We start from the raw sequence: 57671 nt of genomic DNA, 5'->3' as shown, positions 1-57671 counted from the left end.
GAAGTAGCCGACCTTCAAGCCGTGGCCGGGGACCAGGCTGCCCGCCGTGGGCTGCTCGACACCGGCGAGCAGGCGAAGCAGTGTGGTCTTGCCCGCACCGTTGAGGCCCAGGATCACCACCCGGCTGCCGCGGTCGATGGCCAGATCGACGCCGGTGAAGATCTCCAGCGAGCCGTAGAGCTTGCTCAGGTTCTCCGCCATCAGCGGCGTCTTGCCACAGGTGGCGGGCTCCGGGAACTTGATCCTGGCCACCTTGTCGGCGACGCGCACATCGTCGAGTTCGGCGAGCAGGCGGTCGGCGCGCTTGGCCATGTTCTGTGCCGCAGTGGCTTTCGTCGCCTTGGCGCCGAGCTTGGCGGCCTGCGCCTTCAGCGCGCTCGCCTTCTTCTCGGCGTTGGCGCGTTCGCGGCGGCGGCGCTGTTCATCGGTGGCGCGGGCGTCCAGGTACTTCTTCCAGCCCATGTTGTAGACGTCGGCCTCGCCGCGCACCGCGTCCAGGAACCACACCTTGTTCACCACGTCGGCGAGCAGTTCGACGTCGTGGCTGATGACGATCAGGCCGCCGTCGTGGTTCTGCAGGAACCCGCGCAGCCAGGTGATCGAGTCGGCGTCGAGGTGGTTGGTCGGCTCGTCGAGCAGCAGGATGGTGTCGGAGCGGCCGCCGCTGCCGTCGGAGGCGGCGAACAGGATGCGCGCCAACTCGATTCGGCGGCGCTGACCACCGGACAGCGTGCGCAGCGCCTGGCCGAGCACCCGGTCGGGCAGGCCCAGGCTGTTGCAGATGCGGGCCGCCTCGCTCTCGGCGACATAACCGCCGAGTGCCGAGAAACGCTCCTCCAGGCGGCCGTACTTGCGGACCGCCTTGTCGCGCTCGCTCTCGTCGGCGACCTCGGCCATCAGCGCCTGCTGCTTCTCCATATCGCGTAGCAGCGTGTCCAGGCCGCGCGCGGACAGCACCCGATCGCGAGCGAGCACGTCCAGGTTGCCCTCCCGCGGATCCTGCGGCAGGTAACCGATATCGGTGGAGCGCAAGATCTTCCCGGCGTACGGCTCACCCTCGCCGGCGAGGATGCGCAGCGTGGTGGTCTTGCCTGCGCCGTTGCGCCCGACCAGGCCGATCCGGTCGCCCGCCTGGACCCGCAGGGCCGGCCCGGGGGCCGACAGCAGGGTGCGGACTCCGGCCCGGACTTCCAGGTCGGTCGCGGTGATCACAGATGTCTCCTCGGGCTACGGCGGTGCTGGTCGGTTGCTATCGATTGTGCGACCTGAGTACACACAAGAACTACCGATTTTACCCGGGGTGCCCGCCCCCTTCGCCTGTCGGTCGCACCACACCCCCGGCCACCGGCATCTGCCTGCGCGGAGGGTGCCCCGCGGCACACCGCAGCCTCGGGTGACGAGGGTCTCCGGCCCGCCTACGCCATGCGCACCCTCCCCATCGGCACCTCCCTACGCGGTATCGGTCGGTGATCCACTGAACGGACCGGGTGGGTACGGGGGCCCGCGGTGTGGCGAAAGCTTCTCGGAGGAGTGCGGCGGAGTTCGGCAGGAGGTGCCTGCCCTGCCGCCACGCTATGAGGGGGTTCGACATGACGATGGCCAATCGGTTCCGGGTCGGCGCGGCGGTGGTGGCCGCGGTGGCGGGCAGTGCGACGGCGTTCGGTGTCGCGGGGGCGACGCCGCCACCGGAATTCCTGAACGGATTCCGGTCACCGACCGGCAATATCACCTGCACCATCGCGGACAAGGGCGCCGTGTGCGAGATCGCGCAGCACACCTATCCCACGCCGGGTAAACCGGCGGACTGCTATCAGACCTACGGTGACCGAGTCGTGCTGTACCTGGGCAGTCAGGCCAGGTTCACCTGCCACGGGGACACCATCCGCGATACCAGTCTGCCGGTGCTGTACTACGACCATTCGGTCCGCTCCGGTGACGTCGAATGCTTCAGCGAACGCTCCGGCATCAGGTGCACGAACGCGCGGTACGGCCATTGGTTCCGTATCGCCGCGGAAGCCTACGAGCTGCACTGATCAACTGCGGCCGACCTTGCTGTGGTTGAGGCGGAACTTGAAGGCGGCGACGAGGCCACCCGCCAGGCCGACACAGATCAGGATGAGGCATGGCTGCACGATGGCGCCGAAGCCGGAGCCGTGCAGGATGACGTCCTGATAGCCCTTCAGCGCCCAGTACTGGGGTGTGTACGGCGAGAGGGCGCGGGCCCAGGCGGGCAGCGTGTCGCGCGGGGCGATGGTGCCCGCGAGGCCGCCGAGGGCGAGCGAGCCCGGCTGGGCCATGATGGCGAGCTGATCGATGGTGCGGCACAGCGAAACCAGGGCGATACCGAACCCCCAGGTCGCGACCGCCAGCGACGCCGTCAACGGGATCAGCAGCCAGACCGATCCCTTGCACCGCAGATCCCATACGCCGAAGGCCACCACCCACAGCAGCATCAGCTGCGCCACCGAAAACAGCACGGACGGCAGCGATTTGCCGATGATGATCTCCACGGCCCGCACCGGCGCGGCGCGCAGGCGATCCCAGGTTCCCCATTCGTGCTCACGGAAGAACGACGCACCGAGCAGCACCGTGATGAAGAACGAGAACAGCACGATGGTGCCGGGCCCCGCCTGTTCGATACCGCTGGCGTCCGGAAACCCGGACATCCGCAGCTGCGCCTTGTCCGACGGCGTCAGGAACGCCATCATGCCGATGGGCAGCACCGTGATCACGACGAGCTGCGCCGGATCCGAGCGAATCCGGCGAAAGTCCGCCCAGGACAGCGCCCTTGCCCGATCAATGGCCGAATCATGCAACAGCATCGCGGATCTCTTCCTCGGGGTGGTCGCCGTCGCGCGCCGCGCGCATGATGGCCAGGTAGGCGTTCTCCAGATTGGGGTGGCGGATCTCGGCCGACAGCAGCCGGTCCGTATCGCCGTCCAGGGTGGCGAACAGCTGGGCGAGCAGCTGACCGGGCACGGCCGCCGGAATGATCAGGCCGGTGTCGATCACCTCCGCGCCGGGCGCGGCCAGATAGCCGCTCAGACTGGACGGGATGGCGCCCGAGAACTCCAGGCGCACAGCGGCTTGCGCGTACCGCTCGACCAGCTCGCCGACGCTGCCCTGCGCGAGGATCCGGCCGTGGTGCAGTACGACCACGCGTGCGCGCAGCACCTCCAGTTCGGGCAGATAGTGCGTCGCGTACACCACCGCGGCGCCGCGGTCGGCGAGCTCGCGCACCTCGTCGAGCAGGTCCTGGCGGGCCGAGACGTCGGCGCCGACCGTCGGCTCGTCGAGCCACAGCACCTCGGGCCGGTGCAGCAGCGCGAGGGCGGTGTGCAGCCTGCGCTGCTGGCCACCGGAGAGCTCGTGTGCCCTGGTGGCGAGAAACGGTGTGACACCGAGTGATTCGGCGACCTCGGCGATCCGTGCGTCGAGTTCCCCGCGCCCGACACCCATGAGCCTGCCGAAGAACAGCATGTTCTCCCGCGCGGTCAAGGTGGGATATACGCCGAGTTCCTGGGGTGCCAGCCCCAGCTTGCGCCGCGCCTGGCGCGGTCTGGCCCGTATGTCGATGCCCGCGACGGACACCGTGCCGGAATCGGCGGGCGTCAGGCCCGAGACGATCGAGGCCATCGTGGTTTTCCCGGCCCCGTTGGGGCCGAGCAGGCCGAGCACCTCACCGGGTGACACGGTGAGATCGACGCCGGTGAGCACCTGTTTCTTACCGTAGGACTTGTTCAAGCCGCGGATTTCCAGCATCGCGCACCTCCTCGCTCAGTGTTGGCCATGGCCGCGGGCAGCCGCCCGCGCCGAGTATCGACACGCCGCCTGCGCCCGGCGGTTCCGGTGTGAACGCACCGACGATGTCGGCGGCGACCGGCGCGATGGGATGGCTCGCGGCCCGCCCGCCGGGTGTGTTGGTCAGATCGGTCCAGAGCCGGGGTGGTCGCGCCACCACGATCCGCCAGGGATGGTGGTGCGCAAGGTATTCCGCGATGCCCTCGACGGCCGCCTTGGCCGCGACATAGTGCGGCCAGAACTGCGGCGGCGTGTGTACCGCCTCCGAGGACACCAGGACGACGGTCGCCCCGTCGCGCAGCCGCGGCGCGCAGACCGCGAGCGGCCCGAAGATCAGCCGGGTGCTCGCCGCCATGAACTGCGCGGCGGGTTCCACGGCGTCCGGCGCGAGCGGCAGCGTGGGAATGGCGGGCGCGGCGAGCAGCACCAGGCCGTCCAGCGGGCCGTCCGGCAGCGCGGCGCCGAGCGCCCACCCGTCGCTGACGTCGGCGAGTACCGGCCACAGGTGGTCGCGGTAGGTGTGCGAGGACGCGGCGAGTACCTCCGGTGCCCTGGTGCAGCTCACCAATACCCGCGCGCCCTGACTCGCCAGGCCCAGCGACACCGCGGCGCCGAGCCCGCGGCTGCCGCCGACGACGAGCACCGTGCGATCGGCCAGCCGCTGCGAGGGCGGCAGCACGGCGGCGAGCTCCGCGGGATCCGGTCCAGGCACCGGTTCCCGGATCAGGCTCTGGACCGTGATGTCGGCCTCGCTGCCGCACCGCACCTTCGCCCGCAGTGTGACGAGTCCGGACCGCCGGTCGACATCGGGCGCCTCGGTGTCGAATTCCACCGCGCCGCAGCCGGATCCGTGCAGCGCGACCGTGCACGCCACCAGCAGCGCGTCCCGGCCCGGCGTGCACATCCCGGTCCAGTAGCTGGCCCACCCGAGCACCGTCGCCGCATGCTCGGGCACCCGGCCGCCGATCACCCGCGCCACCAGATCCGCGATGAGCCGGTAGTCCACCGCGTACGCGCCGCGCTCGGGACCGGGCGCGCGGCCGGAATCGTCGGTCAGGTCCGCCAATTCGAGTGCGCGCGGCGTCTCGCGCGACGGCTCGCCGACGGCCGCGGGACCACACCACGGCAGCACGGGCCCGAGCCTGCACCGGATGCCGACGACCTCGATGCCGCCGAAGCTCACCCGGCCGCGGGCCGTGCCCTCCGCTACCGTCCAGTCGACCTCGTAGCGCCGCCCCGGGATGGTCGGCTGGCGGAAGGTCGCGCGAATCTCGCGGACCACCATGGGATCACACGTCTCGGCCAGCGCGGCCAGTGCCAGCGTCACCACCAGCGCGCCGTGCGCCACCGGCCTGCCGTAGGGCGAGCGATGCCCGAAATCGGTGTCGACGTGCAGCGGGTTGCGATCCCCCACCGCGGTGGCGTAGCTGAGCACATCGCTGTCGGTGAGCCGGAACACCCTGGTGCTCATGACACACCGGCCTGCCGCGCGGCGACCACGGCGGCCGCGATATCGGCCAGCGCCACCTCCGAGGTCAGCAGCCGCTCCGGAAGTTCCACGCCGAAGCCGCGTTCCACCGCGTAGACCAGGCGCACCTGAGCCAGCGAATCCCACGTGTCCATATCCGCGCGCGCCGTCGCCACTCCGTGCGCGGCGGGCTCGCCGACCACCTCGGCGAACAGCTCGAGCAGCCGCGCGGTCACCTCATCGATAGCCATACTGCACCTGCGCCTCTCGTACATGACGGCTGCGCTCCAGCGCGCCGCTCACCAAGTCGTATCCGTAGACCGATTCCTGTGCCGACTCCGCGTCGAGCCGGAAACCGTGCCGGGCGTACAGATCCCGGACCAGCGCGTTGCGCGCGGTCGGCCGATACCGGCCGAGGACCCGGTCACACCCGCGCGCCAGTGCCCACTGGGCGGTGCGCGCCAGCAGGTTGTCCTCCACCGTCCGGCCGATGACCCGGCAGCTCAGCAGCAGCGTGTCGATCTCGACGACGCCGTCGCGGTCCTCGGCGAGCAGGACGCCGACGATGCCGTGGTCGGCGAACCGGTCGCGCAGCCGCAGGGTGACCGCGAGCCAGCGCGGATCCTGCGCGATCTTCAGCACCTGCGCCTGGGTATGCCTGCGGGTGGTGAGGTTGAACTGGTTCGTCTTGCCGATCAATTGGGCCGCGCGCTCGACACTGGTCCGGTTGATCGGCTCGATCGTGGCCACCATCGCCAGGCCGTCCAGGAACTCGTCGAGAGTGCCCTGTGCCGCAAGCGATTCCGCGGCCGCCAGCGCCTGATACGAACGCTGCCTGGTGAAGTCCTCGCTGGACAGCGCGCCGGGATGCAGCCACGGCAGCGCCGCGAGCAGTGCGGGCGCCTTCGCGACCGACGGCGGCAGGCAGATCGCGCGCACCTCGGGCAGCGCGGCGCGCACCTGCGCGCATTCGGCCGGGTTGTCGTCGATGAAGACCATACTCGCCGGGCCCAACCGGATCTTCTCCGCAATCTCTTGGAGCTGTTCGGATTTCGGCCGCCAGTCGGCGACGACGCAGGTGAAGTCGGCCGGGCCCAGCACCATGCCCGGCGCCTCGGCGAGCGCGCGCAGCGCCAGGTCCCGGTCGTTCTTGCTCGCCACCGCGAGAAGGACACCGCGTTCGGTGAGCGCGCGCAGGTAGCGCTGGAACTCCGCGAACGCCTCGCCCTCGGGGCCCGCGCCGATCCGGATGCCCTCGATGCCGTCCTCACCGAGGATGCCGCCCCAGAGCGTGCCGTCCAGGTCGAGCACGACGCAGCGGGCGCCGCGGCCGCGGTCGGCGGCCACCGTATCGGCGATCGCGGCGGCCAGCCACGGCAGGCTGTCCGGTGCCAGCGGCTGGCGGACCCGGTACCAGCTACGCGGATCCTCCCAGTGCCGCAGTCCGACCTGCGCCGCGAGCTGCTCGACGTCCACGAAGAGCACCCGGCCACCGGCCTGCTCGGCCAGCCGGGTGTTGATCTCGCGCACCAGGCTCGACCGTGACCGCGGTGCCCGCCAGGCCACGGGGCCGTAGGCGTCGACCGGCGGCGGCGCGAAGCCGAGCTGGATCACCCGGACGCCGAGCCGGGCCGCGGCGTCCCAGAGCCCGACCCAGCGGCGCACGATATCGTCCGCGCTGTCGGCCAGATCGTGATGGGTACCGGACAGCACCACGTAGTCGCCTTCGCGCAGCGGTGTTTTCGGGTCGAGCAGCACCTGTTCGACCTGACCGAACGGGAATTCGAGCAGGTGCGGGGTGATTCCGGCGCGGGCGCAGGCGAGCGGCAACAGCTCGGCCAGGAATTCGGTGGTGTAGGTGGCCAGCACCGCGAGCCGCACCTCGGCCGGGTGCGTGGTCGGCGCCTGCGCGAGCTCGTTCGCACGGCGGGTCCACGTCACGTAGCCGTCGGCGGGTGAAAGCTCCACTGCCAGAGAGGTATCCACGGCTATGCTCCCTTCGCTTCGTATCCGGCGAGTTCGCGCAGCGTTTCGGCGATCAGCGCGGTCCGTACCGTGCCACCGGACCGCGCCCGCGTGCCCGCGTGCATCAGCAGCGGCGGCAGGGTGCGCCACCGTGCCACCGCGTGTTCCCAGTGCGCGCGCTCGGCGGCGCCGAGCAGGCCGGGGTCGAGATCGGCCGCCCAGAGCAGCAGCTCACGCTGGCGCAGCGCCTGCCAGATATCGTCGATCTGCGCGAAATCGGCCGCGGTGGTGGCGAATTGGTAACGGCTCGCCAGCGCCGTCAGCGCATCCGCCCCGGCCAGCCGGTCCGACCGCGGCGCGAGCGGTGCGATCGGGCCCGCTTCGAGCCACCGGTAGGTCCGGCCCGCGTGGATCTCGGCGGTCCCTGCCATCGCCTGCTCACGCAGCAGCGCCACCGTCTCCCCGGCGGGCAGGCTCGCCGACCATGCCCGCAGCTCCGCCTTGCCGGGCACCGGAATTCGCCGTCCGGTCTGCAGGCCCAGTTCGGTCGTCATCGTCAGCGGATCCTCGACCGTCCAGCCGTCGACGGTCGCGACGAGAGCCAGCCAGTGCGGGGCGTGCCAGCGCTGGTAGCCGCGCTGCCACGGCAGGTGGAAGATATCCGCGAGCACCACCGCCGAACCGTGCCCGGCCACCTGCTCCTCGATGGCGGCGTACGCGACGTCCCACTCGTCGTTGCCGTTGATCCGCAGCCCGAGCGCGGGCAGCAACGGCGCCGCGTGGTGCTCGAACAGCAGCAGGTCGTCGTCGACGGGCCGCACGGCGAGTAACGGACCGTCCGCCAATAGTGGCCGCCACCATCGGGATTCGCCCCGTGCCGCGAGTGTGCCCGCCAAGGCCGCGGTGAAGCAGCTCAGCTTGTCGCCGTGGGTCGCCAGTGCCGTGGTCATCGCGGCCGCAGAACTCGCAGCGCGCCGCCGAGGTAGGCGGTGCGCGACGCCGCGCGCTGGATCTTGCCGCTCGAGGTGCGGGGTATGCCGCCGGGGCCGAGGAGCAGCACCTCGTGCACGCCGACCTCGTGGGTGTCGAAGATGGCCTGGCGCACCGCGTTCCGCAGTGCCGCCGCCGCGGCCGCGCCCTCGGGTGAGCCGACGCTCATCCTGGCCTCGACCAATACCACGATCTTCTCCCCCGTTTCGCCGTCGATGGAGAAGATCGAGCAGCGGCCGGGCAGGACGAGCGGATGCGCCGCCTCGGCGGTGGCCTCGAGATCGGGGGGATAGAAGTTGCGGCCGTCGACGATGATCAGGTCCTTGAGCCTGCTCGTCGGATAGAGCTCGCCGTCGTGCAGGAAGCCGATATCGCCGGTGCGCAGATAGCGCGTGCCGTCCGAGGGGCACAGCAGGCCGCCGAAGGTCTGCTCGGTCTCCTCGGGCCGATTGAAATAGCCGGTGGCGATGGCCGGACCGCTCACCCACACCTCGCCGAGTTCATCGTCGGGCAGCGGCAGCCCGGTCTCCGGGTCGACGATCACGATCCTGGTGCCCGGCACCGCCGCCCCGGCGCTGACGACCTGCGCGCCCTCGCCCTCGGTGACGATCACCTTGCCCTGCGCGAGCGCGTCGCGATCGACCGTGAGCGTCTCGATGCCCGCCTCCGTGCGCCAGTTCGCGGAGACGATCAGCGTCGCCTCCGCGAGCCCGTACCCGGCGACCAGCGTCGACGCGGACAGCCCGTAGCCAGCGAACGCGGCGTGGAACTTGCGCATGGTGCTCACGCGCACCGGCTCCGCGCCGGCGAGGCTGAACCGCCAGCGGCTCAGGTCGAGACCGTCGATCTGTCCCGGGTCGACACGGTCCGCGCACAGCTCGTAGCCCACGTTCGGCGCCGCCGACACGGTCGGTGTCGGGATATCGCTGATCGTCTGCAACCAGCGCTCCGGCCTGCGCAGGAACGCCGTCGGCGACATCTGCACCACCCCGTTGCCCTTGATGATCGGCAGGATGACCCCGACCATCAGCCCCATGTCGTGGAACAGCGGCAGCCAGCTGACGAAGGTCAGATCGGATCCGGAAAGCCCTACGTGGCTGAGCAATTCGTACACCTGTGCGGCGTTCGCGAGCAGCCCGCGATGCGGCACCATCACCCCGGCGGGCGCGCGCGTCGAGCCGGAGGTGTACTGCAGCAGTGCGATCTGCTCGCCGCCCTGTGGCGCAGGCTCGAAATAGACCGACTCGTCGACCTCGGAGGTGCTGAGCACCAGCCGCGTCGTATCGATGGGCGAGGTGTCGAGCCAGGCGGTGACCTTGGACATTTCGGCGTCGGTGGTCACCAGGCACGCGGGATCGGCGTCGACGCACACCGCGTCGAGGCGGCCGTTGGCGTTGTGCGTGCTCGGCGGATACAGCGGCACGGCGATGATTCCGGCGTACAGGCAGCCGAAGAACGCCTTCACATAGTCCAGCCCCGGCGGCAGCAGCAGCACCGCACGATCACCCGGCTGAGCGACCTGCAGCAGCGTGACGGCGAACGCCCGTGCCGCGCGGTCGATCTCGCCGTAGGTCAGCGATGTCGTCGTGCCGCGGGCGGCGCGCGGGTCCGGATAGCCGAGATGGCTGTAGGCGATCTGATCCGGCCGCTGCCTGCTCTGCACGGTCAGCGCGTGCACGAGGGTGTCGTACTCCAATTGTCCTGCGGTGAGCAGTGATGCGCTCATACTCCGACCTCCAGTGGTGACGGCGCGGCGAGGAAGCCGACCTTGCGGAAGTAGTCCAGATAACGGACGAACAGGTCGCGGGTGACCGGCGGGCACGACACGCCCGCCAGCCCGGTGACCGCCGCGTCGACCTCGAACCGCAGCAGCGGGGTGAGGCCGTCGTTCGCGTTCAGCAGGCTCAGCACCCGCAGCGACGCCGAGTCGGCGCCCGCGGTCGCGGCGTGCGCGGCCACCGCGTCACGCCATTCGGCGAGGTCGACCAGGCTTATCGCCCAGCCCATTTCGCGCACCCAGCCGATGGCGTCGAGGAAGGCGCACGGCGCCGGATTGCGCAGATGGTAGATGTGCGCGCCGGGCTCGGGGCGCCGGGCCAGCTCCACCATGGCGGCGGCGGCGAAATCGGCGGGCGCGAGGTCGACGGTGAAGTCCACCTTCGGCGCGAGCCCGACCTCCTGGCTCGCCTTGACCAGCAACCAGAAGAAGTCGCTCGTCTGGCAGGCGCCGGTCCCGCTGTCACCGCCGATGCGGCCGAGCCGCAGCACCGACACCGGCAGGCCGCGTTCGCCCGCCTCGCACACCAGGCGCTCGGCGACCCATTTGGTCTGCAGGTAGCCCAGCGACAATCGCGAAGGATCGCGGGCGACGGCCGGTGCGGTGACCAGGCCCGCGTCCGCGTCGCCGGGGCCGAGCACATACAGCGACGACACGAAATGCAGTGGGGCGCCGGCAATCCTGGCCATCGTGATGAGCTCCTCGGTGCCCGCCACATTCGCCGCCGCCAGCACGCTGTACGGCATGGCGAAGTTCACCTGCGCGCCGTTGTGATAGATCGCGTCGATGCTGCGGGCGAGCAGCAGGAACTCCTTCTCGCTCAAACCGAGCCGTGGCCTGGCCAGATCGCCGAGTACCGGGGACACCCTGTCGAAGGCGTCGCGCGGCAGCTCGTAGCCGTCGAGCGCGGCGGCGAGCCGTTCCAGCGCCTCCTCGCGGCTTTCGGCCCGCACCAGGCAGTGCACCTGCGCGTCGGTACGCGCGAGCAGCTGGTGCAGCAGGAAGGCGCCGACGAATCCGGTTGCGCCGGTGAGCAATACGCCGCCGGTGTCCGGCGCGGCGACCGGCCACGGTCCCGGCGGCCATGCGGCGATCGTCGCGGCCACCTCACCCGCCAGGTCGATGGTCTGCTCGACGGCGTCCCCACCCGACAGCACCGCGACGACACCGGCCACGGTGGGGCGGGCGAACAGCGAACCGAGCGGAACCGCCTCACCGAAGGTCTCTTTCAGGCGCAGGATGAGCTGGGCGGCGAGCAGCGAATGGCCGCCGAGGTCGAAGAAGTTGTCCGTGCGTCCCACCCGCGGCACGCCGAGGACCTGGGCGAACACGCCCGCGACGCGCTGCTCCAGCGGTGTGCGCGGCGGCTCGAATTCCACCGTGGCGCGGCGCAGCACCGGTGCGGGCAGCGCGCGGCGATCCAGTTTTCCGTTGGCGGTCAACGGGAACCGGTCCAGCGCGACCACGGCGGTGGGCACCATGTGCTGCGGCAGCCGCCGCGCCAGGTGCGCGCGCACGTCGACGATGAGGTCCGCACGCGCCTTGACCCGCAACGGATCCGAGGTCACCGGGGCATCCGGCCACCCGCTCTCGCGCACCGGCGCGGCGGGCGCCGGGAGGCCCCACGAGGTGGCGACGACATCGAAGTGCCCGCCAGGGCGGCGCAGCGCCTCGACGCGGTAGGGCAGCCGGTCGGCGACGGCAAGGAAGTCCTCCGGATCGACACCACCGGAATCGCCCAGCGCGGCACGGATTCTGGCGGCGTTGGCGCGACCACCGGCGATCTCCGCGACGGCGGCGAGCGGACCCGCGACGCGCGCGTCGAGCACATCGGGCACCAGCACGGCGGCGGGCTGTTCGCGCCGCAGCAGCGCGGCGAGCGCGTCGGGATCCGGTGCACCGTCGAGGATGCGCGGCGTCACCGCCAGCTCGCGGACACCGGCCTGCAGCACCGCGTCGTAGCGGAAGCACGACATCTCGTTGCGGTGCCTGCCCCGCTTCAGCCGGATCCGGCAGCCGATCAGCTCGGCGCGCGAGGCGACGAAATCGGTGAAATACCGTGGTGAGATCACCAATTCGGCGTCGTCGCGCAGCGCGGCGGCCACCGCGGGCCCGAGTTCGGCGGCGCCGCCGCCCGGTGCGCCCGCCGCCTCGACCGTCGCGTGGAACGATTCGCTGAGCGTCAGATCACGCACGTCGCCGACGAAGAGCACACCGTTCTCGGCCAGCAGTTCGGTGGCCCGGTCCAGCACACCGGTCAGGTAGTCGGCGCTCGGAAAGTACTGCACGACCGAATTGATCAGGACGAGGTCGTAGCCGCCGGTGAGGTCGTCGGGCAGCGCATCGGCCGGACCGTGCCACAGCCGGACGTGCGCCAGCGCGGGATCGGCGGCCACGATCTTCGTGCGGACGTTCTCGATCGCCGAGGCGGACATGTCGACGGCGTCGTACACCGCGCAGTCCGCGGCCAGCCTGGACAGCAACAGTCCGGTGCCGCAACCGATTTCGAGGATGCGCCGGGGTGCGGCGGCATCGCGCGGCGCGAAGTCGCGCACGGCGGCGACCGTCGCCTCGACCCACTCGCGCATGTGCTCCTCGGCGATGGCGGCGTTGGTGTAGGAGCTGTTCCAGCCCGAGATGTCGAAATCGGCGTCGCCGGCGGCCCGGCCAGGTCCGTAGGTGCTGTCGAACACGACCTCCCAGTCGGCGACCTGTCCGCGCTCGGCGTCGCTCGGGCCGCTCGCGGCGGCATCGTGCGGCGTGGAATAGTCGCGCGGCGTGAAATAGGCGACGAGGCCGGTGGTATCGCCCGCCTCCTTGCGGGCGAGCACCACGGACTGCTCGACGCCCGGATGTGCGTCGAGCACCGCCTCGATCTCCCCCGGCTCGATGCGGAAGCCGCGCACCTTGACCTGCTGATCGATCCGGCCCAGGTATTCCAGATCGCCGTCGGCCCTGCGCCGGGCCAGATCACCGGTCCGGTACACCCGGCGGCCGCCGAGAAGTTCACTCGCGGTGAAGCGTTCGGCCGTCAGCTCGTCGCGGTTCAGATAGCCCCGGCCGACACCGGCGCCGCAGACGAGCATCTCGCCCGCCACCCCGTCCGGCACGGGGCGTCCGGCCGGATCCACGATGAGCACGCCGAGATCGGGCAGCGGGACACCGATCAGGCTGCCCGCGGCGCGGGTCACGTCGGTGCTGGTCAGCTCCCGGTAGGTGACGTGCACGGTCGTCTCGGTGATGCCGTACATGTTCACCAGGCGCGCGCTGTCGCCGTGGCGGTCGAACCACGGTGCCAGGCTTGCCAGGTCGAGCGCCTCGCCGCCGAAGATCACCCAGCGCACCGCGCTGTCGGCCGCGGGGCGATCCGCCGTCACGCGCAGCAGCTGCGCGAAGGCCGACGGCGTCTGGTTGAGCACGGTGACCCGCTCGCGGACCAGCAGATTCGCGAATTCCTCGGTGGAGCGCCCGATCTCGCCGGGGACGACCACCAGCCGTCCACCGTGCAGCAGCGCGCCCCACATCTCCCAGACGGCGAAATCGAAGGAGTACGAGTGGAACATCGTCCACACGTCGTCGCGGCCGAAGTCGAACAGCCGCGCGGTGGACGTGAAAAGCCGCACTACATTGGCGTGTTCGATGAGCACGCCCTTCGGCACGCCGGTCGAGCCCGAGGTGTAGATGAGGTAGCAGGCATCGCCGGGCTCGGCCGCCGCCCACACCACCGGGGCCGGCGCCGGTCCCGGCTCGTCGATCAGCAGCAGCTCGGCCGAGGCGGAAAGCCCTGCGGCGAGCGAACTCTGGGTGATGATGAGCGGCGCGCCCGAGTCGGCCACCATGAAATCGATCCGCTCGGCCGGATACATCGGGTCGAGCGGGACGTAGGCGGCGCCGGTGCGCAGGACAGCCAGGATCGCCACCACCACATCGGCCGACCGTTCGAGATGGATGCCGACGAACGCGCCGCGCCCGATGCCGTGCGCGTGCAGGCGGCGAGCGAGCAGATCTGCCGCCGTGGCCAATTCGGCATAGCCGAGCTCGCGATCGGCATCGGTGAGCGCGATCGCGTCCGGTGTGAGCGCAGCCCGCGCGGCGAACAGGTCGTGCAGGCACTCGCGCACCGCCACCCCGTCCGTGCTCGGCAGCGCGAGCGCCGCGGCCCGTGCCCGCTCGGCGGATTCGAGAAAATCGAGCTCGGGCAGCGGTGTATCCGGATACTCGACGACGGCGGCGAGCAACGCGGTGAAATGCCGGGCGATCGCGGCCACGGTCGGCTCGTCGTAGAGGTCGACGTCGTATTCGAGCGCACCGGCGAGTTCGTCACCGACCTGGCGCAGGGTCACCAGCACATCGAATTTGGTCGTGCCCGAATGCACCTCGAGATATTCCGCGCTCAGCCCCGCGACATCCACGTCGGGCAGCGCGGTGTTCTGCAGCACCAGCACCGTGCGGAACAGGGGCGAGTGGCTCAGCTCCCGGTCGGGGCGCACATGGTCGACAACGAGGTCGAACGGCACCTCCTGATGGTCGAACGCGTCGAACACCACGCGCTGTTCGCGGGCGAGCAGGTCACGGAACGTCGGTGCGCCGGACAGATCCGTCCGCAGGGCGAGCGCGTTGACGAAGAATCCGATCAGCGGCTCCACCTCCGGCCTGGTCCGGTTCGCGATGGGCGTCCCGACGGTGATGTCCTCGGCGCCGGTGTAGTAGCGCAGCAGCGCCTTGAATCCGGCGAGCAGCGCGACGAACAGCGTGGCCGGGCGGTCATCGACCCTGACCTCGTCGGCGAGCCCGCGCAATGCGCCGAGGACCCGCGCCGGGATGGTGAACGTCAGTCGCGCACCGCGGCTTTCGGGCCGCGCGGCGCGCGGGCGGTCCGGATGGAAGGTGACCAGTGGCGGCTCGTCGCCCAGCACGTCGTACCAGTAGTCGAGATCGGACCCGAACCTGTCCTGCTCGGCGCGCTCGCGCAGCCAGGCCGCGTAATCGGGGTACTGCAGCGGCAATTCGGGCGGCGCCGGTGTCCGGCCCGCGACCAGATCGGCGTAGGCGGTCATGAGTTCGGTGGCGAAGACGCCGAGCGACCAGCCGTCGGACACGATGTGGTGCATGGCGACCGCGAAAATCGAGTCCTGCTGATCCAGCCGTACCACCAGCACCTCGAACAGCCGCCCGGACAGGTCGAAGACGGTGCGGCTGAACCGCTCCACCCGCTCCATCGCGTCCTCGACCGGCCGCAGCGGATCCAGCGCGGCGCGCTCCACCACGGTCAGCGGTATCGGTTCGAACGGCCGGACCACCTGGACAGGTACCCCGTCGTCGACCTCGATACTGGTGCGCAGGGCATCATGCCTGGCGACGACCAGGGTCAGCGCGTCGTGCAGCGCGACCAGATCGAGCCTGCCGCGCAGGCGCAGCGCCAGTGGCATCGTGTAGGTGGCGCGGCCGGGAAACAGCTGCTCCAGGAACCAGATCCGCTGCTGCGCCGCCGAAAGCGGCGCGGGCGCGGCCGGATCGGCCCTGCGTGCGATGGCGGCCCGCCCGCTGTTCCCTGACGTCCAGCGCCGCAGTAGTTCCCGCCGCGAGGCGCGGATATCGGTCGGCTCAGGCATTGTCGCTCCGTTCTCGCGCGGGGCCCTGCTCGTTCAGCAGCAGCTCGACCTCGCTGTCGGACAGCTCGTCCAACCGCTGGATCAGGTGATCGGAAATGGTCGCGGCCATGCCCGCGATGGTCGGCGCGGCGAAGAGGTCGCCGAGCGCGAGCTCGAGCGGGAAGACCGCGCGCAGGCGGGTGGCCACCTGCACCGCGAGCAGCGAATCGCCGCCGAGTTCGAAGAAGTTGGCGGCGTGATCGAGCTCGTCGATGCCGAGCGCCGAACGCCAGATCCCGGCGACACGGCCACGGACGGAGTCGGCGAATTCGTCGTCGTCGGCCTCGCTCGCCGCCGAGGGCCTGCTCGCCGCCGCGTGTTCGATGGCCGCTGCCTCTGGCACCACGTCGATGCGCGGCTCGTGCGCCTGTACCTGTGGCGGATCGACCCAATAGCGCCGCAGGGCAAAGGGATAGGTCGGCAGGCTGACGACGGTCCTGCCCTCGTCACCGTGTACGGCGGCGAAATCGACCTCGACACCGGCCAGCCAGAGCCGCCCCGCCGCCGTCACGATCGCTCCGGGACCGGACTCGGCGCCGAGCGTGCCGACCGTCGGTGTCCGCCGATCGGCCGTGCGCAGGAAGGAGACGAGAGATTTGCCCGGCCCCACCTCGAGTCCGACTGTCGTCGTATTCCGGCCGAGCACACCGAGCGCCGCCTCGCGGAAGCGCACCGTGCTCGTCATCTGGCGGGCCCAATAGCCGGGGTCGACCGCCTCCGCCGCGGTGATGGGCGCGCCGGTGAGATTCGACCAGAACTCGGTGTGCGGCGCCCGGCGCGGCACCGCGCCGACCGCCTCGGCGAAGCGCGCCGCGGCCTCGTCCATCAGCGGGGTGTGGAACGCATGTCCCACCGGCAGTGGCGAACTCGCCACGCCGTCCGTGGCCAGTGCCGCGGCGAATCGCTCGATGGCCGACCTGGTTCCGGCCACCACGCAACGGGTGGCGGAATTGTCCGCGGCGGTCCAGACGTCGTCGGGCAGCCGCTCGGCGAGCTGAGCCGCCCCGAGCGACACCGCGAGCATCGCCCCCTGCGGCGCGGCCGCCATGACGCGGCCACGCTCGACCACGAGTCCGAGCGCATCCGGCAGCTCGAACACACCGGCTACCGTCGCGGCCACCAGCTCACCGAGGCTGTGCCCGAGCAACTCTCGCGGCACGACGCCGAATTCACGCCACATCCCCGCCAGCGCGTACTCGACGGCGAACAGTGCGACCTGTGTCTGCTCGGTGCCGCCCGCGCCGCGCGCCGCGCGGTGGAGATCGAAGCCGTATCGCTCGCGTAGCAGCTGTGCACAGGTACGCAATCCCGCGCCGAAGGCGGGAACGGCGGCGAGTTCCGTGAGGTCGCCGAGCGCGACGCCCTGTCCGGGAAACAGCCACGCCACCGCGGGTGCGGCCACCGCCTCGCCGGTCAGCGGCGCGGCGAGCGCCGCGGCGGCCTCGGCCGTGGTGTTCGCCACCACCATCCGGCGATGCGCGAACCGGCGGCGGCCGTGCGCCAAAGTATGTGCCACGCCCGGCAATTCGGCCGCCTCCGCGCCGAGATGGGCGGCGAGCCTGGCGACAAGGCGGTCGGCGTCGGTCGCGGTGCGGCCGGAGACGAGCACCGCGCGCGGCCCCTGCGTGGTCGCGACGGCCCGCCGCGCGGGCGGCTGCTCCACGATCACATGGGCGTTGGTGCCGCCGATGCCGAAGGCGCTCACCCCGGCCCTGCGCACTCGGTCGGGCCAGGTTCGCAATTCGGTGTTGACGAAGAACGGGCTGCTCGCGAAGTCGATCTCGGGATTGGGCCGGGAGTAGTGCAGGCTCGCCGGGATGAGCCCGTCGCGGACCGCGAGCACCGCCTTGATGAATCCGGCCACGCCACCCGCCGCGTTCAGGTGGCCCACATTGGTTTTCACCGATCCGAGCGCGCAGTACTGGACGGCGTCGGTGTGCTCGCGATAGGCCGCGGTCAGCGCGGACACCTCGATGGGATCGCCGAGCCGCGTTCCGGTGCCGTGCGCCTCGACGTAGCCGATGGTCTCGGCGCCGATTCCGGCCGCCGACAACGCCTCCCGGATCACCGCGCGCTGCCCCGCGATACCCGGTGCGGTGTACCCGATCTTATTGGCGCCGTCGTTGTTCACGGCGGAGCCGAGGATCACCGCGTGCACGCGGTCGCCGTCGGCGACGGCGTCGGCGAGCCGCTTGAGGACGACGACCCCGACGCCGGAACCGAAGACCGTCCCGCCCGCCTCGGCGTCGAAGGCGCGGCAGTGGCCGTCCGGGGAGAGGATCGAGCCCTCCTCGTAGATGTAGCCCGCCTCCTGGGGCACTTGCACACTCGCGCCACCCGCGACCGCGACATCGCACTGGAAGTCGAGCAGTGCCTGCGCGGCCTGGTGCACCGCGACCAGCGAGGTGGAGCACGCGGTCTGCACGGCCACGCTCGGCCCGGTCAGATCGAGCTTGTAGGAAACCTTGCTGGCCAGGTAGTCCGGGGCGTTGCCGTGCAGCGCGTGCAGTTGCGAACTCGGGTTGTCCAGCAGCCGCGCATGCCCGACCAGGTTGCGCAGCAGGTAGGTGCTGATGCTCGCGCCGGCGAATACTCCGACGGGCGCGGGGTTTTCGGCGGGCACGAACCCGGCGTCCTCGAATGCCTCCCAAGCACACAGCAGGAACAGCCGGTGCTGCGGGTCGGTGAGCTGCACCTCGCGCGGGCTCATCGCGAAGAATTCCGCGTCGAACCGGTCGGCATCGGCCAGCCGCGCCCCGGCGTGCACGTAACCGGCCGGTGCGTCGGCGGGCCGGGATTCCGGTGCGAGCGGCCCCACCGATTCGCGGCCATCGCACAGGTTGCGCCAGTAGCCCTCGACGGTGACCGCATCGGGGAAGCGGCAGGCCATCCCCACGACGGCCACCCGGAAATCGTTGTCCTCGTGCGTCATCGACGGCTCCCCTCGGGTGCGGTCGCCGCGGCCTGCCGGTGCGCGCGGCGACGGGCGGCGGCCGCGCGGCGGTCCTGGCCGCGATCGGTGTCGTCGGGCCCCGCGGTGCGCCCGGCCAGGGTGAGCGCGAGCCCGTCGACGGTGGGAGCGGCGAAAAGGTCCGTCATGGCCAGCGCGATGCCGAGGCGCCGCTCGAGCAGGCCGCGCACCCTGGCCACGGCCAGTGAATGGCCGCCGAGGTCGAAGAAGTTCTGGCCGAGGCCGACCGGACGGTCGAGCACCTCCGCCCACACCTCGGCGACCACGCGCTCCAATTCCGTGCGCGGCGGCGTGAACACCGCGGCCTCCGGCACCGCGATCGGCGGCAGCTTCGCCCGGTCCAGCTTGCCCGTCAACCCGCGCGGCAGTGCGTCGAGCACCAGATAGGCCGACGGAATCATGTAGTCCGGCAGCCGGGTTCGCAGGAATGCGGTCAGTTCCACCTGGTCCGGCGCCAGCGGCCCCTCCTGGGTCAGGTAGGCGACGAGCCGCGGCGGCGTCGCAGCGGGATCGAGCACCACCGCGGCCTCGGCGACCGAAGGATGGTCGCGCAGCACGGTTTCCGCCTCGCCCGGCTCGACGCGATGCCCGCGAATCTTCACCTGCCGGTCCTTGCGTCCGGCGAAGACGAGCCTGCCGTCGGGCAGTCTGCGGGCCAGATCGCCGGTCCGGTAGTAGCGTTCGCCGTCGGGCCCGGTGCCGAACACCGCGTCGGTGAGTTCGGGCCGATGCCAATAGCCCACCGCCACATGCGGACTGCGCAGCGCAAGCTCACCGTAGACCTCGGTGCGGCGGCCGGACTCGTCGACCAGTTCGGCGGCGATGCCCGCCACCGGATGGCCGATGGGCACCCCGGCGCGCTCGGCATCGGCCGGGTCGACCAGATGTTGCAGCGCCACTGAGCATTCCGAGGGCCCGTACAGGCTCACCAGACGGCAGGCCGGGCCGAAATGGCGGCCGAAATCCAGGATGTCGCCGCGCACCACCTCCTCGCCGCCGAGCCCGACCACCCGCAGCGCCCGCGGCAGCCACGGCGTCCGCGCATCGCTGAGCAGATAGCGGAACAGCGTCGGCGTGCAGTGCAGCACGGTGACACCGGCGCGCTCGATCTCCGCCCGCAATGCCTCGGGGCTGAACAGGTGTGGATCGATCACATGCAATCGCGCGCCCACCACCGCGGCGCCGAACGAGTTGAGGATTCCCGCGTCGAAGGTGTAGCGCGCCGGGCCCGCGACGATGTCGTCCGGACCGATGCGCAGGCGCCGCGCGTAACGCACGGCATGGGCGAGCACGTTGTCGCGGCTCTGCTCGACGCCCTTGGGGCGACCGGTCGATCCCGAGGTGTACACCAGGTACGCCAGATCCTGCGGCGCGTCCTGCCCCGCAACGGGTTCGACGTGTGCGAGATGGTCACGCCCGCGCGGGCGATCCGCGCGGCCGGAGACCGGCAGCACCTGCACCGCGCCCGCGATCGACCGCGCGAGCGGCGCCAGCTCCGGATCGCAGAGCAGCGCCGAGATATTCGACTCCTCGATGATCTCGATCAGCCGAGCCTGCGGCGCGCGCGGATCGAGCGGCACGTAGGTGACCTCCGACTGGATCGCGGCCCACACCGCGGCGAAACTCGCCGCGGTGTGCTCGTAGAGCAGGGCGATCCGGCTGCCCGCCAGTTCGGCGGCGGCGATCTCCAGCACGATGTCACCGGCCAGCGTCACCAGCTCCGCGTAGCTCGTCGATGTCGCCGCATCGCTCAAAGCCGGTGCGTCACCCCGTGATCCGGCGACGTGCGCCAACCGGTCGGCCAGGGTTTCGCCGTCCGCGATCTCGGGCGCCACCGCGATACCGGGCAGATCCCATACCGACCGAGCCGCCGCCTGTTCCGCGCCCTCCAACGCGATCTCGGCGACCAATTGCTCCGGCCGCCGCGCGATCTCGGCAAGGGCGGCCGCGTAATGCCGCAGCAGGCGCTCGGCGGTCGCCGCGTCGTACAGGTCCGTGCTGTATTCCAGGGTCAGCTGGGTCCCGTCGCCGGTCTCGTCGACGGTGAGGTCCAGATCCAGTTTGGCGGTGGCCCGTGGCGCGTCGACCAGTTCCACCGCCAGGCCCGCCATCCCGAGTGTGGGCGGCGGGGTGTTCAGGTAGTTGAACATGATCTGCGTCAACGGCGTCCGGCTCATGTCGCGATGAGGTACCAGCGCCTCGATCACCCGCTCGAACGGGCAGTCCTGATTGGCGTGCGCGGCGAGCACCGTCTTGCCGACACGGGACACCAGATCGGCGAACGGCTCCTCCGGATCGAGCTCGACGCGCAGCGCGAGCGTATTCAGGAAGCAGCCGATCAACGGCTCCACCGCCGACCGGGTGCGCCCGGCGATCGGCGAGGCGACGACCAGATCCCGTTGCCGCGTATACCGATTCAGCACGGTGTAGAACGCGGCGAGCAGCACCGCGAAGGCGGTCACGCCACCGCGCCCGGCGATCGCCTTGATCTGCGCCATCACCCGCGGGTCGACCGTCAGCCGCGCCACCGCGCCGCGCGCGGTGCGCCGGGCCGGACGTGGCCGGTCGCCGGGGATTTCGGTGACGGCCGGGGCGGCGAGCTCACCGCGCCAGAAGTCGAGCTGGTCGTCGAGGCGGGCCGCGCCGTCGCGCTGCCACGCGGCGTAATCCGCGTACTGCACCGTCAGCGGCGGCAATGGTGTCGAGACATTGTCGAGTTCGGCCCGGTAGTGCGCGGCGACCTCGTGGCTCAGTACCGCGATGGACCAGCCGTCGCAGACGATGTGGTGCAGCGCGATCGCGAGCAGGTAATCGTCGTGGCCCGACGCGATGAGGTGGTAGCGCCAGACCGGTCCGTCGGCGAGGTCGAACGGTGCGCGGTAGACGGCCGCGGCGAGTTCGGCCTCGGCGCGGGCCCGCTCGCCGTCGGCCAGCGCGCTGATATCCGTGAACGGCAGTGGCCGTTGCCGATACGGCTGGACGAGCTGACGCAGCTGACCGTCCCGCGTGGTCCGATAGACGCTGCGCAGCACCTCGTGCCGCTGTTCGACCAGTGCCAGCGCCCGTTCCAATGCGGCGATATCGAGCGCACCGCGCAGCCGCAGGCCGCCGGGCATGATGTAGGTGCTGTTGCCGGGGTCGAGCGTCTCCAGGAACCACAGCCGCTCCTGTGCGAAGGAGACCGCGAGCAGCTCATCGTCCGCGCGCGGCGTCGCGCGCGGCGACAACGGCGAATCCGCCGCGGCGGGGGCCGATTCCAGCAGGCGCGCGGTGGTCGCGACGGTCGGGCTCTCGAAGAGCTCGCGCAGTGAGACGGTGACACCGAACTCGTCGAGCAGTTGCGCGAGCACCCGCGTCGCCGCCAGCGAGCTGCCGCCGAGCAGGAAGAAGTCGTCGTGGCGACCCACCTCGGGCAGGTCGAGCGCCTGCGCCCACAGCGCGGCGAGACGCTGCTCCAGCGCGCCGGCCGGGGGTTCGAACTCCGCCGTGCCCGCTCCGATCGCCGCATCCGGCTCGGTGGCCGAATCCGCCACGGCGACCGCGCAAGTCGTGGCGCGCGCACGCCGCGGCAGCCCGGCGACCAGATCGTCCACCGCGGCAGCGGGGTCCGCCGCCGCGGCCGCCGCGATCGCGACGAAATCGCGCGCCAGGGCCGCGACGGTGTCGGCGTCGAGCAGCGCCGAGTTGTAGGTCAGCTGGCATTCGAAGTCCGCGCCCGTCTCGGCCACGTGCATGACCAGGTCGTACAGCGTCGCCCCGGTGTCGATGGTGTACCAGTCGACGGTCAGTTCCCAGCGGCTCAGGTCGGGGCGGCGCAGCGCCTGCTGGACGAACAGCGTCTGGAAAACCGGGCTGTAGCTGGGATCCCATGGCCCGCCGAGCCTTTCGACGATGTTCTCGAAGGGGATCAGCTCGTCGTCGTAGGCCGCCATCGCGCTGTCACCGGTGCGGCGCAGCAGATCGAGGAACGACTGACCCGCCACCAGATCGGAGCGGACCGGGACGGTGTTCACGAAATGGCCGATGGTATCGGCGAGTTCGGCGTACGGGCGCCCGGCCATCGGGATGCCGACGCAGAAATCCCGCCGCCCGGTGTGCTGCGCCAAGGTCAGCTCGTAGCAGGCCAGCAGGAAGACGAACGGCGGAACCCCCTGGGCGGCGGCGCATTCGCGCACCGCGTCGGCGACCGCGCGCGGGAACGATTCCGCCACGCGCGCACCATCGTTGCCGACCCGGCGCGGACGCGCGCGGCCGGTCGACAGATCCAAGGGCGCGACGTCGCGGACCAGGGCGGCGCGGGCGTCGACGGCCGCCGCGCGCGGCGCCCGCTCGCGGCGTTCGGCACTCCAGTCCGCGTAGTCGGCGTATTGGCGCGCGGGCGCCGTGAGCAGCGTCGGCGCACCGGTGCGGTAGGCGCCGTAGGCGATCCAGAGCTGATCGATCAGCAGCCCGATGGACAGTCCGTCCAGCACGAGATGGTGTGCGACGACCGCGAGGATCCACTCCTGCTCGGCGAGCCGCAGCAGCGCCCACCGCGTCAGCGGTCCGGCGGCCAGGTCGAACGGCGCGACCGCAAGGGTCTCGAGCACCTGATCCGCCGCTGTGGCACGGCTTTTCGCGGGGACGAGCCGAAGATCGTGTGCCTGCCAGTCGGCGCGGTCGACCTCGACGATCTCGCCGCGCAGCGCACCCGGCGCGTCGGTGAATACCGTCCGCAGCGCGTGCTGCTGCTGGGTCAGCGCGTCGGCGGCGTGCCGCAGCGCCTCGGCATCGAGCGGTCCGGTGATCCGAATACCCAGCGGCACATGGTAAACCGCCGCGTTACCGGCGAGCTGCTCGTGCAGCCGGATACCGCGCTGCGCCGGTGTCGCGGGATACGGTCCCGTCCCGGTGCGTACGGGAATGGTGCGCGCGACACTGCCCGCGGCGCGGCGCTCCCGCAGCCTGGCGAGCGCGAGGCTGCTAGCTGGTGAGTTCATGGGCGGTCTCCATCAGTGCGTCGGCTTGTTCGACCATGAGTTCTTCCAGCACCGCGGCCACCTGGGCGACGGTGGGTTCCCGCAGCATGCGGCGCAGCGGGAACTCGATCTCGAACAGCTCGCGGATGCTACGAACGAACTGGGTGGCGAGCAGCGAATGACCGCCGATGCGGAAGAAGTTCTCGAACACCCCGACCTGCTCGAGGCCGAGCATGTCCGCCCACATCTCGGCGACCGCCCGCTCGTATTCGGTACGCGGCGCGACGAATTCGGCGTCGGCGGCGAACAGCCCGGTCGAGCGCCGCGGCGCGGCGGTGGCGCGGATGTCCGGCGCCGCACCGGCGATCCGGTACGACTTGCGATCGAACGGATACAGCGGCAGCCCGGCCAGCGGCCGATCGGCGGGATCCAGTGCCGCCCAGTCCACTTCGTGGCCGCGCACATGCAGTTCGCCGAGCGCGGCGAGCAGCACCGCGCGGTCGTCGACCTCGCGCACCAGCGACGGCACCGCGATACCGGCGCGATCGTGGTGCCGGAGCAGGTTTTTCAGCATGCCGCTCAGCGCCGGATGCGGGCCGATTTCGACGAAGGAGCCGATATTCGCCTCGATCATGGCGCCGACCGCGTCGGCGAAGGCCACCGGCCGCACCACCTGATCGGTCCAGTAGATGGCATTGAGCCGGGAGCCGTCGAGCAGGCCACCGGTGACGGTGGAATAGAAGGGAATACCGCCGTCGCCCGGCTGGACGCAGGGCATACCTGCCGCGAATTCCGGCACGCTCTCGCGCATCAGCGGTGAGTGGAACGCGTAGTGGCCGGGCAGTCTCCTGGTCATGACCCGCTCGTTCGCCAGCCGGTCGAGCAGGCCGTCGATCGCGGCAACGGCACCGGAGAGCAGCGTCCACCGCGGGCCGTTGGCGCCGGCGAGGTACACCCCTGAGGGCAGCGATCCGAGTTCCTCGGCGGGCAGGTTCACCACCGCCATGCACCCGTTGTCACGCAGCCGCGCTGTCGCCTGCGCCCGTGCCGCGATGACGCGCGCGGCGGTCGGCAGATCGATCGCGCCGCACACGTGCGCGGCCGCGACCTCGCCGACGCTGTGCCCGACCACGGCGTCGGGCACGATGCCGAGCCCGCGCCACATGGCCGCGAGCGCGACCTGCAGTGCGAAGATGATCGGCTGCGCGACACCGGTATCGGCGAGCGCCTCGGCATCCTGCCCGCGATCGATGGCGGCGAAGGGCGACCAGCCGAGCACCGGGCGCAGCTCGCGGTCCACCGCCTGCAATGCGTTGCGGAACGCGGGCTGGTATCGAATCAGCTTGCGGCCCATGCCGAGCCACTGATTGCCCTGGCCGGTGAAGACGAAGCCGACCTTGCCGGGCCCGCCGCGCGGTACCCGGCCCGCGGCGGCGCCGAGCGGCAGCGTGCCGCCCGCGATCGTGGCGAGTTGCGTCGCGAGCCCGGCATGATCGTCGGCGACGACCGCGATGCGGCACGAATGCTGGGTCCGCCGCACCATCGAGGTGCGCGCCAGCTCCGCCATCGACGGCGGGTTCGGCGCGCCGAGCAACTCGATCCAGCTGTCCACCTGAGCCAGCGTCGCGTGTTCGCTGCGGCCGGAAATGCCGACGAGATAGGGCCGTTCATCGGAGACGGCCACCGGCGCCCGCCGTGCGGCGGGTTGCGCGGCGGTGAGCACGGCATGCGCGTTGGTCCCGCCGAAGCCGAAGGAACTGACCCCGGCCAGCTTCCTGCCCTGCGGCCACTCCCGGTGTTCGGTCACCACGTCGAACCGCAGATCCGCGAAATCGATGTGCCGGTTGGGTGATTCGAAGTTCAGGTTCGCGGGCAGCCCGCCGTGGTGCAGCGCGAGCGCGGTCTTGATCAGGCCGGTGATCCCCGCGGCGGCCTCCAGATGGCCGAGCATCGTTTTCGCCGATCCGACGAGGAATCTGTCGTCGCCGCCGCGGTTCTCGGCGAACACCGCGCCGAGCGCACGCGCCTCGATGGCATCGCCGAGCGCGGTGCCGGTGCCGTGCGCCTCGACATACTGCACCTCGGCGGGGTCGACACCCGCCCGCAGGCAGGCGCGGCGCAGCAGTTCGGTCTGCGACTGGAAGCTCGGTGCGGTGAGCCCGTTGGTGCGGCCGTCCTGATTGACGGCGGAACCGAGCAGCACGGCGTAGACGCGGTCGCCGTCGCGCTCGGCATGCGCGAGCGGCTTCAGCACGACCGCTGCGCTGCCCTCGCCCCTGACGTAGCCGTCCGCGCGGTCGTCGAAGGTCTTGCATCGCCCGTCCGCGGCCAGCATGCCCGCGGCGGTGAGCGATTCGGTGATCCTCGGATCGAGTGTCAGGTTGACCCCGCCGACCACCGCGAGATCGCAGTCGCCGTCGTGCAGGCTGCGCAGCGCCAGATGGGTGGCCACCAGCGACGACGAGCAGGCGGTGTCCACGCTGATACTCGGCCCGCGCAGGTCGTAGAGATAGGACAGCCGGTTCGCCGCGATGCTGGCCGCATTGCCGGTGACCGCGGCGATATCCATGCCGATATGTCCCGCGGTGTCCACGCCGCGGGCGTAATCGCCCGCGCTGATGCCGATGAAGGCGCCGGTGGCCGTGCCCGCGAGCCGCGAAACCGGAAGCCCCGCATCGTCGAACGCGTCGGCGACCGTCTCGGCGAGCAGGCGATGCTGCGGATCCATGCACGCGGCCTCGGCGTCGGCGATGCCGAAGTAGTTGGCGTCGAACGCGTACGGGTCGTCCAGGAAGGAGCCGAACACCGGACCGCGCTCGGGCGTGCTCCGCGGGCCGGCGCTCGGCGGCCAGTCGAGACGGGCGCTCGGCGCCGCGCCGACCAGCTCCCTGCCGTGCCGCAGCGCGTCCCACAACTGCCCAGGCCCGCGCAGACCGGGAAACGCGCAGCCGATGCCGATGATCGCGACGGGTTCCTGGCCGCCGGGCGCGCGCGGCTGCTCGATCGTTGCCGCCGCACCGTCCTGGTGCGCGGCGCCATCGGTGACCTGGGCTGCGCTCAGGCCGTCGGCCAGCGCCTTCACCGTCGGGTACTGCCAGAGCAGGTCGGCGGGCTGCGGTTTACCGAGCCAGGCCGAGACGATGCCGACGAAGACCAGGGCCGTCGCCGAGGTGAGGCCGAGGCTCAGGAACGGTTCGTCGAAGGCGATCTCCTCCGCCGACAGGTCGAGCAGATCGCCGAGCGTGTGGGTGATAAAGGTCTTGATCTCGTCGACGGTGCGACGAGCGTTCTCTCCAGACATTCAGCCGCTACCTCTACTGCGTGGACAACGATGGCCGGCTCGCGACGGCGCTATGGGCGGCTTGTTCGTCGGACAGTGTTTTTCCCGGAATTTCGGACAGTCCGCGCTCGGCAAGGTTCTTGCGGGCGAGCGCGAGCGGGAATCCGAGTACGCGCAGGTCGTGGAAGAGTTTGACGGCGATGGTCGGCCAGATCGCGCCGGACAGTTTGTACATCAGCGCGAGCGCGACGCCGCCGAACACCACCTGCGCCGCGACCGCGGGACGGAATCCGTGGCGCAGCCCGTCGATCACGCCACCGGCGAGCACGATCAGCACCCAGAACGGCATGCCGGGCCACAGCAGGGCGACCGCGTAGATGGTGAAGCCCCGGTAGACGATCTCCTCCGCGGGCGTGCTGAGCGAGTTCATGATCCACCAGAAGCGCTCGCGCGAGTTGGCGGGCGTGATGAAGACGACGTACTCGATCTGCTTGGCGATCCAGTCGCGCCCGGCCCGGCCGGTCAGTGGAATCACCACGGGACCGAGCAGATACGAGACATAGACGACGATGATGGCCAGGCCGATGACCTGCTCGGCCGTGCTGAACCCGCGAAAGATGCTGGTATCGAAGCCCTTCAGGCCCAGGCCGCTCAGCGGTGTGCCGCTGACGGCGAACGCGAGCACGATGACGGCCAGCGTCAGCCAGGTCCGCAGCACGCCGCCTTGATAGAGGCGAACGCGCGCGTCCGACTGCGCGCCGAATTGCCGCGCGAAGACGCGGACGGAGAATATCTCGAAAAACGGCTCCGCGATGACGAGATAAATAAGAATGACCACGCAAAACAGTTCCATCGGGAAGCCACACTCACTTTTCGGTCTGGTGGATCTTTATCTATGGAATGGGAACCGTGGCCCCCTCGGGGTGATGACTGTTCACCCAGCGGTCGATGCTGCCCCAATCGGCCATCGCCTCGAAATATGGTCATCTACCTGCATATCCGCGACGTAGAGCAGACAGTACGCCCGTACTCCTACGACTGTCTATCTTTTCCATCTGGAATAAACTGTGACCTGCCACACGCTCAACTATGCGGAGAATTCACCTCCGCATTCAATTGAGAAATTAGTCCGATTTGCGCTTTTCTCCGAGCATTTACCGCGCATCACAGGGAAATAGTTGTCGGGAATTCAGCGAACAGACACCAGGCCCGAACACGGTGTCACACACAAATGGTTGCCAGTAGTTTGCTATTACATTCGTAGCCTAGCCGACCTGCGCAGTCGGCCACCAGCATCACCCCGGCAAACAGTTGGGCATTCGGTTACCGAGGTAACCGCACGGTGGCAGACGATGAACCGTCGATGAACTCGACGGCGGTCCACCGGCTCCGTGTACCTGTTCGTTCGCATCCGGCGGTCACTGACGCCAACACGGAATACGCTGGTAGACATGAGCATTCCGTACGACCGGCGCGATCAGCTCGACAAGATCCAGGCGGGGCTGCTGCCGGGCGAACAGATTCTCGCCGTCTACGATGCGATCGGGGTCGGCACCGGATTCCTCGGACTCACCGATTTGCGCGTGATCATCCAGGACAACTCGTTCGTGGGTAAGAAGATCGCGATCACCAGCATCCCGTACTCGCGCATCTCCAGCGTCAGCATCCTCACCAACAAGTCGTTCGCGGGCCAGTTCTTCTCCTCGGGCCAGATCGCCATCAGCACCGGCCACCACACCTACGAGGTCGAATTCCGCGGCGACGAGAAGACCAAGCACGTGCACAACGTGATCCTGCACTACATCGCGCGCTGACCCGCTCGGCGCGAGGAGGCGCGTTCGCCCCCATCGAGTGATGGAAGTAACGTGCCCTCACATGAGTGAGGATCTGCTTGGTAAGAGTGCGCTTGTGTCCGGGGCCAGTCGGGGGATCGGGAAGGCGGTGGCGGCGGAGCTGTTGCGGCGGGGGGCGAATGTGCTGATCACGGCGCGTAAGCCGGAGCCGCTGGCGGAGGCTGCGGCCGAGCTGCGCGCGCTCGGCCATCAGGGGGAGGTCATCGCGCTGGCGGGGAATTCCGGCGATCCGGAGAGCAGGGCCGCCGCGGTGGGGCGGGTGGTCTCGGAGTTCGGGTCGATCGACATTCTGGTCAACAACACCGGGATCAATCCGATCTACGGGTCGCTGATGGAGGCGGACCTGGATGCGGTACGCAAGATCTTCGACGTGAATGTCGTTGCCGCGCTCGGCTATCTGCAGGAGGCCTACAAGGCGTGGATGCGCGACAATGGTGGTGCGGTGGTGAATGTCGCCAGCGTCGCCGGTATCCGGTCCTCGGGGGTGATCGCGGCCTACGGCGCGTCCAAGGCGGCGCTGATCCGGCTGACCGATGAGCTGGCCTGGCAGCTCGGGCCGAAGATCAGGGTGAACGCGGTCGCGCCCGGCGTGGTGAAGACGAAATTCGCCGACGCGCTGTACTCGGCCGACGAAGAGAAGGCGGCGAGCGTCTACCCGATGAAGCGACTCGGCGCACCGGAGGACGTGGCCAAGCTGATCGCGTTCCTTGTCTCCGACGAGGCGTCCTGGATCACCGGCGAAACAATCCGGGTTGACGGCGGGCTGCTGTCCACCGGCGGAATCTGACCGGGCGGCAAGCGCTTTCGGCGGGCGGTGCGCACTCCCCCGCCCGCCGGAACTCAGACCCGCGCAGGCTGGCGCCAGTCGTCATCGTCGCGCACCGGCAGGCTCGGCCCCTCCTCGAGCCCGAACCGGTCGTGCAGCCTGCGCAGCGGCTCCGGCGCGTACCAGTTCCAGTCGCCGAGCACCTTCATCGCCGCGGGCAGCAGGAATCCGCGCACCAGCGTCGCGTCGACGAGCACGGCCAGCGGCAGGCCGATGCCGAACGCCTTCATGAAGGTGATGTCGGAGGCGAGGAAACCGAGGAACACCAGCGAGATCAGCACCGCGGCGGCGGTGACGATCCTGCCGATCCGCTCCAGGCCCACGGCGACCGCCGGTGCGTTCTTACCGGTGCGCTCGTACTCCTCGAAGATGCGCGACAGCAGGAATACCTGATAGTCCATCGCGAGGCCGAACGCGGCGCCGAACAGCATCACCGGCACCGTCGGCGGTAGATCGCCGGTGACGGTGAAGTCGAGCAGCCCGGACAGATGCCCGTCCTGGAAGATCCACACCAGCGCGCCGAATGTCGCGGTGAGGCTCAGCACGCTGAGCACGATCGCCAGCACGGGCAGCACCACGCTGCCGGTCAGCATGAACAGCACGATCATCATCACGATCACCACGAAGCCGAGCGCCCATGGCAGCGTCGAGAGGACGGTGTCGATGGCGTCGGCGTTGGCGGCGGCGACCCCGCCGAACAGCACCCGCGAGGGCGCCCGCACCGTGCGCACGTCGGCGGCGACCTCGTCCAGCACGGCCGGATCGGTCGAGTCGGGCACGATCGACAGATACGCCGCCTTCTCGGCGCCGAACCGGGTGTGCTGCGGGCCGGGCTCGACGAGCAGCCCGCCGTGCGCGTAGCTGCCGGTGACGGCGTCGACGCGGCGCACGTGATCCACCTGTGCGAGCTTCCTGGCGTATTCGTCGACACCGCCGGCACTGTCGGGCAGCACGGCGAACACCCCGTTCTGCTCGGTGACGGCGAATTCGCGCTGCACGATCTCGGCGATCTGGCGGCCCGCCATCGTCTCCGGCAGCGAACGTTCGTCCGGGAAGCCGAGTTTCACGCCGAGGAACGGCGTGCCGAGCAACAGCAGCAGCGCCGCGACGGTCAGCCCGATCGGGATCGGGCGGCGCATCACGAACACCGCGAGGCGATGCCACGATCCGTCACCGGTGTTGTCCCGCTTGCGCTTCCACAACCGGCCCTTATCGATCCTGGTGCCGACCAGCAGCAGGATCGCGGGCAGCACGGTCAGCGACACCACCGCGGCGATCGCCGCGACGACGAGGCCCGCGTAGCCCATGGACCGCACCGCGAGCAGCGGGAAGAACAGCAGACCCGACAGCGCCACCGCGACGGTGACCGCGGAGAACGCCACCGTGCGCCCCGCCGAGCGCATGGTCGCGGCCACCGCGTCGGACGGCCGTGCGCCCGAGGCGAGTTCGTCGCGATAGCGGCTGATGATCAGCAGGCTGTAGTCGATCGCCAGGCCGAGGCCGAGCAGCGTGGCCACATTGGTCGCGGTCGCGGCGAGCTCGGTGGCCGCCGCGATCAGCGACAGCGCGCCCATGGTGATCAGCACCGTGATCAGCGCGACCACCAGCGGCAGGCTGGCGGCGACGAGGCTGCCGAAGACGAGCACCAGCGCGACGAGGGTGATCGGGAAGGCGATCGATTCACCGGCGGCCGCGTCCGTCGCGCTCTGCTGCACGGTCTCGTGCAGCAGCATCGCGTAGCCGCCGACCCGCACCTCGACCGCGCCGTGCTTACCGCCGAACCGCTCGGCGAGACCGCCGACGCGCTGATCCACCTCGGCCTCGCTGCCGAGGATGCTGGCCACGATCAGGCCCTTGGTGCCGTCGGCGCCGCGCAGCGCGGGCAGCTTGCCGTCGGTCCAGTAGGAGGCGACGCCGGCGACGCCGGGCTCCTTCTTCAGCTTCTCCGCCAACTCCTTTGCCGCACTGGCCGATTCCGGCTCGTCGACGGATTTGCCCGTCTGCACGAGCAGCACCAGATTCGGCGCGGCCTGGCCGAACCTGTCCCGGAGAATGTCGGCGGCCTGGGTGGATTCGCTGCCCGGATCGATATATCCGCCGCCGAGTACCTTGTCGAACAGTGTCGAGCTGAGCATGCCCATCACCAGCGCGGTGACCGCGAACACGGCCAGGATCCATCGGCTGCGCCGCCTGGTCAGTTCGAACACTGCACTCCCCTAACATGTGCCCGGTACTCGCCTCCTGCCCCGGCGAACCGGCGCGCCCGCTCGCGCACCGCGACACCGGGCATCGGTCGCAGGAGCGGCGCCCCGCGATCCTAGCAATGTGAAACGCAACTCCGGTGAGCGAGAACACGTTTGCCGATTCCCGCGCACGACGGCACCGAACCCCGCGCACCCGCGCCGACCTCGCGGTTCCCGCACACCCGGCGATCAACCTATGAACAACGTCACCGCCGATATCCGGTGACTATCACCAGGCGGCGGGCGGCCGTCCGGCGTCGAGTAGGCTCCGCACGATCACGCCCATCGCACCAGACCAGCGCACGGAAGGACCGATGCACGCACGCGAACTCCTTGCGGCCCAGCCCTTTCCGCACTGGGACGCCCGATGACGACCGGTGGCACCGCCGCGGACGTCATCGTCTGCGGGCTCGGGCCCGCCGGTCGCGCGCTCGCCCATCGCTGCCTGGCACACGGGCTATCGGTCATCGCCATCGATCCGGCGCCGGATCGGCACTGGTCGGCCACCTATGCGGCATGGGATGACGAACTGCCGCAGTGGGTTCCGCACGAGGTGGTCGCGGCAACCATCGATCGCCCGACGGCATGGGGCACCCGCGCTCATCGCATCGACCGCGCCTACGTGGTGTTCGACGCCGAGGCACTGCGAGAGTCGTTGTCGCTCAGCGGAGCACGGGTGATCGCGGATCGGGTGGCCGAGATCGGCGACAACGTCGTGCGCACGACCGCGGGCACGGTACTCACCGCCGACCGGGTGTTCGACGCGCGCGGCATCGCCCGCTCCCCCGCCCTGGCCGAGCAGACCGCCGCCGGTGTCGTCGTGCCCCGCGACCGGGTCGCGGGGCTCGAGCCGCTGTTCATGGATTGGCGCAGGGACAACGGCGCCGAGGCCGCGGCGCCGCGCTCGTTCCTCTACGCCGTCCCGCTCGGCCCCGACACCGTGCTGCTGGAGGAGACCTGCCTCGCCGGTCGGCCCGCGCTGGACGGCGCGACGCTGCGCGCCCGGCTGGAGCACAGATTGCGGGCGCGCGGTATCGCACTCACCGGCGACGAACCGGTCGAGCGGGTGCGCTTCCCCGTCCACGGCGGCACACCGGGCCCGAGCACCTTCGGCGCGGTGGGCGGATTCACCCATCCCGCAACGGGTTACAGCGTCGCCGCGGCACTGGCCGCCGCGGACGCGGTCGCCGCGGGCACCTCGGTGTGGCCCGCCTCGGCGAAGGCGGTGTACGCGCTGCGCGCGGCGGGCCTGCGGGCACTGCTCGCGCTCCCGCCCGACGACCTGCCCGTTTTCTTCGACGCCTTCTTCGCCATGCCCGCCCGCGCCCAGCGCGCCTACCTGTCCGGACGCGCCGACCTCACCGGCACCGCCGCCGCGATGCGCCACCTCTTCACCGGCCTGCCGCCTCGGCTTCGGCGCCGAATCGCCGTCGCGACGCTGGGGTTTCCCGTTCGCTCGCATATTCGAATGCCGTCGTCCATCATGGAGTGATGGCACGAGCTATCTGGAAAGGCTCGATTGCATTCGGGCTGGTAAATGTCCCTGTGAAGGTCTACACCGCGACAGAGGACCACGATATCCGGTTCCATCAGGTGCACGCCAAGGACGGCGGCCGGATCAAATACGACCGGGTCTGCACGGTCTGCGGGAAATCCGTGCAGTACGCCGATATCGATAAGGCCTACGAATCCCCCGAGGGCGACAAGGTCATCCTGTCCGACGAGGACTTCGCGAAACTGCCCGCGGCCGAACGCCACGAGATCCCGGTGCTGCAGTTCGTGCCGTCCGAACAGATCGACCCGATCCTGTACGAGAAGAGCTACTACCTCGAACCGGATTCGACGACGCCGAAAGCCTATGTACTGCTGGCCAAGACGCTGGAGCGGATCGACCGCACCGCGCTGGTGCACTTCACGCTGCGCCAGAAGACCAGGCTTGCCGCGCTGCGGGTGCGCGAGGGCATGCTGGTGCTGCAGACGCTGCTGTGGCCCGATGAGGTGCGCGCGGTGGAATTCGAGTCGCTCGACGACGCCGCCGATCCCAAACCGCAGGAAATCAAGATGGCCGAGACCCTGGTCGCGACCATGTCGGACGATTTCGATCCCGACCTGTTCACCGACGAGTACCAGATCGAGCTGAAGCGACTACTCGACGAGGCCATCGCGAGCGGCACCGGCAAGGTGACCAGCCATGCCGAGGCGCCCGCCGCGGCGATGGATGCCGAGGTGGTCGACCTGGTCGCGGCGCTGCAGCGCAGCCTGGAGCAGAGCGGCCGCCGCTCGGTCGACGGCGACGCCGCGCCGAAGGCGGCGAAGACCGCGAAGAAAGCGCCCGCCAAGGCGGCGAAGAAGACCGCGGCCAAGCAGCCCGCGAAGAAAGCCGCCAAGAAGACCGCCGCGCGCAAGGGCGCCTGAACAGCGCCGCTCGGCGGGCACACCGTCGCGTCGCGCGGGTCACAGTGCGCCGTTTGGCAGACTGTCCGGCATGGACTCCGCCGTTGTGATAGTCCCGATGGGCCTCGGCCACCTGCGCCAAGTGCTCGATCTCGGGCACGAGGTATTCGATATCAACGCCAAGCCCTACACCTCGTGGTCGCTGACCTCGGTCGCCGAACACCTCGACAGCCCGGACAACGCGTGCTGGGTCGCCCTCGATTCAGACCGAGTGGTCGGATTCGTGCTCGGGTCGATGGAATTCGAACTCCGCGACGACTGGGCCTATATCGAGTGGATCGCCGTCGCCCCCGATATGCAGGGCCACGGCATCGCGCGCCGCCTCATGGACGTGTGTGCCGAGGCGCTGTTCGCGCGCGGCGCCCGCCGGATCGTCACCGACGTCGAATCGCACAACACCGCCTCGGCCGCGCTGATGACGAAGAGCGGTTTTTCCGCCGCCGCCACCGTCACCCTGTTCGTCCGCCCCAATCCCGCCGATCCGGAAGCGGATTCGAGCGAGGGGCTGCCGCCGATGGCGCCGGGCACCAAGCGCGACCTGATCCGCCGTGGGCGCCTCGCGGGCGAAAAGCGCACCACCCGCTGACGTTCGGGAGGTCGTGCGGCCGCGAATCGCGCCGCACGACACCCGCTAGTTCGTTTCCGTCGCGCGCGCTCGTCCCTCCTCGAAGAAGGCGAGCAGGCTCGGCACATCGCGCACCTCGGCCAGCGGCCGCAGCGCGCCGAACGAGGCATTCCAGAAATCACCGGTGCGCGGATGCCACGGCCCCACATAGGCATACGGTCCCGGGTGCCCCGCATCACCCGGTGACACACCGTAATTCACCTCGTCCGCGGTAACCGACAGATCGAAATGCTCCGGCCACAGCACCGGTGTCAGCTCGGGCAGCAGATTCCGCAGCGCGGCATCGCCGGTGGCCAGCCATTCGGCGATCACGGCCGCCGCCTCCGCGTCGACCCGAACCGGGTCGGCGGGGTCGGCGCCGGTCGTGTCCCGGTACAGCCCGGTCGGCGCCTCCGCCGCAACCCCGGCCCGCTCGGCGATCTCTCGATAACTACCACTCAGCAGGGCGCGCCCATCCGCCCACACCAACTCGTCGCCCACCACCGACACCGGCAGCTTCACCCCGCCGAATCCCCCGGGCACCACCCCGAGCCGGATGGTGCCGAACTGCCGATACTGCGGCCCCGCGATCAACAGCTCCGCCACCGCGTGCAGCGAATCCCTGGTCCCTACGTACTGTGCCTCGTCCACACCGCAAATCATGTCCGGTGTGGACGCAGGCCGCCAGCCTTTCGCCGACGCTACTTGTCCGGCTCCTCCTCAGGCTCCGGGATCACGATCCCGAAGTGAGCCACGATCGCATGAACGCCCTGCTTCAACCCGGAGACGTCCTGCTTCAACCCGGAGACGTCCTGCTTCAACTCGGAGACGTCCTGCTTCAACTCGGAGACATCCTGCTTCAACCCGGAGACATCCTGCTTCAACCCGGAGACATCCTGCTTCAACCCGGAGACATCCTGCTTCAACCCAGAGACATCCTGCTCGAGCTTCTCGACGCGTTTGCTGACCTTCTTGAGTCGTCGATGCGTCTTCACGAGCAGGTCCTGGTTCACTTTCGCGTCTCCCTTCAGTCGATTACTCCGGCGCTCCAAAACCGTCACCCGCTGATCAAGCTCTGGCAGTGTTGTTGTCAATGTAGCCCCCTGCTCGTATTGATCGGACGCCCCAGTTTATGGCGGCATTCGCCCAGTACAAGGGCCTGTTCTCGGCACCTGGGGATGGACACGGCGGGTATTCACATGTCCGCCGGATGCCCTTGCGTGAGGGCGGATCTGGAGTACGGTCGATCAGCTGGTGACTCGCTTGTTGTCCGAAAGGAAGAGTTTGTCGGTGGGTTGCAGGGCGAAAGCGGTGTAGAACTCCGGCATGTTGCGGACGACCTGGTTGACGCGGAATTCGGGGGGTGAGTGGGAGTCGACGCCGAGGAGCATCGCGGCGGCTTCGGGGCTGGAGAGGTGGCGCCACATGCGGGCGCAGGCCAGGAACACGGGGCGGAAGTCGGGGGCGGTGACGCCGCGGCGCTGCTCGGCGATCCGGTAGGCGGCGAGAGTTGTTGCCATGCCGCGGATATCGGCGAGGTTCTCGGTGACGGTGAGCTCGCCGTTGACGTGCCGGTCGGCGGGCATCCCGGCGGGCACCAGCCCGTCGTACTGCGCGATCACCGCCTTGGTCACCTCGGCGAAGGCGGCCTTGTCGGCCGGGGTCCACCAGTCGCGCAGGTTGCCGTCGGCGTCGTATTTCGAACCCTCGCTGTCGAATCCGTGCCCGATCTCGTGGCCGATCACCATGCCGATACCGCCGTAGTTGACCGCGCGCTCGGCGCCGGGGTCGAAGAACGGCGGTTGCAGGATCGCCGCGGGGAAGACGATGTGGTTGAGTTCCCAGCTGTAATTGGCGTTCACGTCGATCGGGGTGAACATCGTCCATTCGCGGCGGTCCACCGGCGCGCCGAGTTTGCCGAGCTGGCGGCGGAATTCGAGCTGGTCGGCGGCGCGCAGCCCGGCGATGAGCTTGCCATTGGCGATGGGCAGCGCGCTGTAGTCGCGGCCGTGCTCCGGGTAGCCGATCAGCGGGATCATCTTGTCCACCTTGGCCACCGCGGCGGTGCGCGTCGGCTCCGACATCCACTCGGCGTTGGCCAGCCGAACTCGATAGGCGCTCAGCAGATCTCGGACGAGTTCTTCGACCTGCCGCTTGGCTTCCACCGGAAAGTGCTCGGCCACATACTTTCTGCCGAGCGCGTCACCGAGCCGCTCGCGCACGATGCGGATCGCCGAGCGCCAGCGCTCGGGCGGCTGCTTCGTGCCCTGCAATGCCTTCTCGAAGCAGTCGAACTGGGCGTCGGCGACGTTCTTCGGCAGTGCGACGGCATAGCGGCCGAACACCATGATCCGCAGATACTCCCGCCAGATCGAGTCGTCGGTATCGGCCCACAGCCGCGCCACCGCGGTGAGATAGGTCGGCTGGTCCACCAGGACGGTATCGAATCGCTCCGGCCGCTCCGTGACTCCGGCGCGCCAGGCATTCCAGTCGAATCCCGGTGCGAGCTCCGGCAATTGCGCCCAGCCGTACCGGTTGTACGACGACATGGATTCGATCAGCCGGACGAGGTCGAGCTGGGACGCGGCGATCTTCGTCTCCAGGTCGAGCACGCGGTCGGCCACCTCCGCCGGACGGGTCAGGCCCGCCGCCTGGGCCATCCGCTCCAGATAGGTGCGGTAGGCGGTGCGGACCTCGGCGTATTGCGGTTCCCGGTAGTACGACTCGTCCGGCAGGCCGAGGCCCGCCTGCACGAGGTAGGGCAGGTTCCGGCTCGAATCATGGCGATCCGGCCGCACTTCCAGCCGTACCAGGCCGGTCACGCCGAAGGTGGCGAATACCCCCATCAGCCGGGCCAGGTCGGATTTCGTTGTGGCGCGGTCGATCTCGGCGAGCAGATCGGCGATCGGCTCGATCCCGAGCCGATCGATCGTCGCGGTGTCGAGGAAGCTGTCGTAGAGATCGCGCAACCGCTGCTCGTCGGTGCCCGGCCGATCGGCCGGCAGCGATTCGAGGATCCTGTGCAGCCGCTCCTCGGTGCGATCGGTGACCTCGTCGAACCCGCCGTAGGACGACCGATCCGGCGGCAGCTGGTAATCGCGCAGCCAGGCGCCGTTGACGTGGCGGAACAGATCGTCCTGCGGCCGGATCGCCGGATCCGTGCCGGAAAGGTCGGGTCCGGCCGGTCTCGCCGGTGCGCTGCCGCCGCTGGCGGAGCAGGCCGTCAACCCGATCGCGACGGGGACGGCCGCCGCGACGGCCAGGAAACGCCGCCGATCGAGTCGGCGCGGATTATCGGTGGCACTGTCGGTATTTCCGTCGCGTGCGATCACCCTGGCGAGCCTAGGCCAACCAGGATCACCGTTTGATCATGCTGTCGGATGACATTCGGTAGCCCAGGTGGAGGATGCTGGAGTGCGGAAGGGAGTACCCATGGCCTTCGAGGTTCCCGTCATCGATATCTCCGCCTACACCGCCGGCGGTTCGGCGGCCGAGCGCGCCACGGTGGCCCGCCAGGTCGACGAGGCCGCGCGCACCGTCGGCTTCATGCAGATCCGCGGGCACGGCATCGCGGCACCCACGCTCGACGAATTCGCTTGCGCGCTCGACGAATTCTTCGCGCTCGCGCCCGAGGTGAAACACCGGTACCGCACCCCGCCGACGGCCAATCGCGGCTACTCGCCGCCGCAGTCGGAGAGCCTGAGCCTCAGCCTCGGGGTGGCCTCGGCGACCAGGATGAACGACTACTTCGAGGCGTTCAACATCGGCAACACCGCCGCCGACTTCCCCGGCCTGGACCTGCCGCCGATCGACTATGCCGAGAACGTCTGGCCCGCGGAACTGCCGGCGTTCCAGGACCGGGTATCGGCCTACTATCGCGAGGCCGCGCGGGTCGCGCACACCATGACCACGGTCTTCGCCGCCGCGCTCGACCTGCCCGACGGCTACTTCGACCGCTTCATCGACCATCCGCTCGAGGTGATGCGGATGAACAACTACGCGCTGCCGCCGGGCGCCGTCGAACTCGACGGCGAGCTGAAAGGGATGGGCGAACACACCGACTACGGCATCGTCACCGTGCTGTGGGCCGACCAGGTGCCGGGACTACAGGTGCTCGGGGCGGACCGGCGCTGGCACGATGTGCAGCCCGCCGACGACGCGCTGCTGATCAACCTGGGCGATCTGATGGCCCGCTGGACCAACGAGCGCTGGCTGTCGACGCTGCACCGGGTGATGCCGCCGATCGTCGACGGCGCCATCACCCGGCGGCGCAGCGCGGCCTTCTTCCTCGACGGCAACGCCGAGGCGGTGATCGAGACGCTGCCCTCCTGCGTCGGGACGGGCAGCAGGTACGCCCCGATCACCGTCGGCGAGCACATCCGCACCAAGCTCGCCGGTTCGCGTGCGGGACAACCGAATACGAACGCGCCGAGGGAGGCGGCGCGGGTGCTCGCCGCCAACGAGCCGTGACTACTTGCGGAACTTGGCTTCGAGTTCCTTCAGCGTCGCCTGCAGGTCCTCGGGCGAGTTGGTCTTGAACTTGCCGTCGAAGTCCTTCTCCGCGCGGATCGCCGCCTCCACCTCCGGATCGTGGTAAATCCGCGTCAGCTTCAGGTACGTCGGGTTGTCCTTGTCGGCGGCCTTGGCCGCGAACACGTTGATGTACTGCTTGAGGTCGGGCCGCTCGGGATCGTCGGTGTAGATGGTCTCGTTCTTGCCGAGCCCGGCGGGCACCGCGAAGGTGTCGTCGACGAAGGCGGCGTCGACGCTGGTGAGCGACTGCGCCGTCAGCGTCGGCTCGATCGGGGTCAGCTTGACCTTGGACGCGTCCTGGTCAACGTCCTCGATCTTGGAATCCCAGCTCGGACCGCCCTTGAGCACGATCAGCCCGGCGGCGGCCAGGCTGAGCAGCGGGCGCACCTGGTTGGCCGAGTTGTTGCTGAGCGTGATCTGACCGCCCTTGGGGATATCGGCGACCGACCTGTGCTTCTTCGAGTACAACGTCAGCGGGAAGATCTCACTGGCGCCGATCGGCACCAGGGTGTCGTTGTTGCGCACGTTGTAATTGGCCAGGTAGCGCACGTGCTGGAACTTGTTGAGATCGATACGCCCCTGGGCGAGCGCGGGATTGGGCTGGTTGTAGTCGGAGAAGTTGGTGAACTCGACCTTGATGCCCTGTTCGGCGGCCTTCTTCTTGAAGACCTCCCAGTGCGGCAGTGCGAGATCGTTCACACCGATACGCACCACGTCCGCCGAGTGCTCCTTGCCACAGGCCACGCCACCGGCGGCCAGGGCGAGCAGAAGAGGAATCGCCAGCATACGGCGCAGTTTTCGCATTGGACGCAACCTAGACGAGCGTCCAACTTTTCGGAAGGGTTTCACTCACGGCAATCCGAACCGTTGCCAACCGGATGCTGGTCCCGCTTGGATAACCGGGTTCATGTTGCGACAAAGCATTTCGGGAGCACGAGTGAAATTCAATCGGGTACTGGCGATCCCGGTCCTGGTAGCTACTGCGGCCCTCACCCTGACGGCGTGCGGTAACGATGACAAGGCTTCCGCCAACGTAGTCCGCATCGGCACGACCGACAAGGACAAGGCCTGGGACGTGTTCGAGCAGAAGGCGAAGGAGAAGGGGATCACGCTGAAGATCACCAACTTCTCCGACTACAAGCAGCCGAACCTTGCCGTGTCGCAGAAGCAGATCGATCTGAATCTGTTCCAGCACCTGCAGTTCCTCGGCGCCTACAACGTCGCCAACAACGACACGCTGACGCCGATCGCCGCCACCTACATCGTGCCGCTCGGCCTGTACTCCAAGAAGCACAAGACGCTGGCCGATCTGCCGCAGGGCGCCGAGATCGCCATCCCGAACGATCCGACCAACCAGGCGCGGGCACTGTTCGTGCTCCAGGCCGCCGGTCTGCTCAAGCTGTCCTCGGATACTCGTTCGCCCTCGCCCGCCGATATCGACAAGGGCGCGTCCAAGGTGAAGGTCACCCCGGTCGACGCCGCGCAGACCGCGCTCTCGCTGGCCTCGGTCGACGGCTCGGTGATCAACAACACCTTCCTCGATCGCTCCGGCATCGACCCCAATTCCGCGCTGTACAAGGACGATCCGAAGAATCCGGCGGCCGAGCCGTACATCAATGTGGTGGTGAGCCGCGCCGAGGACAAGGCCAACCCGCTGTACAAGCAGGTCGCCGATCTGTGGCACGACCCCGAGGTGCAGAAGGCGCACACCGAGGTGACCAAGGGCACCGCCGTCGAGGTCAAGCGCGACGGCCAGCAGCTGGAGCAGATCCTGGCGACGGTGCAGCAGACCGTGCGCGCGGGCAAGTGACCGAGGACACGACTCCGGCCGTCGAATTCCGCTCCGTCACCAAGGTTTTCGGTAAGGGAGCGGACCGCCACGTCGCACTCGACGAGATCGACCTGCGCATCGAGCATGGCGAGATCTTCGGCGTGATCGGCTATTCCGGCGCGGGCAAGTCCACCCTGGTGCGGCTGATCAACGCGCTGGAGAAGCCGACGAGCGGCACCGTGACCATCTCCGGCACCCCCATCACCGGGGTGCCGGAGCGGCAGGTGCGCAGGCTGCGCCGCGATATCGGCATGGTGTTCCAGCAGTTCAACCTGTTCCGATCGCGGACAACCGCGGGCAATATCGAATACCCGCTGAAGGTGGCGGGCTGGAAGCGCGCCGAGCGCAAGGCGCGGGTCGCCGAGCTGCTCGAGTTCGTCGGGCTCACCGACAAGGCGCGCAACTACCCAGACCAGCTCTCCGGCGGGCAGAAGCAGCGCGTCGGCATCGCCCGCGCGCTGGCCACCAGCCCGTCGCTGCTGCTCGCCGACGAATCCACCTCCGCACTGGATCCCGAGACGACGCAGGAAGTGCTGCGGCTGCTGAAGAAGATCAACCGCGAACTCGGCGTCACCATCGTGGTGATCACCCACGAGATGGATGTGATCCGCGCGGTGGCCGATCGGGTCGCGGTGCTGGCCGAGGGCAAGATCGTCGAATTGGCCAGCACCTTCGATGTTTTCGCGGCGCCGAAGGCGACGCCGACGCAGTCGTTCGTGGAGACCGTGCTGCACAACCGGCCGACCGATGAAGAACTGCGACGACTCACGGCACTGCACGGCGGCCGCCTGGTCACCGTGGACATCGATGATCGGCGCGGGATCGGCGCGGCGCTGGCCGCGGCCGCGCACGCCGACGTGCGGTTCGAGGTGGTCTACGGCGGCGTGAGCACGTTGCAGGACAAGACATTCGGCAGCGTCACGCTGGCACTGCACGGCCCGGACGACGCGATCGACAAGGTGGTCGACGAACTCGACCGCCGCCGCTAGCGACTGCTCGCAGGTCGCTCGAAAAGATTCAGCGCGTGAGAGGGGCTGGTATGCATACAGATTGGGACAAGCTGCAACCGGTGCTGACCGAAGCGATCGGCACCACCATCTATCTCGTACTGCTCACCTTCGTGGTCGGCGGCGTGATCGGACTGTTCCTCGGCACCGTGCTCTACACCACCCGCAAGGGCGGGCTGCTGGCCAACGCGCCGATCAACCTGGTGCTCAACGTGCTGGTGAACGTGGTGCGACCGATTCCGTTCATCATCCTGCTCGCCGCGCTCGGACCGATCACCCTCGAAGTGGTCGGCACCACCATCGGCACCGACGCCGCGGCCTTCGTGATGATCGTGGCGGCGTCGTTCGGCATCGCGCGCATCGTCGAACAGAACCTGGTGACCGTCGACCCCGGTGTGATCGAGGCGGCACGTGCCGTCGGCGCCGGGCCGCTGCGCATCATCCTGACGCTGCTCATCCCGGAAGCGTTGGGGCCCTTGGTACTCGGCTACACCTTCGTGGTGATCGCGATCGTCGACATGTCCGCGATGGCTGGTACCGTCGGCGGCGGCGGGCTCGGCGATTTCGCGCTGGTCTACGGGTATCAGCGCTTCGACTGGCAGGTCACCCTGGTGGCCACGCTGATCATCATCGCCGGCGTGCAGGTCATCCAGTTCGCCGGTAACTGGCTGGCTCGAAAAGTACTGCGCCGCTGAAACATTCCAGGCATTCCGGCCACTGGGAGGTCGGAAACGAATGAGAGGGTGCACGGCCGTCGGCTGTGCACCCTCTCATGCTTTTCCGTCCTAGTCCGAACCCGCGGTGCACTTCCACAGCGAGATCCGGCCGCGATCGCCACCACCGCCGGCGGAACCGGAGAACGGCATCGGCGATTTGCCCTTGTTGAGCTCGTCGAGCGCCTTGCGCTCGGCCTCGGCCCGGTTGGCGCCGAACGCACCGACGTAGCGGTTCTGATCGGCGCTCTCCGCGATGGCACCGCAGCCGTTGACGAAACGCACCGCGATGGTGCAGTCCGACCTGCCGCATTCGGCCAGCGCCGCGGCATCCGATTCGGCCCAGTTCGGGTAATTCCAGCCCGACCCGTAGTAGGTGCTGTCGACCGGGACCGCGATGGCCAGCGAGCCGTAGAGCGCGCCGTCAGGACCGCGGTCGGCGTTCGCCGTGCCCGCGCCCATGGCGACGATGGCTGCCGTCGACGAGACGGCAAGCCCAAGGGCTTTTTTGCCCGATACAGACATGGTGGTACTCCCCATCAGACATAGCTTCGCCCTCCGAAGCTGTGTCAGATCATGGCCGAGCGCGACCCGAATGTCCAAACCTTCGTCAGCGCGCGTTGGACGTGCATTCCGAGGCGAGGATCTTCGGCGCCTTCGGCGCCGAGCTGCCCAGGTTGATCAGCGGCATGTTGACCGGACCGGCATCGGCGACCGCGAGCCGTTCGGCCTCGGCCCGCGTCTTGCCCCAGGCCCGGCCGAGCTTGCCGTCACCGTTGCGCGCGATGGCGCCGCACGCGTTGTTGAACTGCACGACCACCTGACAACGCGAGTTACCGCATTCCCGCAGTGCCCGCGCGTCCGAATCGCTCCAGTTCGAGTAGTCGGCGCCCCACCCGACGAGCACGTCGCCATTGGCTTCGACCGACATCGCCAGCGACCCGAACAAACCATCGTCCGCGTGTGCGGTACCCGGTGCGACCGCGACGAATGCGGCGGCAGCGGATCCGATCACCCCGAGGGCGGCTTTACGCGACAGTGCCATGTGATTACACCCCGTTCGACAAACAGCTTCTCTCGCAAGATCATTGCCGAGATACCCGATTTGTCAAAATCTTCCGGATAGGCGAAGGGTGCCCGCGCCGCAGGACGCGGGCACCCGCACGCCCGTAATGATGCGGCGATTATCCCTGGTCACCTGTGCACGCCGTGTGCAGGATCGTGGCCGTCTTGGGCGCCGAGCTGCCGAAGTTCGGGAACGGCGGCGCGAGCGGACCGAGTGCCTCGATCGCTTTGCGCTCCGCTTCGGCCCGCGTAGCGCCGACGCCGCCCGCGTATTTGCCGTCGCGGCCCGAACTCTCCGCGATCGAACCGCACCCGTCGACGAAACGCGCGAGCACGACGCAGCTCGAACTGCCACACTCGCTCAGCGCACGAGCGTCGGCCCGGTCCCAGCTCGAGTAGTTCCAGCCCGCACCCGTTGTGCCCGTGCGGTTGTCGACCGCGATCGCGCCGTAGTACCGGCCGTCCTGATCCGGTCCGGCGTGTGCCGTTCCCACCCCGGCCGCCATGAACACGGTCGCCGACGCGGCGACCAGACCCAGGACAGCCTTGTCCGACAATGACATCGAATTCTCCCCGTTCCACAAACAACTTCGAGACAAGAGATGCCTCGAGACAAGATCATTGTTGAATTACCGGATTTACCCAAATCCGGGGTCAGACCCCGCGCGAAACCGCATGCTCCGATTTGCGTGCTCTCGACATCGGCAGCGGCACAACATCTCTCCAGTCGGCGGGCCAATTGACCGCGACGAGCACGAGCATGATCATCAGATGCAGCGGCGCGGAGATCCCGGCGCCCACCGGGTCGGGGTTGGTGATATGCACGGTTGTCGCGGCATCGAGGACGAAGACCAGCATCGCGGCCGCGAAGAATCTGGTCTGCCTGCGCGGGATCACGAACAGGACCGCGGCGAGCAGCTCGAGCGCCCCCACCACGAACCGCATGTTGGGGCTGAATCCCCATTCCACGAACTTCTCCGAGTAGGCGGGCCCGAAAAACGTCGGCCCTGACCAGAACTTGGTGACGAATCCGACAGAGAACTCGAATGCGAGAAACCAGTAGCCTGCCGTCCGCAGCCAGGCGGGCGGAGTACGCGCCATCGCAAATCCCTTCGAGGCGACCGCCACACGAGTGGCGGCGACGGGTCCATCCCGTCACCTCTATGACCGTCGCCGCCACCGACATGTAACAGCGAACGGCAAAAAGGTGTGGTTCCGGCGGGAACCACACCCTTTGGTGCGCTGGATAATTCGCGTCGTTAGACGGTGAAGCCGAGGGCGCGCAGTTGCTCGCGGCCGTCCTCGGTGATCTTGTCCGGGCCCCACGGGGGCATCCAGACCCAGTTGATCTTCAAATCCTCGACCAGGCCGCTGCGGACCAGGGCGTTGCGCGACTGGTCCTCGATGACGTCGGTGAGCGGGCAGGCCGCCGACGTGAGGGTCATATCGAGGGTGGCGATGTTGTCCTTGTCGACGGTCGCGCCGTAGACCAAGCCGAGGTCGACAACGTTGATGCCGAGTTCCGGGTCGACGACGTCGCGCATCGCCTCCTCGATGTCCTCGAGCAGCTTGATCTCCTCGGCCGTCAGCTCGGCCTGCTCCGCGGTCTCCGTCGCTGGTGTGTCCGTCATGACCGATCCCCGTTCGTGGAAGTAACAGTGCCCATTGTCCGCTTGCCCTCTTCCGCGGAAGTGATCCGGACCACCGCATCCTTGAACGCCATCCAGCCGAGCAGTGCGCACTTGACCCGCGCCGGGTACTTCGCGACACCGGCCAGCGCGATACCGTCGCCGATCACGTCCTCGTCGCCCTCGACGGCGCCGCGGCTGGTGATCATCTCGTTGTACGAGTCGACCACCTTCAGCGCCTGCTGCACCGGCAGGCCGATGACCTGATCGGTGAGGATCGAGGTGGCCGCCTGACTGATCGAACAGCCCTGGCCGTCGTAGGAGACGTCGGCGACGTCACCGTTGTCGTCGAGCTGGACGCGCAGGGTCACCTCGTCACCGCAGGTCGGGTTGACGTGGTGCACCTCGGCACCGAACGGCTCCCGCAACCCGCGGTGGTGCGGGTGCTTGTAGTGGTCCAGGATGACTTCCTGGTACATCTGCTCCATGCGCATGACTTATGCAACTCCGAAGAAGCTCTGAGCCTTCCGCACCGCGGCAACGAGCGCGTCCACCTCGTCCAAGGTGTTGTAGGCCGCGAAGGAGGCGCGGGCGGTGGCCGGAATGCCGAGCCTGCGCATCAACGGCCACGCGCAGTGGTGGCCGACGCGCACCGCGACGCCCTCGTCGTCCAGGATCTGGCCGACATCGTGCGCGTGGATACCGTCGACGACGAACGACACCGCGCCGCCGCGATCGACGTTCTCCGTCGGGCCGACGATCCGCACGCCCGGGATCGCGCCGAGGCCTTCGAGCGTCGCGCCGACGAGCGTGTGCTCGTGCGCCGCAACGGCTTCCATGCCGAGGTCGGCCAGATACCGCACGGCAGCGCCCAATCCGATCACCTGCGAGGTCATCGGCACGCCCGCCTCGAACCGCTGCGGCGGCGGCGCGTAGGTGCTGCCCTCCATGGTGACCGTCTCGATCATCGAGCCACCGGTGATGAACGGCGGGGTCACCTCGAGCAGCGCGCGGCGGCCGAACAGCACGCCGACGCCGGAGGGACCGAACATCTTGTGCCCGGAGAACGCGGCGAAATCGACACCGAGCTCACGGAAGTTCACCGGCATGTGCGGCACCGACTGGCAGGCGTCGAGCACCGTCAGCGCGCCGACCGCCCGCGCACGGCGGACCAATTCGGCGACATCGGTGATCGCGCCGGTCACGTTGGACTGGTGGGTGAACGCGACAACCTTGGTGGCGGGCGACAATTCGAGCGAATCGAGGTCGATCCGGCCGTCATCGGTGATGCCGTACCACTTCAGCGTCGCGCCGGTGCGCCGCGCGAGTTCCTGCCAGGGAACGAGATTCGCGTGGTGCTCCAGTTCGGTGATGACGATCTCGTCACCCGGTCCGACGCGGTACGGGAACCGGTCGTCGGCGAAGGAGTAGGTCACCAGGTTCAGCGATTCGGTCGCGTTCTTGGTGAACACGATCTCGTCGGCGTCCACCCCGACGAAGCGGCCGATCTCGGCGCGCGCGCCCTCGTAGGCGTCGGTGGCCTCCTCGGCGAGCTGATGTGCGCCGCGGTGCACCGCGGAGTTGCTCTCGGTCAGGAACCGGCGCTCCGCGTCGAGCACCTCGAGCGGGCGCTGCGAGGTCGCGCCGGAGTCCAGGTACACCAACGGTTTCCCGTCCCGGACCGTACGGCTCAGGATCGGGAAGTCGGCTCTGATGCGAGCCACGTCGAGTGTGCGGACCGTAGCGGTCATATCAGGCTCCAGCGGTAGCGGACTGAACGAAGCGGGTGTAGCCATTGGCGTCGAGTTCCTCGGCGAGTTCGGCGCCGCCCTCGGCGACGATGCGGCCGCCGACGAACACGTGCACGAACTGCGGCTGGATGTAGCGCAGGATGCGGGTGTAGTGCGTGATCAGCAGCACGCCGCCGTTCTCGCGCTCCTTGTAGCGGTTGACGCCCTCGGAGACGATGCGCAGCGCGTCGACGTCCAGACCGGAGTCGGTCTCGTCCAGGATCGCGATCTTCGGCTTGAGCAGGCCCAGCTGCAGGATCTCGTGGCGCTTCTTCTCACCGCCGGAGAAGCCCTCGTTGACGCTGCGCTCGGCGAAGGCGGCGTCGATCTCCAGCTCGCTCATCGACTCCTTCACCTCCTTGACCCAGGTGCGCAGCTTGGGGGCCTCGCCGCGGACCGCGGTGGCGGCGGTGCGCAGGAAGTTCGACATCGAGACACCGGGCACCTCGACCGGGTACTGCATGGCCAGGAACAGGCCCGCCCGCGCGCGCTCGTCGACCGACATCTCGAGCACGTCCTCGCCGTCGAGGGTGATCGAGCCGGAGGTCACCGTGTACTTCGGGTGCCCGGCGATCGCGTAGGACAGGGTGGACTTGCCGGAGCCGTTCGGGCCCATGATCGCGTGCGTCTCACCGGAATTGATGGTGAGGTTCACGCCCTTGAGGATCTGGATGGGCGCGCCGGACTCGTCGGGGTTGGCGACCTCGACGTGCAGGTCCTTGATTTCCAGGGTGGTCATCGAATTCGAGTTCCTTTGCGGAGTAATGGGCTGTGTTGTTTCGAGCGACCTGCAAGCAGTCGCTAGCGGCGGTTTCAGACGCCGATCGCGGCGAGCTCGGCCTCGATGGCCGTCTCGAGCCGCTCCCGGATCTCGGGGACCGCGATCTTCTGGATGATCTCGTGGAAGAAGCCGCGCACCACCAGGCGTCGCGCCGCATCCTCCGGAATACCGCGTGCGCGCAGGTAGAACAGCTGCTCGTCGTCGAAACGTCCGGTGGCCGAGGCATGTCCGGCGCCGGCGATCTCGCCGGTCTCGATCTCCAGGTTCGGCACCGAGTCGGCGCGGGCGCCGTCGGTGAGCACCAGGTTGCGGTTCACCTCGAAGGTGTCGGTGCCCTCGGCCGCCGCGCGGATCAGCACGTCGCCGACCCACACCGTGCGCGCATCGCCCTTCGGCGAATGCGGATCGCCCTGCAGCGCACCCTTGTACAGCACATTGGACTTGCAGTTGGGCTGCGAGTGGTCGACGAGCAGGCGCTGCTCGAAGTGCTGGCCCGCGTCGGCGAAGTAGAGGCCGAGCAGTTCCGCGTCGCCGCCGGGGCCGTCGTACTTGACGGTGCCGGTGAGGCGGACCAGGTCGCCGCCGAGGGTGACGGCGATGTGGCGCAGCGTGGCGTCGCGGCCGAGCTTCGCGTGGTGCGCGGTGAGGTTGACGGCGTCGTCGGCCCAGTCCTGGACCGCGACGACGGTCAGCTTCGCGCTGTCGCCGAGCACGAATTCCACGTTCTCGGCGTAGGTTCCGCTGCCGCGCTGATCGATGACCACGGTCGCGACGGCGAAGTTGCCGAGGCGGATCTGCAGGTGGCCGTAGGCGGTCTTGTCCGCGCCGGGGCCGGTGACCGTGACGACGACCGGCTCGGCGACCTCGGTCTCCTTACCCACCGACACCACGGTGGCCGACTCGAAGCCCGAATACGCCTGCGCGGCAACACGATCCGCGGGCACACCGGCCTGGCCGAGCCGAATGTCGTCGCGCGCAACGGTTTCCACGGTCACGCCCTCGACCGGGCTGACCTCGACCTTCGCCTCGCCGTCACGCACGGCGGTGCCGTCGTGCAGCCCGCGCAGGCGGCGCAGCGGGGTGAACCGCCACTCCTCGTCGCGGCCCGACGGCACCTCGAAGGCGTTCACGTCGAACGAGGTGAACACCTCGCCCTTGTTGATCGCGGCTCCGGCGCCCGGGTTCTGCATCGGCTTGGCCGTGGGGTTCTCGCCCTCGACCGCACCCACCACACCTGTCGCCATCAGCCAACGGCCCCTTCCATCTGCAGCTCGATGAGCCGGTTCAGTTCCAACGCGTATTCCATCGGCAGTTCCTTGGCGATGGGCTCGACGAAGCCGCGCACCACCATCGCCATCGCCTCGTCCTCGGTGAGGCCGCGGCTCATCAGGTAGAACAGCTGATCCTCGGAGACCTTCGAGACGGTCGCCTCGTGGCCCATGGTGACGTCGTCCTCGCGGATGTCGACGTACGGGTAGGTGTCCGAGCGGCTGATCGTATCCACCAGCAGCGCATCGCATTTCACGGTCGACTTCGAGCCGTGCGCACCCTTGTTGACCTGGACGAGGCCGCGGTAGGAGGCACGGCCGCCGCCGCGCGCCACCGACTTCGACACGATGGTCGAGGAGGTGTGCGGCGCCAGGTGCAGCATCTTCGCGCCGGTGTCCTGGTGCTGGCCCTCGCCGGCGAACGCCACCGAGAGCACCTCGCCCTTGGCGTACTCGCCGGTCATCCAGACCGCCGGGTACTTCATGGTGACCTTGGAGCCGATATTGCCGTCGATCCACTCCATGGTGGCGCCCGCCTCGGCCTTGGCCCGCTTGGTGACCAGGTTGTAGACGTTGTTCGACCAGTTCTGGATGGTGGTGTAGCGGCAGCGGCCGCCCTTCTTCACGATGATCTCGACCACCGCGGAGTGCAGCGAATCCGACTTGTAGATCGGCGCGGTGCAGCCCTCGACGTAGTGCACGTAGGCGTTCTCGTCGACGATGATCAGCGTCCGCTCGAACTGCCCCATGTTCTCGGTGTTGATCCGGAAGTAGGCCTGCAGCGGGATGTCGACGTGCACACCCGGCGGCACGTAGATGAACGAGCCACCCGACCACACGGCGGTGTTCAGCGCGGAGAACTTGTTGTCACCGGCGGGGATCACCGAGCCGAAGTACTGCTCGAAGATCTCCGGGTGCTCGCGCAGGCCGGTGTCGGTGTCGAGGAAGATGACGCCCTGCTTCTCCAGATCCTCACGGATGGAGTGGTAGACGACCTCGGACTCGTACTGCGCCGCGACACCGGCGACCAGGCGCTGCTTCTCCGCCTCGGGGATGCCGAGCTTGTCGTAGGTGTTCTTGATGTCCTCGGGCAGTTCTTCCCAGCTCGCGGCCTGCTTCTCGGACGAGCGCACGAAGTACTTGATGTTGTCGAAGTCGATGCCGTCGAGGTTGGAACCCCAGTTCGGCATGGGCTTGCGGTCGAAGATGCGCAGGGCCTTGAGCCGCTGCTCCAGCATCCACTCGGTCTCGTTCTTCTTGGCCGAGATGTCGCGGACGACAGCCTCGGACAGGCCTCGTTGCGCACTGGCACCGGCCACATCCGAATCGGCCCAGCCGTAACCGTATTTACCCAGGGAAGCAATCGTTTCTTCCTGAGTGAGCGGTTGCACCTGGTCGGTGGTCGTCGTCATTCGGCACTCCTTCCGGAGTCGTTCGTACGTACCGTCGCGGGCTGAGCGGCGGTTGCTGATGAAGTTTTCTTTTCGGTACTAGGGAGCACGAACAACGGCACGTGCGTGGTGCACGCGCAGTCGCCGTTGGCGATCGTGGCCAGCCGCTGCACATGAGTGCCGAGCAGCTCGCGGAACGCCTCGAGTTCGGCCTGGCACAGCTGCGGAAATTCCTCCGCGACATGTGCGACCGGGCAGTGGTGCTGGCAGATCTGCACGCCCGCGCCCACCTTGCGGGTGGTCGCGGCGAACCCGGCGTCGGTGAACGCTTCCGCGATCTCCTCGGCCTTGGCGGTCGTCGTCTCCGGCGTATGCGCCCCGATCGCCTCGATACCGGCCACGATGGTACTGGCCCGCTTCCTGGCGAATTCGGCGATGGCCTGTTCGCCGCCGATCTCCTGGAGCTGGCGCATCGCGGCGCCCGCCAGATCGTCGTATGCGTGGCCGAGCCTGCCGCGGCCCGCGGCGGTCAGCTGATACTGCTTGGCCGGGCGGCCCCGGCCCTTCTGCTGCCACGGCGCCGACCGGCTCGCCCTGGCTTGACCGTTGTCGATGAGCGCGTCCAGATGGCGGCGCACACCGGCCGGTGTCAGCCCGAGCCTGGTGCCGATGGCGGTCGCGGTGATCGGCCCGTCCTCCAGCAGCAGCTGGACGATGGCGGCGCGGGTATGCCCCTCGGTGCCGACCGCCGCGGGGGCAGCGGACGACGCGGTACCGGCCTTCCGACCAGCCCCTTCATCGTTGTTCCGCAAACCCACGGTTTTCACAACACAAGTGTGGCGGAATTCGTTCCCGAAATCTAATAAGGGTGCCCTGAATTCCGAACGGCCGGACCTGCGAAAACGGGCACACCAGCCTCCGCCGATCCCGAAACCCCTGATGCCTGGAAGTAGCGGAGGCGCTCGAAAGCCCTTTCGGTGAGCCAGATCACTCGATTGGACTGCCCGAATCAGTGGCCATAGCCTGCAATGAAGGGCAACACCCAGAAGGGGGATCACACAATGGCGATGTTCGCCAAGCGATCACTGGCCGCCTCGGCGCTGGCCACTGCGACGCTGACCACACTTCTCGCATTCGGCGACGAACCGGAAGCACGGGCGGTCGCACCCACGCGGGCACAGGCCGACGGATACGTCCTCGGCGACACCGTCGACTGCTTCGTCGACTACCGGGCGTGGGTCGAACACGACTCGGCACAGCCGGATCGCCTCGTCGCCTACGTGCAACCGCTCGGCGTCCGCCCGACGATCCCCGGGCTACCCTCCCCCGGCCGCTGCGCCACCTCGCTGACCGCGCAGTGGAGCGACGGCGTCACCGTGTGGCCGCCGCATCAGGCCTCGGTCCGCATCGACGCGGGTCCCACCCCCGGCACACCGCAGCAACTGATCCTCCCCATCGCCCCCGAGGCGCAAAGCGCGACAGTCATTTTCGTCAATCCGATGCTCTCGCTCCCCCTGGTCCCCGGCGCCACCGCGATGCTCACCGTCGACCTGCGCCACTGACCTCCCGCACTCAGCGGATCGCGACCAGTTTCAGCGGGGTTTCGAGGAGCGCTTCGATCGAGTCGTCCCAGGCGACGGTCCTGGTGGTGACCGGTGACGGGTCGAAGCGGCCGGTGGCGACCAGGTCGAGGATCGCGGGGATGGCCGGGCGGGCGTGCGCACGGCCGGTGTGGAAAGTGCAGCAGCGCGTGTACATGTCGAGGATCGGCAGTGCTACCTCGCTCAGCTGCACGCTCACGCTGGTGCACCAGCCGTCGTAGCCGGTGGCATCCACGGCACCGCGCAGCGCCGTCGCGCCGCCCGCGGCCTCCACCACGATCGGGAAGCGGCCGACCCGGTCGTCGCGGCGTCCCTCGATCGCCTCCGCACCGAATGTGCTTGCGATTTCGAGGCGTTCGACCGCGTCGTCCAGGTAGACCACGCGCTGCGAGCCGAGCGCGACGGCGAGGCCCGCCGCGTACAGACCGATCGACGGTGCCGCGGGGCCGCCGATCACCAGCACCTCGGCGCCGGGGCGAGCGGCCAATTGCGGTGCGACGGAACGGTATCCATCGGGCACGTTATCGCTGACGCTGGCCACCGCGACCGGATCGACGCCGGACGGGATCTTGACGAGCATGGCGTCGGCGTACGGGACAAGCGCGAGATCCGCCCACAGCCCGCCCCATTGGAGGCCGCCCAGGTCGCCGAGGCCGAAGCTGGACAGCGGCGGCTGGCTCGTGCAGTTGCCGGTGTGCCCGCGCAGGCAGGCTTCGCAAGTGCCGCAGGAGATCTGGAACGGCACCACGGCTCGATCGCCGACCGCGACGGTGCGCACCTCGTCGCCGATCGCGACAACCTCGACCACACCCTCGTGCCCGAACGGGTACGGACCAGGCAGCGGAAAGGCGCCGCGCAGCACAGCAGGATCGATATCACAGGTGGCCAGCGCGACGGGGCGCACGACGGCTTGGCCGGGATCGGTCGGCTCGGGTTCGGGGACCTCGTCCCATCGCAGGTCACCGGGGCCGGACAGCAACAGACGTTTCATCGTCCGAGTGTCGCTAGAACGTTCTTTCCAGTCAAGGATCGCGGCACGAACAGTCCTGCACAGCACCCATTTTCGGAGAGTTTCCGGTTACTCGCGAGACACTGGTTCCCGCTCGGATACCAGCTCGGACAGCGTCACCCGGATCAGCTTCTCCATCGCCGCCGCCACCGAGCGCAGCGGTACGTCCGAGCGGCGAACCCGCGCGAGGATCGTGGCCCCCTCATAGGCCGCGACCACCGTTGTCGCCGATTCCGCCGCCTCGGCGGCGGGCACCCCGAGTTCGACGAGCAATCCGGCGAACGCGCGCTCCATCATGTCGAACGCCGCGACACACGCGGTGCGCACCGCTTCCGCGTCGGTGCCGCCGTCCAGCGCGGGCGTGCCGACCGGGCAGCCGTCGGACCAGTCCGAATTCGCCAGCTTGGCCACCATGAACTCGAACATGGTCGCCGTGGTCGCGAAGACATCGGTGGGCGCCTGCGCCATGATCCGGCTCGACAGCAATCCCGTTCCGGTGATCGCGGCCACCGCGATCTCCTCCTTACCGCCGGGAAAATGGTGGTAGATCGACCCGTAAGGCAGTCCGGCCGCCTCGCTCAACTTCTTCAGGCCGAACCCGTGATACCCGTGCCGCGCCAGCAATCCCGCCGCCGCGACCTCGATCCGCCGTCTCGATTCCGAAACCATGCGCTCGATTGTCCTCGCGGCGGGTTGACCGGCCGATGATCTCCGATGGCCAACTAGGCTTCGGTCCGTGGCGGTATTGGAAGGCGCGCGGCGCAGGACAGTGGCGTTCGGGCGCCGGGCACTCGGTTTGGATGTGCCCGCGGCCGATCACACCATCGCGGTACTGCACCGCGACGAATCCGAGGCGCCCGGCCTCGACCGCAAGGAAACGGTCCAGCTCGACCGGATCCGGTTGCTCGGCGCGACGGGCACGGTGCTGATGGCGATCAGCGCGCTCGGCATCGGCGCGCAGCCGGTCCAGCAGAATCCGACCTCGGGCGTGCGCGTCCTCGGCATCTTCGCCCGCGCGCACACCGGATCGCTGGCCATGTGCATGATCGGCACCGTCCTCGTGGTGCTGGCCTGGCTGCTGCTCGGCCGGTTCGCGATCGGCGGGCTCGGCGGCTCTCCCCTGCGCAGGCTCACCCGCTCCCAGCTGGATCGCACGCTGCTGCTCTGGCTCATCCCGCTCAGCATCGCGCCGCCGCTGTTCAGCAACGACGTGTATTCGTATCTGGCACAGAGCGAGATCGCCGCGCGCGGCATCGACCCGTACAAAGAGGGACCGGTCGCCGCGCTCGGCATCGACAACGTGCTGACCAACAACGTGCCGACCATCTGGCGCGACACCCCGGCGCCGTACGGGCCGCTGTTCCTCTGGATGGGGCGCGGAATCGCCCAGCTCACCGGGGACAACATCATCTTCGGAGTCTGGGCGCACCGGGTGCTCGCGCTGGCCGGTGTCGCGCTGATCGTATGGGCGCTGCCCCGGCTTTCGGTGCGCTGCGGCGTCGCGCCGGTGAGCGCGCTGTGGCTCGGCGCCGCCAACCCGCTCGTGCTGTTCCATCTGGTCGGCGGGGTGCACAACGACGCGCTGATGCTCGGGCTGATGCTGGCCGGGCTGGAGTTCACGCTGCGCGCCATCTCGGGAAATGCGGGATCGCCCGCGCGGACCGGGCCGCTCAACGGGCACGAGTACACCCTGCTGATATTCGGCGCGGTCGTCATAGCGCTGTCCTCGACGGTCAAATTCACCTCGATCGTCGCACTCGGCTTCGTCGGCATGGCGCTGGCGAAGCGGTGGGGCGGCAGTTTCCGCGCGGTCGCCGTCGCCGCCGTCATGCTCGGCGCGATCGCGCTGGGCACCACGCTGTTCATCAGTTCGATGAGCGGGCTCGGGTTCGGCTGGCTCTTCACGCTCAACACCGCGAACAAGGTGCGCAGCTGGATGTCGCTGCCCACCGCGCTCGGCATCGTCACCGGATTCGGCGGCGTACTACTCGGGCTCGGTGATCACACCACCGCGCTGCTGAGCATCACCCGGCTGATCGCCGGGGTGGGCGCGGGCTTCCTGACCGTGCGCATGCTGGTGGCCACGCTCACCGGACGGCTGCATCCGGTCGGCGCGCTAGGCGTCGCGATCGGCGCGATCGTGCTGCTCGCCCCGGTGGTGCAGCCGTGGTACCTGCTGTGGGCGATCGTGCCGCTCGCGGCGTGGGCGACCAAACCGGTGTTCCGCGTACCCGCGGTCGCGTTCTCCGCGGTGGTGAGCGTCATCCTGATGCCGCGCGGCGCGGACCTGGAGGTCTTCCAGATCGTCGGCGCCGCCATCGCGACCGTGATCGTCGGGGTGCTCTTCATCGTCATCACCCGCAACGCACTGCCATGGCGCGCCCAGACGGGGGTGTCGGCTCCGTCACAGGTGCCCACCTCCTACGGTGTGAAGCCGTGACATCTGCCTCCGGACCCGCCGTGCGGATCGACGGCGTCGTGAAGCGCTACGGCGAGACCACCGCGGTGGACGGGATCGGCTTCGATGTCGAACGCGCGCAAGTACTTGCGCTGCTCGGTCCCAACGGCGCGGGCAAGACGACCACCGTCGAAATGTGCGAGGGCTTCGTGACGCCCGACGCAGGCTCGGTGCGGGTACTCGGCCTCGACCCGATCGCCGACTCCGACCGGCTGCGCCCGCGCATGGGCGTCATGCTGCAGGGCGGCGGCGCATACCCCGGCTCGCGGGCCGGGGAGATGCTCGACCTGGTCGCCGCCTACTCCGCCGATCCGCTCGATCCCGAATGGCTGTTGCGCACACTGGGTCTGGCCGAGAACCGGCGCACGCCCTACCGCAGGCTCTCCGGCGGCCAGCAGCAGCGGCTCGCGCTGGCGTGCGCACTGGTCGGCAAGCCGGAGATCGTCTTCCTCGACGAGCCGACCGCGGGACTCGACGCGCAGGCGCGCCTGATCGTGTGGGAGCTGATCGACGCGCTGCGCCGCGACGGCGTCACCGTGCTGCTCACCACGCACATGATGGACGAGGCCGAACAGCTCGCCGACCAGCTGGTGATCATCGATCACGGGCGGATCGTCGCCGCGGGCACGCCCGCCGAGGTGACCGCGCACGGCGCGGCCGGGCAGCTGCGCTTCTGCGCGCCACCGAAACTCGATCTGGACCTGCTGAAATCCGCACTGCCGGAGGGATTCTCGCCGCGCGAGACGACGCCGGGCACCTATCTGATCGAGGGCGAGATCAATCCGCAGGTGCTCGCGACGGTGACCGCGTGGTGCGCCAGGCTCGACGTGCTCGCCACCGATATCCGGATCGATCAGCGCAGGCTCGAAGACGTCTTCCTGGAACTCACCGGACGGGACCTACGCGGATGACCCAGCAGCCCGAACTCGCCACGAACCGATTCGCGGCGGGTACCTTCGCACCCGATCCGCGCCCGAGTTCGCGCGCCGCCATGCTGGCCGCGCAGACCCGGCTCGAGCTGATCCTGTTGCTGCGCAACGGCGAACAGCTGCTGCTGACCATGTTCATCCCGATCACCCTGCTGATCGGGCTCACTCTGTTGCCGTTCGGCGATCTCGGCGCACACCGGGTAAACAAGATCGTGCCCGCGGTGATGATGGTCGCGGTGATGTCCACCGCGTTCACCGGGCAGGCCATCGCCGTCGGCTTCGATCGCCGCTACGGCGCGCTGAAACGCCTTGGCGCCACCGCACTTCCGCGCTGGGGCATCGTCGGCGGCAAGAGCGCGGCCGTGCTGATCGTCGTGGTGCTGCAGGCGGTGCTGCTCGGCGTCATCGGTTTCGCGCTCGGCTGGCGCCCCGAACCCGCCGGACTCTTGCTCGGCGCGGTCGTGATCGCGCTCGGCACAGCGACTTTCGCGGCGATGGGGCTGCTGCTCGGCGGCACCCTCAAGGCGGAAATCGTACTGGCACTGGCGAATATCCTGTGGTTCGTGATGCTCGGCATCGCCAGCCTGGTGTTCGCCAGGGACGATCTGCCGACCGCGGTCAACATCCTCACCCGCCTCATCCCCTCGGGCGCGCTTGCCGTCGCGCTCGAGGACGCCATGCGCACCAGCGTCGACTGGTTCGGCATCGCCGTCCTCGCGGCATGGGGCGGTCTCGCGACGGTGCTCGCGACCAGGTACTTCCGCTTCCAGTAGCCAACCGCCGTTGCGGCACGACAGATTCAACGACGACACGTAGTAGACCGGGT

General features: G+C 69.0%; 46 protein-coding genes and 1 pseudogene (1 of these 47 only partly in view). 14 read left to right on the top strand and 33 right to left on the bottom strand.

The features are described 5' to 3' along the window. Nucleotides 1-1212, bottom strand: the 5' portion of a protein-coding gene (locus tag ACIG5A_RS00740) for an ABC-F family ATP-binding cassette domain-containing protein (RefSeq protein WP_397236202.1). Its footprint begins 420 nt before the window's first position; only the first 1212 of its 1632 coding nucleotides appear in the window; its start codon is at nucleotides 1210-1212; the stop codon falls past the left edge of the window. Between the two features lie 377 nt (nucleotides 1213-1589). Between ACIG5A_RS00740 and ACIG5A_RS00735 the strand changes: the two genes are divergently transcribed. After that, on the top strand, nucleotides 1590-2033 hold the full coding sequence (locus ACIG5A_RS00735; protein ID WP_397236200.1) for a DUF6636 domain-containing protein: 444 nt from the start codon (nucleotides 1590-1592) through the stop codon (nucleotides 2031-2033). Here the strand turns inward: ACIG5A_RS00735 and ACIG5A_RS00730 are convergent, their stop codons facing one another. The 14 genes and pseudogenes from ACIG5A_RS00730 to ACIG5A_RS00665 form a co-directional block, all read right to left on the bottom strand. Then, nucleotides 2034-2822 (bottom strand): ABC transporter permease, encoded by a 789-nt coding sequence (locus ACIG5A_RS00730; RefSeq protein ID WP_397236199.1) that lies wholly within the window; start codon nucleotides 2820-2822, stop codon nucleotides 2034-2036. It abuts the gene before it with no gap. Next, the gene (locus tag ACIG5A_RS00725) at nucleotides 2809-3762 is read right to left on the bottom strand and encodes an ABC transporter ATP-binding protein (RefSeq protein WP_397236197.1); all 954 of its coding nucleotides are present in this window, start codon (nucleotides 3760-3762) and stop codon (nucleotides 2809-2811) included. Before ACIG5A_RS00725 ends, ACIG5A_RS00730 begins: the two co-directional genes overlap by 14 nt. Further along, the gene (locus ACIG5A_RS00720) at nucleotides 3725-4867 is read right to left on the bottom strand and encodes an SDR family NAD(P)-dependent oxidoreductase (protein ID WP_397238751.1); all 1143 of its coding nucleotides are present in this window, start codon (nucleotides 4865-4867) and stop codon (nucleotides 3725-3727) included. Before ACIG5A_RS00720 ends, ACIG5A_RS00725 begins: the two co-directional genes overlap by 38 nt. Then, complete coding sequence (locus ACIG5A_RS00715; RefSeq protein WP_397238749.1) at nucleotides 4855-4920, bottom strand: hypothetical protein; 66 nt, start codon at nucleotides 4918-4920, stop codon at nucleotides 4855-4857. The genes ACIG5A_RS00720 and ACIG5A_RS00715 overlap by 13 nt, the downstream gene beginning before the upstream one ends. A 94-nt stretch (nucleotides 4921-5014) precedes the next feature. Beyond that, a pseudogene (locus ACIG5A_RS00710) lies at nucleotides 5015-5272 on the bottom strand (MaoC family dehydratase); the annotation flags it as partial. Then, nucleotides 5269-5520: an acyl carrier protein gene (locus ACIG5A_RS00705; protein ID WP_397236195.1), complete on the bottom strand. Its 252-nt coding sequence runs from the start codon at nucleotides 5518-5520 to the stop codon at nucleotides 5269-5271. The pseudogene ACIG5A_RS00710 and the gene ACIG5A_RS00705, both read right to left, overlap by 4 nt. After that, nucleotides 5507-7255, bottom strand: a complete 1749-nt coding sequence (locus ACIG5A_RS00700; protein WP_397236193.1) for an HAD-IIIC family phosphatase — start codon at nucleotides 7253-7255, stop codon at nucleotides 5507-5509. The genes ACIG5A_RS00705 and ACIG5A_RS00700 overlap by 14 nt, the downstream gene beginning before the upstream one ends. A 2-nt stretch (nucleotides 7256-7257) precedes the next feature. After that, on the bottom strand, nucleotides 7258-8184 hold the full coding sequence (locus tag ACIG5A_RS00695; protein WP_397236191.1) for a hypothetical protein: 927 nt from the start codon (nucleotides 8182-8184) through the stop codon (nucleotides 7258-7260). After that, nucleotides 8181-9950 (bottom strand): fatty acyl-AMP ligase, encoded by a 1770-nt coding sequence (locus tag ACIG5A_RS00690; protein ID WP_397236189.1) that lies wholly within the window; start codon nucleotides 9948-9950, stop codon nucleotides 8181-8183. Before ACIG5A_RS00690 ends, ACIG5A_RS00695 begins: the two co-directional genes overlap by 4 nt. After that, complete coding sequence (locus ACIG5A_RS00685; RefSeq protein ID WP_397236187.1) at nucleotides 9947-15613, bottom strand: amino acid adenylation domain-containing protein; 5667 nt, start codon at nucleotides 15611-15613, stop codon at nucleotides 9947-9949. Before ACIG5A_RS00685 ends, ACIG5A_RS00690 begins: the two co-directional genes overlap by 4 nt. Next, nucleotides 15606-18584, bottom strand: coding sequence for a type I polyketide synthase (locus ACIG5A_RS00680; RefSeq protein WP_397236185.1), 2979 nt, complete (start codon nucleotides 18582-18584; stop codon nucleotides 15606-15608). Before ACIG5A_RS00680 ends, ACIG5A_RS00685 begins: the two co-directional genes overlap by 8 nt. After that, nucleotides 18581-23602 (bottom strand): condensation domain-containing protein, encoded by a 5022-nt coding sequence (locus ACIG5A_RS00675; protein WP_397236183.1) that lies wholly within the window; start codon nucleotides 23600-23602, stop codon nucleotides 18581-18583. The genes ACIG5A_RS00680 and ACIG5A_RS00675 overlap by 4 nt, the downstream gene beginning before the upstream one ends. Further along, a complete protein-coding gene (locus ACIG5A_RS00670) occupies nucleotides 23586-26882 on the bottom strand; it encodes a beta-ketoacyl synthase N-terminal-like domain-containing protein (protein WP_397236181.1) in 3297 nt (1098 codons plus the stop codon). Before ACIG5A_RS00670 ends, ACIG5A_RS00675 begins: the two co-directional genes overlap by 17 nt. Nucleotides 26883-26895: 13 nt before the next feature. After that, on the bottom strand, nucleotides 26896-27699 hold the full coding sequence (locus tag ACIG5A_RS00665; RefSeq protein ID WP_397236179.1) for a type II CAAX prenyl endopeptidase Rce1 family protein: 804 nt from the start codon (nucleotides 27697-27699) through the stop codon (nucleotides 26896-26898). Between the two features lie 613 nt (nucleotides 27700-28312). On the opposite strand from ACIG5A_RS00665, the gene ACIG5A_RS00660 reads away from it, so the two are divergent. Both ACIG5A_RS00660 and ACIG5A_RS00655 read left to right on the top strand, forming a co-directional pair. Continuing rightward, nucleotides 28313-28675 carry a PH domain-containing protein gene (locus ACIG5A_RS00660; protein ID WP_397236176.1) on the top strand — a complete coding sequence of 121 codons (363 nt, stop codon included), beginning with the start codon at nucleotides 28313-28315 and terminating at the stop codon, nucleotides 28673-28675. A gap of 61 nt (nucleotides 28676-28736) precedes the next feature. Next, the gene (locus ACIG5A_RS00655; protein ID WP_397236174.1) at nucleotides 28737-29501 is read left to right on the top strand and encodes an SDR family oxidoreductase; all 765 of its coding nucleotides are present in this window, start codon (nucleotides 28737-28739) and stop codon (nucleotides 29499-29501) included. A 53-nt stretch (nucleotides 29502-29554) separates the two neighbouring features. Here ACIG5A_RS00655 and ACIG5A_RS00650 read toward each other — a convergent pair whose 3' ends face one another. Next, nucleotides 29555-31747 carry an MMPL family transporter gene (locus tag ACIG5A_RS00650; RefSeq protein ID WP_397236172.1) on the bottom strand — a complete coding sequence of 731 codons (2193 nt, stop codon included), beginning with the start codon at nucleotides 31745-31747 and terminating at the stop codon, nucleotides 29555-29557. A gap of 403 nt (nucleotides 31748-32150) precedes the next feature. Between ACIG5A_RS00650 and ACIG5A_RS00645 the strand changes: the two genes are divergently transcribed. From ACIG5A_RS00645 to ACIG5A_RS00635, 3 genes are all read left to right on the top strand, one after another. Beyond that, nucleotides 32151-33275, top strand: a complete 1125-nt coding sequence (locus ACIG5A_RS00645) for a lycopene cyclase family protein (RefSeq protein ID WP_397236170.1) — start codon at nucleotides 32151-32153, stop codon at nucleotides 33273-33275. Next, a complete protein-coding gene (locus ACIG5A_RS00640; protein WP_397236168.1) occupies nucleotides 33275-34198 on the top strand; it encodes a Ku protein in 924 nt (307 codons plus the stop codon). Before ACIG5A_RS00645 ends, ACIG5A_RS00640 begins: the two co-directional genes overlap by 1 nt. Nucleotides 34199-34268: 70 nt before the next feature. Next, complete coding sequence (locus ACIG5A_RS00635) at nucleotides 34269-34823, top strand: GNAT family N-acetyltransferase (protein ID WP_397236166.1); 555 nt, start codon at nucleotides 34269-34271, stop codon at nucleotides 34821-34823. Nucleotides 34824-34868: 45 nt separating this feature from the next. On the opposite strand, the gene ACIG5A_RS00630 is transcribed toward ACIG5A_RS00635, so the two are convergent. From ACIG5A_RS00630 to ACIG5A_RS00620, 3 genes are all read right to left on the bottom strand, one after another. Next, entirely contained in the window at nucleotides 34869-35492 is a 624-nt protein-coding gene (locus ACIG5A_RS00630) for a hypothetical protein (RefSeq protein WP_397236164.1), read from the bottom strand. A gap of 50 nt (nucleotides 35493-35542) precedes the next feature. Beyond that, a complete protein-coding gene (locus tag ACIG5A_RS00625) occupies nucleotides 35543-35935 on the bottom strand; it encodes a hypothetical protein (protein WP_397236162.1) in 393 nt (130 codons plus the stop codon). Nucleotides 35936-36088: 153 nt separating this feature from the next. Next, the gene (locus tag ACIG5A_RS00620; protein WP_397236160.1) at nucleotides 36089-38173 is read right to left on the bottom strand and encodes a M13 family metallopeptidase; all 2085 of its coding nucleotides are present in this window, start codon (nucleotides 38171-38173) and stop codon (nucleotides 36089-36091) included. A gap of 100 nt (nucleotides 38174-38273) precedes the next feature. Here ACIG5A_RS00620 and ACIG5A_RS00615 point away from each other — a divergent pair, with 100 nt between their 5' ends. Further along, nucleotides 38274-39311: an isopenicillin N synthase family dioxygenase gene (locus ACIG5A_RS00615; RefSeq protein WP_397236158.1), complete on the top strand. Its 1038-nt coding sequence runs from the start codon at nucleotides 38274-38276 to the stop codon at nucleotides 39309-39311. On the opposite strand, the gene ACIG5A_RS00610 is transcribed toward ACIG5A_RS00615, so the two are convergent. Then, nucleotides 39312-40160, bottom strand: a complete 849-nt coding sequence (locus tag ACIG5A_RS00610; protein ID WP_397236156.1) for a MetQ/NlpA family ABC transporter substrate-binding protein — start codon at nucleotides 40158-40160, stop codon at nucleotides 39312-39314. It lies immediately after the preceding gene. Nucleotides 40161-40311: 151 nt separating this feature from the next. Here ACIG5A_RS00610 and ACIG5A_RS00605 point away from each other — a divergent pair, with 151 nt between their 5' ends. The 3 genes from ACIG5A_RS00605 to ACIG5A_RS00595 are packed head-to-tail and all read left to right on the top strand — an operon-like array spanning nucleotide 40312 to nucleotide 42907. After that, nucleotides 40312-41184: a MetQ/NlpA family ABC transporter substrate-binding protein gene (locus ACIG5A_RS00605; RefSeq protein WP_397236154.1), complete on the top strand. Its 873-nt coding sequence runs from the start codon at nucleotides 40312-40314 to the stop codon at nucleotides 41182-41184. Then, nucleotides 41181-42194 (top strand): methionine ABC transporter ATP-binding protein, encoded by a 1014-nt coding sequence (locus ACIG5A_RS00600; RefSeq protein WP_397236152.1) that lies wholly within the window; start codon nucleotides 41181-41183, stop codon nucleotides 42192-42194. Before ACIG5A_RS00605 ends, ACIG5A_RS00600 begins: the two co-directional genes overlap by 4 nt. 50 nt (nucleotides 42195-42244) lie before the next feature. Next, the gene (locus ACIG5A_RS00595) at nucleotides 42245-42907 is read left to right on the top strand and encodes a methionine ABC transporter permease (protein WP_397236149.1); all 663 of its coding nucleotides are present in this window, start codon (nucleotides 42245-42247) and stop codon (nucleotides 42905-42907) included. 90 nt (nucleotides 42908-42997) lie between these two features. Here the strand turns inward: ACIG5A_RS00595 and ACIG5A_RS00590 are convergent, their stop codons facing one another. The 11 genes from ACIG5A_RS00590 to ACIG5A_RS00540 form a co-directional block, all read right to left on the bottom strand. Continuing rightward, entirely contained in the window at nucleotides 42998-43450 is a 453-nt protein-coding gene (locus tag ACIG5A_RS00590) for a DUF4189 domain-containing protein (protein WP_397236147.1), read from the bottom strand. Between the two features lie 85 nt (nucleotides 43451-43535). Beyond that, nucleotides 43536-43970: a DUF4189 domain-containing protein gene (locus ACIG5A_RS00585; RefSeq protein ID WP_397236145.1), complete on the bottom strand. Its 435-nt coding sequence runs from the start codon at nucleotides 43968-43970 to the stop codon at nucleotides 43536-43538. A gap of 139 nt (nucleotides 43971-44109) precedes the next feature. Beyond that, nucleotides 44110-44553 carry a DUF4189 domain-containing protein gene (locus tag ACIG5A_RS00580; protein ID WP_397236143.1) on the bottom strand — a complete coding sequence of 148 codons (444 nt, stop codon included), beginning with the start codon at nucleotides 44551-44553 and terminating at the stop codon, nucleotides 44110-44112. 91 nt (nucleotides 44554-44644) lie between these two features. Further along, nucleotides 44645-45091 (bottom strand): DoxX family protein, encoded by a 447-nt coding sequence (locus ACIG5A_RS00575; protein ID WP_397236141.1) that lies wholly within the window; start codon nucleotides 45089-45091, stop codon nucleotides 44645-44647. Nucleotides 45092-45249: 158 nt separating this feature from the next. Continuing rightward, a complete protein-coding gene (locus tag ACIG5A_RS00570) occupies nucleotides 45250-45621 on the bottom strand; it encodes a metal-sulfur cluster assembly factor (RefSeq protein WP_397236139.1) in 372 nt (123 codons plus the stop codon). Beyond that, a complete protein-coding gene (sufU, locus tag ACIG5A_RS00565) occupies nucleotides 45618-46112 on the bottom strand; it encodes a Fe-S cluster assembly sulfur transfer protein SufU (RefSeq protein WP_397236137.1) in 495 nt (164 codons plus the stop codon). The genes ACIG5A_RS00570 and sufU overlap by 4 nt, the downstream gene beginning before the upstream one ends. Before the next feature lie 3 nt (nucleotides 46113-46115). After that, the gene (locus ACIG5A_RS00560) at nucleotides 46116-47369 is read right to left on the bottom strand and encodes a cysteine desulfurase (protein WP_397236135.1); all 1254 of its coding nucleotides are present in this window, start codon (nucleotides 47367-47369) and stop codon (nucleotides 46116-46118) included. A 1-nt stretch (nucleotide 47370) separates the two neighbouring features. Next, a complete protein-coding gene (sufC, locus tag ACIG5A_RS00555) occupies nucleotides 47371-48147 on the bottom strand; it encodes a Fe-S cluster assembly ATPase SufC (protein ID WP_397236133.1) in 777 nt (258 codons plus the stop codon). A 74-nt stretch (nucleotides 48148-48221) separates the two neighbouring features. Then, on the bottom strand, nucleotides 48222-49433 hold the full coding sequence (gene sufD / locus ACIG5A_RS00550; protein ID WP_397236131.1) for a Fe-S cluster assembly protein SufD: 1212 nt from the start codon (nucleotides 49431-49433) through the stop codon (nucleotides 48222-48224). Beyond that, nucleotides 49433-50869, bottom strand: a complete 1437-nt coding sequence (sufB, locus tag ACIG5A_RS00545; protein ID WP_397236129.1) for a Fe-S cluster assembly protein SufB — start codon at nucleotides 50867-50869, stop codon at nucleotides 49433-49435. The genes sufD and sufB overlap by 1 nt, the downstream gene beginning before the upstream one ends. Next, entirely contained in the window at nucleotides 50866-51675 is an 810-nt protein-coding gene (locus ACIG5A_RS00540; protein ID WP_397236127.1) for a helix-turn-helix transcriptional regulator, read from the bottom strand. Before ACIG5A_RS00540 ends, sufB begins: the two co-directional genes overlap by 4 nt. A gap of 234 nt (nucleotides 51676-51909) precedes the next feature. On the opposite strand from ACIG5A_RS00540, the gene ACIG5A_RS00535 reads away from it, so the two are divergent. Then, complete coding sequence (locus ACIG5A_RS00535; RefSeq protein ID WP_397236125.1) at nucleotides 51910-52410, top strand: hypothetical protein; 501 nt, start codon at nucleotides 51910-51912, stop codon at nucleotides 52408-52410. A 10-nt stretch (nucleotides 52411-52420) separates the two neighbouring features. Here the strand turns inward: ACIG5A_RS00535 and ACIG5A_RS00530 are convergent, their stop codons facing one another. Together ACIG5A_RS00530 and ACIG5A_RS00525 are read right to left on the bottom strand one after the other, a co-directional pair. Beyond that, on the bottom strand, nucleotides 52421-53440 hold the full coding sequence (locus tag ACIG5A_RS00530) for a zinc-binding dehydrogenase (RefSeq protein WP_397236123.1): 1020 nt from the start codon (nucleotides 53438-53440) through the stop codon (nucleotides 52421-52423). Between the two features lie 87 nt (nucleotides 53441-53527). Then, complete coding sequence (locus ACIG5A_RS00525; protein WP_397236121.1) at nucleotides 53528-54127, bottom strand: TetR/AcrR family transcriptional regulator; 600 nt, start codon at nucleotides 54125-54127, stop codon at nucleotides 53528-53530. Nucleotides 54128-54194: 67 nt separating this feature from the next. Between ACIG5A_RS00525 and mptB the strand changes: the two genes are divergently transcribed. Genes mptB through ACIG5A_RS00510 form a run of 3 tightly spaced genes read left to right on the top strand, consistent with a single transcriptional unit; the run spans nucleotide 54195 to nucleotide 57618 of the window. Beyond that, nucleotides 54195-55898: a polyprenol phosphomannose-dependent alpha 1,6 mannosyltransferase MptB gene (gene mptB, locus ACIG5A_RS00520; RefSeq protein WP_397236119.1), complete on the top strand. Its 1704-nt coding sequence runs from the start codon at nucleotides 54195-54197 to the stop codon at nucleotides 55896-55898. Then, entirely contained in the window at nucleotides 55895-56827 is a 933-nt protein-coding gene (locus ACIG5A_RS00515; RefSeq protein WP_397236117.1) for an ABC transporter ATP-binding protein, read from the top strand. Before mptB ends, ACIG5A_RS00515 begins: the two co-directional genes overlap by 4 nt. After that, entirely contained in the window at nucleotides 56824-57618 is a 795-nt protein-coding gene (locus tag ACIG5A_RS00510) for an ABC transporter permease (RefSeq protein WP_397236115.1), read from the top strand. Before ACIG5A_RS00515 ends, ACIG5A_RS00510 begins: the two co-directional genes overlap by 4 nt. Nucleotides 57619-57671: the final 53 nt, after the last annotated feature.

The sequence above is a fragment of the Nocardia sp. NPDC052566 genome (assembly GCF_044547285.1).
In the GTDB taxonomy this organism is placed as follows: domain Bacteria; phylum Actinomycetota; class Actinomycetes; order Mycobacteriales; family Mycobacteriaceae; genus Nocardia.
The sequence above is the reverse complement of the archived record's forward strand: the minus strand, read 5'-3'. Positions and strand labels throughout refer to the sequence as shown.

What these genes read in the sequence shown, in the direction of transcription:
- ACIG5A_RS00725 (WP_397236197.1), bottom strand. Translation starts at nt 3,762, where the DNA reads ATGCTGGAAATCCGCGGCTTGAACAAGTCCTACGGTAAGAAACAGGTG.
- ACIG5A_RS00530 (WP_397236123.1), bottom strand. Translation starts at nt 53,440, where the DNA reads ATGAAACGTCTGTTGCTGTCCGGCCCCGGTGACCTGCGATGGGACGAG.
- ACIG5A_RS00660 (WP_397236176.1), top strand. Translation starts at nt 28,313, where the DNA reads ATGAGCATTCCGTACGACCGGCGCGATCAGCTCGACAAGATCCAGGCG.
- ACIG5A_RS00615 (WP_397236158.1), top strand. Translation starts at nt 38,274, where the DNA reads ATGGCCTTCGAGGTTCCCGTCATCGATATCTCCGCCTACACCGCCGGC.
- ACIG5A_RS00690 (WP_397236189.1), bottom strand. Translation starts at nt 9,950, where the DNA reads ATGAGCGCATCACTGCTCACCGCAGGACAATTGGAGTACGACACCCTC.
- ACIG5A_RS00670 (WP_397236181.1), bottom strand. Translation starts at nt 26,882, where the DNA reads ATGTCTGGAGAGAACGCTCGTCGCACCGTCGACGAGATCAAGACCTTT.
- ACIG5A_RS00610 (WP_397236156.1), bottom strand. Translation starts at nt 40,160, where the DNA reads ATGCTGGCGATTCCTCTTCTGCTCGCCCTGGCCGCCGGTGGCGTGGCC.
- ACIG5A_RS00635 (WP_397236166.1), top strand. Translation starts at nt 34,269, where the DNA reads ATGGACTCCGCCGTTGTGATAGTCCCGATGGGCCTCGGCCACCTGCGC.
- ACIG5A_RS00705 (WP_397236195.1), bottom strand. Translation starts at nt 5,520, where the DNA reads ATGGCTATCGATGAGGTGACCGCGCGGCTGCTCGAGCTGTTCGCCGAG.
- sufB (WP_397236129.1), bottom strand. Translation starts at nt 50,869, where the DNA reads ATGACGACGACCACCGACCAGGTGCAACCGCTCACTCAGGAAGAAACG.
- ACIG5A_RS00510 (WP_397236115.1), top strand. Translation starts at nt 56,824, where the DNA reads ATGACCCAGCAGCCCGAACTCGCCACGAACCGATTCGCGGCGGGTACC.
- ACIG5A_RS00735 (WP_397236200.1), top strand. Translation starts at nt 1,590, where the DNA reads ATGACGATGGCCAATCGGTTCCGGGTCGGCGCGGCGGTGGTGGCCGCG.
- ACIG5A_RS00730 (WP_397236199.1), bottom strand. Translation starts at nt 2,822, where the DNA reads ATGCTGTTGCATGATTCGGCCATTGATCGGGCAAGGGCGCTGTCCTGG.
- ACIG5A_RS00525 (WP_397236121.1), bottom strand. Translation starts at nt 54,127, where the DNA reads ATGGTTTCGGAATCGAGACGGCGGATCGAGGTCGCGGCGGCGGGATTG.
- ACIG5A_RS00685 (WP_397236187.1), bottom strand. Translation starts at nt 15,613, where the DNA reads ATGCCTGAGCCGACCGATATCCGCGCCTCGCGGCGGGAACTACTGCGG.
- sufD (WP_397236131.1), bottom strand. Translation starts at nt 49,433, where the DNA reads ATGGCGACAGGTGTGGTGGGTGCGGTCGAGGGCGAGAACCCCACGGCC.
- ACIG5A_RS00655 (WP_397236174.1), top strand. Translation starts at nt 28,737, where the DNA reads ATGAGTGAGGATCTGCTTGGTAAGAGTGCGCTTGTGTCCGGGGCCAGT.
- ACIG5A_RS00680 (WP_397236185.1), bottom strand. Translation starts at nt 18,584, where the DNA reads ATGACGCACGAGGACAACGATTTCCGGGTGGCCGTCGTGGGGATGGCC.
- ACIG5A_RS00570 (WP_397236139.1), bottom strand. Translation starts at nt 45,621, where the DNA reads ATGACGGACACACCAGCGACGGAGACCGCGGAGCAGGCCGAGCTGACG.
- ACIG5A_RS00675 (WP_397236183.1), bottom strand. Translation starts at nt 23,602, where the DNA reads ATGAACTCACCAGCTAGCAGCCTCGCGCTCGCCAGGCTGCGGGAGCGC.
- ACIG5A_RS00535 (WP_397236125.1), top strand. Translation starts at nt 51,910, where the DNA reads ATGGCGATGTTCGCCAAGCGATCACTGGCCGCCTCGGCGCTGGCCACT.
- ACIG5A_RS00695 (WP_397236191.1), bottom strand. Translation starts at nt 8,184, where the DNA reads ATGACCACGGCACTGGCGACCCACGGCGACAAGCTGAGCTGCTTCACC.
- ACIG5A_RS00590 (WP_397236147.1), bottom strand. Translation starts at nt 43,450, where the DNA reads ATGTCTGTATCGGGCAAAAAAGCCCTTGGGCTTGCCGTCTCGTCGACG.
- ACIG5A_RS00640 (WP_397236168.1), top strand. Translation starts at nt 33,275, where the DNA reads ATGGCACGAGCTATCTGGAAAGGCTCGATTGCATTCGGGCTGGTAAAT.
- ACIG5A_RS00595 (WP_397236149.1), top strand. Translation starts at nt 42,245, where the DNA reads ATGCATACAGATTGGGACAAGCTGCAACCGGTGCTGACCGAAGCGATC.
- ACIG5A_RS00575 (WP_397236141.1), bottom strand. Translation starts at nt 45,091, where the DNA reads ATGGCGCGTACTCCGCCCGCCTGGCTGCGGACGGCAGGCTACTGGTTT.
- ACIG5A_RS00560 (WP_397236135.1), bottom strand. Translation starts at nt 47,369, where the DNA reads ATGACCGCTACGGTCCGCACACTCGACGTGGCTCGCATCAGAGCCGAC.
- ACIG5A_RS00645 (WP_397236170.1), top strand. Translation starts at nt 32,151, where the DNA reads ATGACGACCGGTGGCACCGCCGCGGACGTCATCGTCTGCGGGCTCGGG.
- sufC (WP_397236133.1), bottom strand. Translation starts at nt 48,147, where the DNA reads ATGACCACCCTGGAAATCAAGGACCTGCACGTCGAGGTCGCCAACCCC.
- sufU (WP_397236137.1), bottom strand. Translation starts at nt 46,112, where the DNA reads ATGCGCATGGAGCAGATGTACCAGGAAGTCATCCTGGACCACTACAAG.
- ACIG5A_RS00585 (WP_397236145.1), bottom strand. Translation starts at nt 43,970, where the DNA reads ATGGCACTGTCGCGTAAAGCCGCCCTCGGGGTGATCGGATCCGCTGCC.
- ACIG5A_RS00580 (WP_397236143.1), bottom strand. Translation starts at nt 44,553, where the DNA reads ATGTCATTGTCGGACAAGGCTGTCCTGGGTCTGGTCGCCGCGTCGGCG.